The organism is Paenibacillus sp. JJ-100, assembly GCF_948329825.1.
Classification (GTDB): Bacteria; Bacillota; Bacilli; order Paenibacillales; family Paenibacillaceae; genus Paenibacillus.
The window spans coordinates 1,340,133-1,397,803 of record NZ_CAOJCM010000002.1 but is presented as its reverse complement, the minus strand read 5'-3'; the positions used below and the strand labels follow the sequence as shown (position 1 = coordinate 1,397,803).

Here is a 57,671-nt window from a genome sequence, read left to right as displayed (position 1 = left end):
CGGTTCATTACAATCAGGAAATAATAACGTGATTGTAGTTAATTTATCGTTTGGAATACGATACCTGGATTTGATGACGGGACCAAGTACTCCGTACCCACAAGACCAGAGAGGAATCCCTGAGGCTGTAAGGATTCTCTTGATGAGCGGACGAATGACTTCCCTGAGAACAGACGGCGAACAAGGCAGATGTGTATTCTGCGGATACTAGTAGCCGGTCTGCGCATGACGTGCGTTATACGTAGAGCGGAAGAACGGTTTGATCTGAATGTTGTATTTCGTAACATTCTGACGACTGAAGACAACCTGAGCGGCTGTTAGATCAGGCTTCCGGAATGTGGGTGGTACCACGGGTGAATGTATACACAATCTCTCGTCCCTTTGTTTGCTTCGTTGAGCAAACAGGGAGAGGGATTTTTTTGTTCTTCAAGTTTATTCTCTCTGTACACCGGAACGTAGAGTGTAGAACTAATCTGAAGATGGTACTGCCATCGGAGTGGCTAAGTGTACATGTAGAAATAACGTTTACAGAAAAAAATCAATGCTGGAGGGATACAGATGGCTTTTCAGAAACCGACAGGAACACAGGATTTAATACCTGGTGCAGTCGAAAAGTGGCAATATGTAGAAGAAAAAGCACGTGATCTGTGCCGACGTTTTAATTACCGGGAGATTCGTACGCCGATCTTCGAGCAGACATCTTTGTTTGTTCGTGGAGTGGGAGAAACAACGGACATCGTGGAGAAAGAAATGTATACCTTTGACGACAAAGGCAATCGCAGTATGACCCTTCGGCCGGAAGGTACAGCAGGTGTGGTTCGTGCTTACGTAGAGAATAAGCTATATGGCGAACCAGATGTGAGCAAGCTGTATTATATCGGACCGATGTTCCGTTATGAACGTCCACAGGCGGGCCGTCAGCGTCAGTTCCATCAGTTCGGGGTTGAAGCTATAGGTGCACTGGACCCGGCGATTGACGCTGAGGTCATTGCACTTGGGTACCAATTCTGTGTAGAGTTGGGTCTGAAAGATGTGAAGGTGGAGATCAACTCCGTAGGTAATGCCAAGAGCCGTGCGGAATATCGTGAAACGCTGCTTGGATTCCTCAGACCGATGAAGGACAACCTTTGCAAAGATTGTCAGTCTCGTATAGAGCGTAACCCACTGCGTGTGCTGGATTGCAAAGTAGATCAAGACAAGTTCGTTGGTGCACCTTCCATTCTGGATAGTCTGGATGAGGAATCCCTCAGTCACTTTGCCAAGCTACAGGTGTATCTGGATGATTTCGGTGTAGACTACACGTTGAACAATCGCCTGGTGCGAGGGCTTGATTATTATACCCTGACGGCATTTGAGTTAAAAGCACAAGGTATTGGCGCTATTGATACTGTTGGCGGCGGGGGCAGATATAATGGTCTTGTTGGTGATATCGGTGGACCTGATCAGCCGGGTATCGGCTTCGGGATTGGTCTGGAGCGCATTCAGCTGATTCTGGAACATCAGAACATTGAAGTGACAACGCTGGCTCCGCTAGATGTATACTTTGTCGCTTTGGGTGAAGCAGCAGATCGCGAAGTGAATCGATTACTCTTCAACCTTCGACAATCTGGCTTGTCGGGTGAGCGCGATTATCTGGGCCGCAAAATGAAAGCACAGATGAAATCCGCAGACCGTTTCCAAGCCCGTTATACTGCAATCCTTGGGGATGATGAGCTGGAACGCGGCGAGATCGCATTGAAGAACATGGATACAGGTGAGCAGCAGACAGTGAAGCTGGATGATCTGGTGAACGTGGTACGCGGAAATAAATAAATGTTTAAATAACCGGGACAGTGTAACAAGGCTTCTGCCTGTCTGCACAGAACGGAAATTCACATAATGAGGAGTATAGGAATATGAAAAGAAGTCATCATTGCGGCGCATTAACAAACGCACACATCGGTGAAACCGTAACATTGAACGGCTGGGTACAGACCCGCCGTGACTTGGGAGGCGTACTTTTTATCGATCTGCGTGACCGCAGCGGTATTGTACAAGTTGTTTTTAACCCGGCGTATTCTGGAGAAGCCCTACAGATCGCAGATCGTGTACGTAGCGAATATGTCATTGCAGTAACGGGTAAAGTGGTTCAGCGGGATGCTGAGACTGTAAACAAAAATTTGCCGACAGGCGAAATTGAAGTCCAAATCACTGAGATCGAAGTGCTGAATGCAGCCAAAACACCTCCATTTTTCATTGAAGACGGTGTTGAGGTAGACGAGTCCTTGCGCTTGAAATATCGTTACCTGGACCTGCGTCGTCCGGAAATGTACGAAACGTTGAAGCTGCGCTCCAAAGCGTCCAAAGTGTTTCGTGACTTCCTGGATGGGGAAGACTTCGTAGAAGTGGAGACACCGATTCTGACGAAGAGCTCACCGGAAGGTGCGCGTGACTATCTTGTACCGAGTCGTGTACATGAAGGTGAATTCTTCGCATTGCCACAGTCCCCGCAAATTTACAAACAATTGCTGATGGTTGGCGGCCTGGAGCGTTACTACCAAATCGCTCGCTGCTTCCGTGACGAGGACTTGCGTGCAGACCGCCAGCCTGAGTTCACTCAAGTCGATATCGAGACGTCCTTCTTGCAGCAGGATGATCTGTTGCCGATGATGGAACAGCTGATGGCTAAATTGCTGCGTGAAACGAAAGGCATCGAGCTGGAACTGCCATTTCAACGGATTACGTATGCTGATGCAATGGGCAAATATGGTTCCGATAAACCGGATCTACGCTTTGGCCTAGAACTAATTGAGATGAACGATATCGTAGCCAATAGCGGAGTAAAAGTGTTCGCTTCAGTCATCGAAAAAGGCGGCGAAGTGAAAGTATTGAATGCTAAAGGCTGTGGTACATGGAGCCGTAAAGAGATCGATGAACTCGGAACATACGCTTCTCGTTATGGTGCTAAAGGTCTGGCATGGATTCAAGTGAAAGACGGCGAGTTCAAAGGGCCAATCGTGAAGTTCTTCACACCGGAAGAGATTGAAGCGGTAAAAGAACGCACAGGCGCTGAAGAAGGTGACTTGCTGCTCTTCTCCGCGGATACTAAAAAAGTAGTTGCTGACGTACTCGGGGCTCTCCGTCTGAAAATCGGACGTCAACTTGGCCTGATCGATGACAGCAAATTCAAATTTGCTTGGGTGGTGGATTTCCCACTTCTCGGCTATGATGAAGAAGCGAAACGTTATGTGGCAGAACACCATCCGTTCACACGTCCAAAAGACGAAGATGTACACCTGTTCGATACGGACCCAGGCAGCATTCGTGCTCAAGCTTATGACCTTGTTCTGAACGGTTACGAAGTAGGTGGCGGTTCGATGCGTATCTACAAACGTGATGTGCAGGAGAAAATGTTTGCTGCACTTGGACTTACACCAGAAGTAGCCAACGATAAATTCGGTTATTTGCTCGAAGCATTCGAATATGGTACACCACCACATGGCGGTATTGCATTTGGTTTGGACCGTCTCGTGATGTTGCTGGCAGGTCGCACGAACCTGCGTGAAACGATTGCCTTCCCGAAAACGGCAAGTGCAACCGATCTGCTGATGAATGCACCTTCCGAAGTAGATGGATCACAGCTTGAACAGCTTCATATCCGTGTAGCCCGTAAACCGGTCGCGGAAAAGAAATAAAGGAGGCATCGATTCTCAATGCTCCATCAATTTTCAAGAACAGAGCTGGCCATCGGACCTGAAGGTCTGAATGCACTCAAAAATAGCACAGTAGCGGTACTCGGGATCGGTGGTGTGGGTGGTATTGCGGTAGAAGCACTTGCCCGCAGCGGTGTTGGCCGAATCATCCTGATTGACAAAGATGTAGTGGATATTACCAATATCAACCGTCAGATTCATGCACTCACAACTACTGTTGGTCAGAAAAAAGCTGACCTGATGGTAGAGCGAGTGAAATTGATCAATCCGGAATGTGACGCCATTGCGCTGAACATGTTTTATACCGAAGAAACGTATGAGGAATTATTTAAGTACGAGCTGGATTATGTACTGGATGCTTCCGATACGATCATCTACAAAATCCATCTCATTAAAGAGTGCCTGAAACGCAAAATTCCTGTGATTTCCAGCATGGGAGCGGCAAATAAAATGGATCCGACGAAATTCCAGGTTGCGGATATTTCAAAAACGTCCATGGACCCGATTGCCCGTGTAGTACGCACCAAACTGCGTAAAGATGGGATTAAAAAAGGGGTAAAGGTAGTATTCTCGACTGAGGAGCCGCTCAAGCCGCGTGCAGACGTAACACAGAAAATTGTGCCTGAGAATGCACCGGAGATTCGTAAGGCCAAACAGCCACCAGCGAGCAATGCTTTTGTTCCGCCGGTAGCTGGGCTAATTATGGTCAGCGTGGCTGTGAAAGACTTAATTGAACAAGCTGAGAAGCAATAGAGGTTAGACGAGTGATGTGTCTGATGAGATAGAAAAAGAGTCAACGAATTCAAAGCGCAGGTGCTAAAGTACCTGCGCTTTTTTATGTCTGCTGTTTCCATATACTTCATAATAAAAACGGTGTATGATATGGGGTGCTGTGCTATGCGATACATAAATACTTACATTGATATAAGTTGAACCGGGCATAAACATGCAGCCAGAGAGGGGAATAGACAAATGAAACACAGTTGGATGTCCAGAAGACTGGGCATGGAGCCAGAAGATCAATGGAGGAAGGAGATTGTGGCGGGGGCCATCTCTTATTTTGCCGTCGTCTATATCGTGATGGTGAATGCAACCATTCTTGCGGATGCGGGAATGCCGTTGCAAGCGGCTATGGTGGGCACGTTGCTCACATCCATAGCAGGATGTTTACTTATGGCATTCGGTGGGAAATCACCCATTGTGGTTGTACCAGGGATGGGGATCAATGCATTTTTCACGTATACACTTGTGCACTCCATGCAATTAACATGGCAAGAAGCGCTGGCTGTAGTCGCCGTTACGGGTGTGTTGTTTGCCATTGTCGCCTTTACGTCGTTATATAAAATGATCAGTGAAGCTATCCCGAAAAATTTGCAGCATGGGATCACAGTCGGGATTGGATTATTTTTAACCTTTATCGGATTGCAAAAGAGCAGTATTGTTATTGCTCATCAAACGACATTTGTGGCAATTGGACATTTCAATGACCCCAATGTTATTACAGCGTGTGTAACACTGGTACTGGCTATAATTTTATTTATCCGAAATGTACAGGGTGGATTACTGATCAGTATTCTGGTCGGCACAGGACTTGCTTATGTGTTAGGAGCGGTTCAGCCTGGCGAAGCTGTATCTGCCATGGACGCCATGCGGCAATACAGCAGTCTATTTGGTCAATTGTCCCTGATGAAGCTAGCGGATATTGCATTCTGGATTGCAGTATTTCTATTGTTATTAATTGTCGTGTTTGAAAATATAGGACTTATTACGGCGCAGACGAATATGATTGGCCGTCCGGAACGGTTCAAGGGCAGTCTGCGTGCATTATCATTGAGTACGGTGTTAGCAGGTATTTTCGGTAGCAGTCCACCGGTAGCAGCAGCGGAGACAACAGCAGGTATTGCTGCAGGTGGCCGTACGGGGTTAACTCCGCTCGTGACAGCCGTGCTGTTCGGCGCGACCTTTTTCTTCATACCGCTGCTCGGGTATATTCCCGACAGTGCAATCGCTCCTATTTTAATTATCATCGGGGGATTGATGGTGCAAGGTGTCAAAGATATGGATTTTAGCGATTTTACCGAAGCGTTCCCGGCATTCCTCATTATGGTCATGATTCCTTTTACGTACAGCATTGTGGACGGTATGGCCTTCGGATTTATCGCATACCCACTGGCAAAACTGGCTGCTGGAAAAGGGAAGAAAGTGCCTGTGGTCATGTACGGCATTTCGATTCTGTTCCTGGCGAATTTTGTTCTGCATGGTATTTTGTAAAAACGTACGTGTAAAGATAGAGAATGGGAGGAACGGGAAATGGAAGAACAGCAACATCTAAAGTCGGAATCTGATGTGACAAAAGTAGGAAAAAAGGGATTCAAGGATTTTGCCAAGCTTATCGCTTCTACGAACCCGCCCAAACTGATTCTCATTCTGGCACTCATCTTGACGTTGATTCAAACGACGGCCGGATTAATTGTACCTTTGATGACTAAAGGCCTTATTGACGGGCTGACCACATCAGCGCTGAACAAATCGGTTATTTTTCTGCTACTCGGGGCGTTTGTCATCCAAGCGATCGCTTCAGGTATTAGTATCTACATGTTGAATTATGCCGGACAGCGTGTGGTAGCGACCCTTCGTACCAAGCTATGGAACAAAGTGTTGTCCCTGCGTATGCCGTATTTTGACCGTAATCGTACAGGGGATACGATGAGCCGGATTACGAATGATACTAGCCAGATTATGACACTGATTGCCGACTATCTTGTGTCATTTGTCTCCAATATCGTTGCGGTCATTGGTGGCGTAGCTCTTCTTTTTTATTTGGATTGGGTGATGTCGCTCATCATTTTGAGTCTAATCCCGCTGACGATGCTGATTCTTCTGCCGGTGGGGAGGAAAATGTATAAAATCTCCAAGAAACAGCAGGATGAGATGGCTGGACTTACGTCTGTCCTCAGTCAGGTTATAAGTGAGATTCGCCTGGTGAAGGCTTACGGAACGGAGAAGCAAGAAGCAGAAGCCGGAGATTCCCGAATACGCAAAATGTTTGCGTTTGGCTTGCAGGAAGCGCGAATTCTAGCGTTGATCGGGCCGCTGTTTACGTTTGTGATGACCGCTGTGCTGGTTGTTATTCTGGGTGTAGGGGGGATGCGTGTAGCATCAGGACTATTATCGCCGGGAGAATTGGTTGCTTTCATTCTACTGCTCTTCCAGGTCATCATGCCAATGGGGCAGTTCACCACCCTATATTCACGTTTGCAAAAAGTAGTCGGCGCCACCGAACGTATTCAGTCGATTCTTGCCGAAAATGAGGAACCGGATCACAGCACAAAACACGCTCCCCCAGGAAATGAGACCATTGCCTTTCACAATGTACATTTCTCCTATATTACGGGTGAAGAAGTGTTGCACGGCATCAATCTCACTGTTCCAACTCGGAAAGTAACAGCAATCGTTGGTCCGAGCGGCAGTGGAAAGTCTACACTGTTCTCATTGCTAGAGCAGTTCTACCTTCCCGATTCGGGTCATATTTCGTATGGAAGTCAGGCTATAACGGAGTATTCGTTGTCCTCGTGGCGTAACAAGATTGGGTATGTATCTCAGGAAAGTCCGCTGATGGCAGGCACAATTAAAGACAATATCACGTACGGTCTGGATCGACCGGTAACGTTAGACGAGATTAAACAAGCGGCAGAGATGGCATATTCAGCTGACTTTATCAACCAACTTCCGCAAGGTTATGACACGGAAGTTGGCGAACGAGGAATCAAATTATCCGGTGGCCAGCGTCAGCGGATTGCTATCGCGCGAGCGCTGCTACGGAGCCCTGACATTCTGATGCTGGATGAAGCAACCTCCAGTCTGGACAGTACGTCGGAATACGAAGTACAACAGGCCTTATCCAATCTCATGGAGGGCCGAACTACGATTGTTATTGCCCACCGACTGTCTACGGTTGTCGATTCTGATCAAATTGTTGTTTTGGAGCATGGGCATGTTACAGGAACGGGAACACATACGGAATTAATCAGTACACATCCGGTATACCGCGAACTAGCACAAAAACAGTTTGTATCTCAGGATGAGGAGAGCATAGAAGCTGGTAGCGGTAAAATGCCAACCGAACACTAACACGGGTTACAAAGAAAGAAGGATTTTCGTCATTACCTGCGAGGTAATACAACGGGAATCCTTTTTTATTTCGTTGAAATTCCTCATATTGACAGTAAGACCAACATACCCTATATTAAGGATACCGACCGTTGGTATGTATAAGGAGGCAGTTATGGCTAGAAATAAATATCCTGAACAGACTCTAGATCAGATCTTGGCTGTTTCAACAAAGATGTTCACCGAAAAGGGATACGAGAAAACGAGCATTCAGGACATTATAGATGAACTAGGCATGTCTAAGGGTGCTATATACCATCATTTCAAGTCTAAGGAGGATATTCTTAGTGCAGTGATGGAGAAGGAGCTTGGGCGAGCGGAAGACATGTTTATGGAGCTCATTCAAAATACACATGCCCCTGATGCAAGACAGAAGCTTATTAGCGTTTTGGAAAATATTATCGTTGATCCCGGAATTCAATCCAATTCAATTGATCAGGTTCTAAGTACTCAGATCAAGAATCCACAGTTTATACTGGGTGGAATCAGAAAAGGTGTTTTGAAAGATGCACGAATTATTGCCGATATCATGGAACAAGGCAAGAGTGATGGATCGATCTCTGTTGAATATCCGCTGGAGTGCGCTGAGATCTTCATGCTGCTCGTTAATATCTGGATTAATCCTCTTCTTTTTGGACGGGATCAGGCACAGACGCAGGAAAGGCTCAGGTTTTTGCAATATATGATGAGACTTCTTGGCGCGGATATCGTAAGTGATCAACTTATTCAACGGATTACCAATCGGCATGCCAACACAGGAGGTTATGTGGATGGTTAGGAGAGGGGAAACGTGTTGAAAAGCAGCGAACTTCGTCTCTGCAAAACGTTAGATGTGGATCAGTCTATAGATGATATTGATGTGGATTGGTTGTCCGGCGATATTCATGTACGTTTAAGCGAGGATGAATTCATTCACGTTATACAGTATGCCGATAAACGTTATTCTGAGCGAAAGTTAATGCAATACCGTATTAACGGCAATCAATTAAGTATTGTAGATGGGCGAAAAAAGGGAGGTTTCATCGGATTTAATATCGGCCGGACCGCTCTGGAGATCCAAGTACCTCATCGTATTATGAACTCCATTTTAGTCAAGATGACAGGAGGTCAGCTTGGGCTGAAGGGCATTCGAGCCAATCGTTGTCAATGTAAAGTCACTTCAGGTAGTCTAGCCATGTCCGGAACTATGGAAAAACTTGAAGTGTACGCAACTGCCTCAGATATCTACGCGGATCAGATAAAAGCAAATAGGTTCGTTCTTCACTCCAGTTCATCCAAGATTGAGATTACAGGAGAATTTCAGCATGTGGAATCCAAAGCTACGGGGAGAACGCTTTTGATGGAATGTCTCCAAACGCCAAATAGCTTCCATTCTATATCCACCGGGATGAAGGCTGTGGTTCGCATTCCAGATCGAGAAGGCTTTGAAGTGCAGCTAAACGAAAGATCAGGTTCATTGAAAAGTGATTTTGAACTGACTCCTCTACAGAGCGAACACAAACGATTCTCATATAACAATGGAGAAAAGCAATTCTATATTGATATTCGTGGGGGATCCTTTCATTTGAAAAGAAGAAGCTGAATCATCCCTTGAACATTGAAGGAGGCATGCATATGGCAGGCTGGATTGTAGGTATAACTTTTTCCTCAATCGTACTACTTATAGGGATCTACGGTGTAATGAATAGCAGACGCAAGGGTGTTAGAAATAAATGGGCTTGGTGGTTTGTTTTGTTTGGTTGCTGTGCACTTGTTAGTGCAGTAATTAATTATCAATTCAAGTAGCTTTCGGTTGACCTATATGATATATTAAATATCCTTTTGCATTGCGTGGTACAGGTGGTGCGGGGTAATTAATGATTCTTAGGAGGTAACTGAAACATGTCAGACAGCTTTCAAAGTGCCTATCAAGAAGAAGAGTACAGGTTAGAGCGAACCATGGAAGAAGTGGACCGCCAGCTCGAACGGCTGCGGAATATCCCGGTGTATACGGGCCATGATTTCACGGAGCAAGTGCTGGAAGCCGGACGTGAAGAACGCCGGAGTGCCTTGTCCAAGAGCGCGCAACAACCCTATTTCGGACGCTTGGATTTCGAAGAGCAGGGCAGTGGTGAACGGAAACCGCTGTATATTGGCAAAATCGGTGTAGACCGCGAAGAGGTCGGTGAGCATCCGCTTGTCATCGATTGGCGCGCTCCTGTCGCGAGCCTGTTTTACTCGTTTACCGGAGGCGAGGCCTCTGCAACGTATGAAGCCCCCGAAGGTCTGATTGAAGGTCTGGTGTATTTGAAGCGAAATGTGGTGATCCGTCAGCGCATATTGGAACGAGTCGCAGATACATATAACCGGGACAGTGACCAGCCGGCCGTATCCGATGAATTTCTGGTGTATCGCCTTGGCGAGAACAAGGACAACAAATTGCGAGATATCGTATCCACGATTCAAGCCGAGCAGGATCAGATCATTCGTGCGGCGAGAAACACCGCGTTGATCATTCAGGGGGTTGCTGGATCAGGGAAAACAACGGTTGCCCTGCATCGCCTTGCTTTTTTGTTATACCAGTATAAAGAACAGGTGTCAGCGGAAAAGATGGTTATTTTTGCACCCAATCATATGTTCCTCGACTACATCTCGGATGTGTTGCCAGAGCTTGGTGTAGGGGATATTCAGCAGCGTACGTTTCCCGATTGGGCCATGAATCTGCTGGGGCTGGATATGCCGCTTGCGGATGCGTCCGAGACGCTAAATACATGGTTTGAAACCCCTGCCACACGACCTGAACTCACTGATGATGTTCCCGGACGTTACAAAGGCTCGATTCGTTTCATGGAATTGATTCGGGAGTGGTTATCGGGGATGGAAGAGGCTTCAGTGCCGGATATGGATTTCATTCCTTGGGATGGAGCAGTGCTCAGCAAACCAGAGATTGAGAACTGGTTTGGGACGGAGTACAAACACTATCCGCTGGCCAAACGCAAAGAGCGGGTCATGGCACGTATTCATCGGTGGATTGAGATGGAGCTGAAAAAGCCGATGCCGGAAAGCTTGCGTAAAGAGCGCAAGAAAAAGGCAGCAACCCGGGAGAAAGCTTATGCAAAAAAGTGGCCTGAGTACAATCCATTGACACTGTACAAACAACTGTTTAAAGCAGCGAAAGGTGGCTCGGTACCTGCTTCTCTTAGCAGCTTGATACCTAAAGCGATCATGAAACAGACAGGTACAGATCTGAAACAAGACGTTATTCGGGAAGAAGATCTGCCAGCACTGGTCTATATCCATACGTTGGTTCATGACATTGAAGGATCAGAGCGTTTTGATCACGTTGTTATTGATGAAGCCCAGGATTTTTCTCCATTTCATGTTGCGCTGCTAGATCAGTTTGTCAAAGGACATTCTTTTACCATTCTGGGAGACTTGTCTCAAGGTATTCATGAGTACCGTGGTGTTCATGCGTGGGAAGAGATGAGTTCGCTGTTTCCGGAAGAGCAGAATGCTTACTTTGCTTTAACTCGAAGCTACCGTTCGACGATGGAGATCATCGATTATGCCAATACCATTCTGGAACAGGGTGTAAAGAGCGGCATTACGGCGATTCCCGTGTTCCGGAGTGGTGATCCGGTGCGCACGCTTGCTTATGGAAGTGAAGGTCGGATCGGAAGTTTAGGGCGAGCACTTCAAGTGCTTACCTCTAAAGACTATCGGACAGTCTCGATCCTGACGCGAACGCTTCATGAAGCCGAGGAACTTCACCGTGAGCTACAAGCGGAGGGCTGGGATATGAACCTCATCGACGGAGGGAAAAAGCAGTATAGCGGCGGACATTCCATTTTACCTGTGTATTTGTCTAAAGGGCTGGAATTCGATGCGGCTATTGTGGCAGACGTTGATCAGCAGCATTATAAGCCTGGTGCAGGTGATGCGAAACTGCTCTATGTTGGCTGTACGCGGGCTTTGCATGAATTGTGGTTATTCCATGACGGCAACATGCCGGAATATGCTGCCGCAACGCACAATCCCGAGGGAGAGCAGGTAACGATTCAGGGCTGGCCGGAATAGATATAAGAAAGGCATGACGGGTTTAATTCCTGGCGCATGCCTTTTTTTGTTGAGTTCTGCGAATCCCTAAACTGCCGTCATTGTTGTACTGTCTGGCTATGAAGTATATGATTAGTAATGAACAGGATATCCGTTAAGGAAGTGATATAACCATGGATTTATTTTCGTTTCAACAAGATACACAACCTCAGGCCAGACTGCTGGCAGACCGCATGCGGCCAGAGCATCTGGATGAATATATAGGTCAGGAACATATTATCGGACCCGGCAAATTACTGCGCCGAGCTATTGAGGCGGATCAGATCTCATCCATTTTACTGTACGGCCCGCCGGGATGTGGCAAGACAACCCTTGCTCATATTATCTCTCAGCACACGCAGGGGCAATTCGTACGATTAAATGCCGTGGATGCATCCGTAAAGGACGTACGCGAAGTGATCGAGCAGGCGCAGACGAATAAACAGTTGTACGGAACCAAAACGATTTTGTTCCTTGACGAGGTACATCGGTTTAACAGTTCACGTCAAGATGCGCTGTTGCCCGCAGTAGAGAAGGGTACGATTATTTTTATCGGGGCAACGACAGAGAACCCTTTTCATTATGTAAACGGGGCCTTGATGAGCCGTTCTACTCTATTCCAGCTGGAGTCGCTGAACAAGGAGCACTCCCTGATTGCTATGCGCAGAGCGCTAACAGACGCGGACAAAGGTCTAGGGTTTATGGAACTGCAAGCGGATGATGAAGCGCTGGCACACATTGCTACGATGGCGAATGGTGATATTCGGCGGGCATTAAATGCACTAGAGCTTGCCGCGCTAACGACACCACCCGAGCAGGATGGAAAGGTGCACATCACGCTGGCTGTCGCAGAAGAGTCGATTCGCCGTCCGATTGTTAAGGCAGACGAGTCCACACAGTATGACGTATTGTCTGCTTTTCACAAAAGTATCCGCGGTTCGAGTGATGCGGCGCTGTTTTGGTTCCTGTATGCGGTCGAGAAGCTGGGCATGGACCCGATGACGTTCATTCGCCGCCTCATTGCAGCAAGCAGTGAGGACATTGGACTTGCGAATCCGCAGGCGATGACTCAGGCCATTGGAGCACTGGATGCGTACCGGAATAACGGCTGGCCCGAAGCTAAGTTAAATATTGCGCAAGCGATCTTATTTGCGGTAGAAAGTCCGAAATCTAATGCGGTATATACGGCCATATCCAAGGCGATGAGTGCCATTGATGAGGTGAAGTCGGCCGAAGTTCCACTGCATTTGAGAGATACTCACTACTCAGGAGCTGCGAAGCTGGGACATGAGGGATATCAATATCCGCATAACTATCCGGGACATTATGTGAAACAGGAATACTTACCGAAGCAGCTGTCTCGCAGAGTCTTCTATGAAGCAACAGAGCAAGGAAATGAGTCGAAGATCAGACTGAATCAACAGCGGCGGAGAGGGCTGTAATCCCGCTTTACAGCAACTTGATCTGGTCAGTTTATGTAAAACAACGATAGATTCCGAAGCGTAATTCAGGAGATGGACAGAAATGAAAGAGTTAGCATATGTCGGAGCAGGCGGTTTTCTAGGCACTTTGACCAGATATACCATTCAACTGATGATGCCTGCGGCGAATACAGGTTTTCCATGGGCAGTGCTGTTGATCAATGCGATCGGCAGCCTGTTTTTGGGTTGGTTTTTTACCATAGCCATTCCGGAAAAAGTAACACCCCCGCTCCGCCTCGCCATAGGCACAGGGTTTACGGGAGCCTTCACGACCTTCTCTACGTTTACACTGGACATCGTTCGTTTATCGGAGAGTGGAGAATGGATCAAAGCCGCGCTTTATCTCCTTATTAGCGTAGGGGCAGGGCTGTTGCTCTGCGCCTATGGCATCAATCTGGGCAACCGAATGCTTGCTGCCTCCCCCAAAGAAGGTGATGCCTGATGATCATCTGGATTGGACTAGCAGGAGTGTTAGGTGCGCTGCTTCGTTATAGCCTGGGCAAGGTTATCTCCGGTAAGCTGGGGACTGCTTTCCCTTGGGGCACTTGGGTCATTAACATCAGCGGTTCACTGATTCTTGGGATACTGTATGGAGGGCATCAGGCGGGGAGTGTGTCAGACGACTTATGGGTGGTGTGGGGCACCGGCTTCTGCGGAGCGTATACGACCTTCTCTACCTTTGGTTATGAAACATTAACTTTAATGGGACACCAACGATATACCAGAGCGATGCTTTATGTGGTGAGTTCTGTCGTGGCGGGTGTGTTAGGCTGTCTGGCAGGAGTATGGCTCACTGCATAATTTAACTCTTTTGATTTTTTTGCAAAAAAAAGCAGGAAAAAAGCCATCCTTCATGGTATTACATGAAAGACGGCTTTTTTTGTAGGAATACATGGGATTGGCTTCCACTCTTCAAGTGATGAGCAAGTCTATTATTGCATCGCCGGTACGGGTACTTTCTGTACTTGATCAATTGTACCACCGCCGAGGCACACTTCTCCATCGTAGAAAACAACGGCTTGTCCTGGCGTAATCGCTTTTTGCTGTTGGTCAAACTGCACATCAACGCTGCCATCTTCCTGCCAGGTCAACGTAACGCCTTGATCCGGTTGACGATAACGGAACTTGGCTGTGCAGCGGAAAGGCACATTTGGTGTGTGCTCTGCACCTGCAATCCAGTTTACGCCTGTAGCTGTCAGACCTGTGGAGTACAAGCTGGCATGCGCATCGCCCTGTACAACAAGCAGTTGGTTTTTCTCCAGGTTTTTATCAGCAACGAACCAAGGTTCACCGTTGCCCGAACCGCCAATGCCAAGTCCTTGACGTTGACCTAGGGTATAGTACATCAGACCATCGTGACGTCCTTTGACTTCACCCGTTACGATATCGACCATCTCTCCGCCTTTGGCTGGAAGATAGTTGCTCAGGAACTCCTTGAAATTGCGTTCACCGATGAAGCATACACCTGTGCTGTCTTTTTTCTTCGCAGTGTACAAACCAGCAGCTTCAGCAATTTTACGTACTTCCGGTTTAGGCAGGTGCCCAATCGGGAACATGGCTTTGGATAGCTGTTTTTGATTAAGAGCGTTCAGGAAGTAAGTCTGGTCTTTGTTGTTATCCACACCGCGCAGAAGCTTGAACGTACCGTCTTCTTCAATGAGACGTGCATAGTGGCCTGTAGCTACATAATCTGCGCCCAGATCGAGCGCTTTGTTCAGGAATTCACCAAATTTGATCTCACGATTACACATGACATCCGGATTCGGTGTACGACCCGACTTATATTCATCAAGGAAATAGGTAAATACTTTATCAAAGTATTCTTTCTCGAAGTTGACAGTGTAGTAAGGAATGCCGATCTGTTCGCACACCCGACGCACGTCTTCTGAATCTTCTTCAGCGGTGCAGTGGCCAAACTCGTCTGTATCATCCCAGTTTTTCATGAAAATGCCGATGACATCGTAACCTTGCTCCTTCAGAAGCAATGCGGTAACCGATGAATCTACACCTCCGGACATGCCAACGACGACCCGTGTATTTTCATTTGCTTTGGACATCGTTATCACCATTTCTATATATAAATGTGTTTCGTTACTATTCTAGCATAACCTAGCTGAACTTACGATACACCCGGCCAATTTTGGATAGTGTCCACTCCAGGCGCACATTTTTGCAATATCGTCAATCTTTCTTTTCCATAAATCATGCAGATATGTTAACATTACTTGAGGGTTATGATCGGAATACGGAGGATTAGAATCACGAGACCTACTTTTCTAAAAGTTTGCGTAATGCAATTACGGAATTGACGGTCATGAACCACATAGAGAAACAGCATGAAGAACGGTATCATGAACAGTACCTAGCACATTAAGCATCCATGTTCCATTTTGTTTTTTTGAAAATTGAAAGAGGTGACTCCTTTGAAAATATCGACAAAAGGCCGTTATGGTCTAACCATTATGATGGAGCTGGCCGCCAGAATTGGCGAAGGCCCTACATCACTGAAAAGTATCGCCGAGCGCAACCAGCTCTCCGAACATTATCTGGAGCAGTTGATTGCACCGCTGCGCAATGCTGGACTTGTTAAGAGTATTCGCGGAGCGTACGGCGGTTACATTTTGGCAGGAGATTCTGCAACGGTGACCGCGGGAGACGTTATTCGTGTACTGGAGGGGCCGATCTCTCCTGTAGATTTTACGGAAGAAGATGATCCCGCGAAACGTGATCTGTGGCTTCGCATCCGGGATAGCATTGCAGAAGTGCTGGATTCAACTACATTGAAAGATCTGATTACTTTTGAGGATCAGGAAGAGAAAGACTCGTACATGTTTTACATCTAGCTGGAGCAAGCAAATGCGCTGTTTCAGAAGACACACTAAAGCCCCCAACATTGGGGGCTTTAGCCGTGCCAATGGAGAATACTGCTTATTCTGGCTTAGTGCAGAAGCGGTTCACCATATACTATTTTTCAGATTTAGATGTTAATCCATCTAACACATAAATGGGGTGAAAAAAATGAAACATATCTATTTGGATCATGCTGCATCGACACCGATGCATCCACGCGTGGCTGAGGCCATGATGAACATCATGAAAGGGCAATACGGCAATCCATCCAGCATTCATGCTTTTGGTCGTGAAGCCAAACGCACCGTTAGTGGGGCGAGGGATGTGGTTGCGGCATCATTGGGATGTAATCCCGACGAGCTCGTTTTCACAGGCGGCGGCACGGAAAGCGATAACCTGGCCATTTTTGGGGCGGTTGCGGCTAGGGCGGAAAAGGGAAAACATGTGATTACAACGGCAATTGAACATCATGCTGTTTTACATTCATGTCAGGAACTTGAACGGCAAGGATATGAGGTAACCTATCTGCCGGTGGATGAGTCTGGACGCATCAGAGTGGAAGACCTACGTGAAGCGATCCGGCCGGACACTGTGCTGATTACGATGATGTATGCCAACAACGAAATCGGTACGATTCAACCGATTCGTGAGGTCGGTGAACTCGCACGTCAGCATGATATCTTGTTCCATACGGATGCCGTTCAGGCATTGGGTAGCCAGCCCATCTCATGTAAAGACCTGCCTGTGGACCTGGTCAGCTTCTCGGCGCACAAAATTAACGGACCGCAAGGTGTAGGAGCCCTGTATGTCAGACGTGGCGTTACATTGGAAGCCAGATCACACGGTGGTTTGCAGGAACGTCAGCGACGTGCCGGTACAGAGAACATGGCGGGGATTGTAGGATTTGCTGAAGCGCTTAAACTGAATTCGGAACAGGGTGCCGAGCATCTTCAACATGCTCTTGAACTACGGAAACTTCTTCTGGATCAACTTGCCGTTCATGTGGGTGAAGAGCATTTTCATGTCAACGGACATGCGGAGCATACCCTTCCTAATATTCTTAATATCAGCTTTCCTGAAGTGTCTACGGAAACGATGCTGATGAATCTGGACATGGAAGGTATTGCCGTAGCGAGCGGCTCAGCTTGTACATCAGGTTCACTTGAAGTATCCCATGTACTTAAAGCGATGAATTTGCCGAAGGCATTTTTACAGTCTGCGATTCGATTTAGCTGGGGGTTGGGTAATACTACGCAAGATATCATCACAACCGCCGAAAAAATTGGAACCATTCTTGAACGACTGCGTAATAGACCTTAGGGTCTCTTTACACATGGAACAGAAGGAGGGGAGGAGTTCCATTTTCATCGGTTGGTAGAAGCGGTTTGATGATCGGCGTATGATTGCCATTCATCAACTTTGGGCATACCTAGCAATAACGCCGCGGCTATACAATGTGAAGAAGATGAGGAGGACCCAGCGATGAAGCTTCAGGAAATGATCGGACTTGCTGTTTTTGATGTTGAGGATGGGAAGCAGGTCGGTAAAATCCAGGATTTCATTGTGAATGATGATTGGGAGATTGAAGGCATTGAACTTGAGAACAAAGGCCTGTTTACCAATCATGTCAAAATGGTGCAATGGGAAGATATCGTTGCCTATGGCGAAGATGCCGTCATGATCCGTAATCAACAGGCTGTCCGCAAGACGGGGGCCGACGACATAAAATACACGTACCTCCTTGGTCGTTCGAAATTGAAGGAGATGTCCGTGCTCACCGAAGAAGGGTTGCTGCTCGGACGAGTCTCTGATGTTTATTTTGACCAAGAGTTGGGAAATACAATAATAGGGATTGAAATTACGGACGGTTTTGTGTCCGATCTGATTGAGGGCCGAAAATGGCTGCCATGTACAAGTGATATGTCTATCGGGGAAAGTGCTATTATGGTACCGCCGCTGAGTGAACAGCGCTTGGAAAATGCCATTCATTCTGTTAACGGATAGGTGAAGGATTTATGAAATGTCCAAATTGTAGTTCGAAAGATATCGGAAAAATTGGCTCCCATCAGTTTTATTGCTGGGGATGCTTTATTGAATTAACGGTTAATGGTGAGAAAATGTCTGTGTACCAAGTAGAAGAAGACGGTACGCTAAGCTCTCTGGATGATTTGTTCTTCGGAGAAGAGTTGCCGCAGGACTTTCCTCACATTCACGCTTCTTCATAAAATCAGTCTAACTTCATCTATGTTCGGTCTAACGACAATAAATGTTGTTGAATACTGTCGCAATTCGGCGACAAATGGATATAGATGCGGTTACATAGGTTCAGGACCGACGATGTTTAATGATATGATGTACTGGTCCATAACATGCGTTTTCCTCCGAGGAGGAAAACGTTTTTTTATTTTTTTCTGAAAGTGTTGGATGTCGTTGCATCTCCTCCGCTACCAAAACTTTGATCTCAAGGTTAATAAAAATTCCCTCTCTTACATATACTGATTTTCAGAGCCAGTCCAAAAAAAGGAGAGATGGAAGTGGAGCAACTAACCAAAAATAAAATGTTTCGTTATGCCATCTGGCTCTTGCTTGGATTAATTATTCTATATTTCATCTGGCTATTAAGGCCACTGTTATTACATATCTACGGTTTTCTAAAAACAGTACTAGCTCCATTCATTGTAGCACTAATCATATCCTATGTACTTAATCCAATTGTAAGTATGCTTGGCGGGCGCAAAGTTCCACGTTCTATTGCTGTTCTGTTGATCTATGCTTTTTTTCTGACTTGTCTTGGGGTCATTTTAATGAATGTCATTCCTGTACTAATTGAACAGCTCGAAGAATTAAACGAACACATGCCCGAGCTGTCCATGAGGGCACAGAATCTCATGAATAATATGGATCACAAATTAATGCCGCCAAGTATACGTACAGGCATGAATAGCTGGTTTTTCCAGATGGAGGATCGACTGACGCAGGGGATCACGGTGCTGATGGACAATATCGGGGCGACAATTAATGTGTTGTTTAACGTCTTTATTGTGCCGTTCCTCATTTTCTATATGTTAAAAGATTTTGAGGTGTTCGAACGTGCGGTTGTTGCATACTTGCCCCGTTCACGCCGTAAAGCGATCGTTTCTCTGATGAAAGAGATCGATACGGCTCTGGGAAATTATATTCGCGGCCAATTTATCGTGTGTGTAATCGTAGGAATCTTTGCTTATATTGGATATATCGTTATTGATATGCCTTATGCTTTACTGCTGGCTAGTATTGTGGCTGTGTTCAACATTGTGCCCTATCTGGGCCCATTTCTAGGAGCGGCACCTGCAGTGGTCATGGCTTCAACCGTTTCTTTTAAAATGGTGCTGCTGGTTATCGTAGTTAACACACTCTGTCAGGTGTTGGAAAGCAATGTGATTTCTCCTCAAGTGGTAGGGCGAACGCTGCATCTTCATCCGCTCTCTATTATTTTTGCGTTGCTGGTCGGGGGAGAACTGGCTGGGATTGTAGGTCTCATTTTAGCTGTGCCTGTCTTTGCCGTTTTGAAGGTCATTGTGCAGCACTTTTTCGCTTACTACATCAAGCGGAAAATCGAGTGACATAGTTACACAATGCGTGAATCAACAGCTAGTCAGACCGTCAGCCAAGCGCGTTGACACTCACTGGCTCTATCGATATAATGGAAGTGCATGTTTGGAATACGCAAAATCGATGATGAAATGAAGTATGCCGAGGATTCCTTTCCTCAGAGAATAGACTACTTCGAATTCAGGACGTTTCTGAGTTCGCTGGCTGGAAGAGTCTTGAAAGTTGAAGCGGCAGAAAGCTGATTTCGGAGTGCAGGACAACCCTGCCGGGCGCGACCGTTACTCGCATGAACGAGGAGATTGTTCTGTCCTTCGCCTACAGCGAAAGAAGAGCAATAACCAGGGTGGTACCGCGATAACATCGTCCCTGATATTCAGGGGCGTTTTTTGTGTTTGTTTTTACAAATAAACAACCAGAAGATAGGTTAACCAACCGTGGCAATATTGTCGCGGATCTTATAATTGATGGGGGCAACCACGTATGAAAGCTAGTGAAATTCGTTCTAAATGGATTAAATTTTTTGAAAGTAAAGGTCATAAGATCGAACCAAGTGCATCGCTTGTGCCGCATAATGACCCTTCCCTACTGTGGATTAATGCAGGTATGGCGCCGCTGAAACCTTACTTTGACGGACGGGAGAAGCCAGAGAACCCACGTCTTGCGAACTCGCAAAAGTGTATCCGTACCAACGATATTGAAAATGTCGGCAAAACACGTCGTCACCACACGTTCTTTGAGATGCTGGGTAACTTCTCGATCGGTGACTATTTCAAAGAAGAAACGATTACTTGGGCTTGGGAATTCCTGACGAGCAAAGAGTGGATCGGGTTCGATCCGGAGCGCCTGTCTGTTACGGTATATCCTGAAGATGAGGAAGCGTTCAAACTGTGGAATGAAAAAATCGGATTGCCGGCTGAACGAATCATCAAGCTGGAAGAAAACTTCTGGGATATCGGTGAAGGCCCGTGCGGACCTTGTACAGAAATCTTTTACGATCGCGGCGAAGCTTACGGCAACGATATGAATGACCCAGAGATGTATCCGGGCGGAGAGAACGAACGTTATCTGGAAGTATGGAACCTCGTATTCTCACAATTTAATCATAACAAAGATGGTAGCTATACACCGCTTCCGAACAAAAACATTGATACAGGTGCAGGCTTGGAGCGCTTTGCTTCCATTCTACAAAATGTAGACTCCAACTTTGACACGGATCTGTTCCAACCGATGATCCAGAAAACAGCTGCGCTTGCAGGTGTGAAATACAACGACAGCGTTGAGATTGACGTTGCGCTCAAAGTTATCGCCGATCATATTCGTACGGTGGCATTTGCTGTAGGTGATGGTGTACTGCCAAGCAATGAAGGCCGTGGTTATGTCATTCGCCGTTTGCTGCGCCGTGCCGTTCGTTACGGTAAAGTATTGGGTCTGGATCGTCCGTTCCTGTACGAGCTGACAACAACGGTTGGTGAAGTGATGGGCACGTACTATCCGGAAGTTGTGGACAAGCAGGAGTTTATTGCCAAAGTCATCAAAACGGAGGAAGAGCGTTTCCACGAAACACTGTCAGACGGACTTGCAATTCTCGCAGATATCAGTGCTACTGCTAAGTCGGAGGGACGTACGGTTATTAGCGGACCAGAGGCATTCAAATTGTATGATACCTATGGATTCCCGTTTGACCTGACTGAAGATTACGCAGCTGAGCATGGTCTGACAGTGGACCGAGAGGGCTTCGATGAATCTATGCAGGAGCAGCGTGATCGTGCGCGTGCGGGACGTCAAGAGAATGAGAGCATGAAGGTTCAAGGTGGACCGCTTGCTGATCTGGAGGTTAAAAGCGAGTTTGTTGGATATACTGACCTGTTGACGGAAGCAAAAGTGGTGGCCATTGTTACCGGAGATGCTCTCGCTGATTTTGCTGGAGAAGGACAGACCGCTCAAATTATTTTGGACAAAACACCTTTCTATGCAGAAAGCGGCGGTCAAGTGAGTGACCAAGGTTTACTTCGTGGCACTAGTGCTGTAGCCAAAGTTCAAGGTTTGTTCAAGGCTCCGCAAGGCCAGCATGTGCACATCGTGACGATTGAATCCGGTGAGCTTCGCGTGGGTGATGTAATCCGAGCAGAAGTGGATGCAACGAAACGTGGCGACATCATTAAAAACCATACAGCAACACATTTGCTGCATAAAGCATTGAAAGATGTACTTGGCACGCATGTTAATCAGGCGGGTTCCCTGGTGGAACCGCAACGTTTGCGTTTTGACTTCTCTCATTTCGGAAGCATTACGCCGGAAGAGTTGGTCGAGATTGAACGCCAGGTGAACGAACAGATCTGGAATCGACTGAATGTGGACATCGAGCTGAAAGGCATCGATGAAGCAAAAGAAATGGGTGCGATGGCCCTTTTTGGTGAGAAATACGGAGATATTGTACGTGTTGTTCAAATTGGAGATTACAGTTTGGAACTTTGTGGCGGCTGTCACGTAAATAATACTTCAGAGATTGGAATCTTCAAACTGGTCAGCGAAAGCGGAATTGGATCGGGTGTACGCCGTATTGAAGCTGTCACAGGGCGAGGTGCATATCTGTATGTAGAAAGCCAACTCGAGCTGCTTAAACAGTCTGCAGCATTGCTTAAAGCGAATGTAGCGGATGTGCCGAAGCGGATTGATGGTCTGAATCAGCAGTTGAAAGAAGCGGCGAGAGAAACAGAATCTCTGCAAAGCAAACTAAGTGCGATGGAAGCAGGTCAGTTGACGGACCAAGTCGTACAAGCAGGGAATACACAGTTGCTTGCAGCTCGCGTAGATGCACCGAATATGGACGCGCTCCGTACGGTTGCTGATGAGCTCAAAGTAAAACTGCCGGATGCGGTGCTCGTTCTTGGTGCGCCTGCTGATGGCAAAGTGAATTTTGTTGTTGCAGTGCCTGCAGAGCAGGTGAAAGAAGGTCTGCATGCCGGCAAAATCGTCAAGGAAGTTGCAGCAGTATGCGGCGGCGGTGGCGGTGGACGTCCGGACATGGCACAGGCCGGAGGAAAAGACGCAAGTAAGCTGGACGAAGCACTGAAACTAGCCGTTACAATCGTCAGCCGGTAAAGGACAAGCAAAAAACACAATTGCCTTATCCTTTGTTTACTTGTGGCAGTCAGAATATGTTATTATATAAGCAGAAATCAATTCGGCAGGACATGGTCCCCATGTTCATGCAGGAGCGAGGTGTCATCAATGGACTCCATGGATAAGACGGTTAAATTTAATGTGAAAGCTGACGAACAGGAGGCCTCTTCAAAAGAGATTCTTCTCACGGTTTATGACGCGCTGGTCGATAAAGAGTATAATCCCATTAACCAGATCGTTGGATATCTGATATCCGGCGACCCCGCGTATATTCCGCGTCACAACAACGCACGTAGTCTGGTCCGGAAAAAGGAGCGCGACGAGCTGATTGAAGAGCTTGTACGTTCCTACCTGGCCAATCACCGGTAACGTACGCCGCTTCCGTATGTCTGCAGCTGTGCAGACATACGGACAATGGATCGACAGAAGACAGACTGAAGTCTGGACAGATGATTGAATATCATTTGAACAGGCCCCAGAATGGGAGAGCATGATGAAAAAATTAGGTTTGGACTATGGGGACCGCAGAATCGGAGTTGCTGTGAGTGACGCCTTCGGTTGGACTGCCCAGGGATTGGAAGTACTTGAACGCCGCCGGGATGAAGGTGAGTTCACACGAATTGCGGAACTGGTGCGAGAGCACGAGATTAGCGAAATCGTGGTTGGACTTCCCAAAAACATGAACGGCACCGTAGGACCACGTGGTGAACTATGCATTGCGTTTGCTGAACGCCTGCGGGGCGAACTGAATTTACCTGTTCACCTTTGGGATGAACGGCTGACAACGATGGCAGCCGAACGTACGCTGATCGAAGCGGATGTCAGCCGCAAAAAACGCAAACAGGTTGTGGACAAAATGGCTGCAAGCCTGATTTTGCAAAATTATTTGGATGCCAATAGTAAAAGGTGAGGGGGATCAACAATGGCTGAAGATCAACTGGGTATGGAAGAAGAAGCTGAGATTATTTATATTGCAGATGACGAGGGTAACGAAGAGGAATTTGAAGTCATCATGAAATTTGAAGTAGACGGTTCGGAGGCCAAGTATATGATGGTTGCTCCGGTTGAACCTGAAGATGGTGAAACGGATGTGTACGCATTCCGTTACGAAGAAGAAGGCGATGATATCAAACTTTTTGTGATCCAAGACGATGCCGAGTGGGATATTGTCGAGGAGACCTTTAATACATTTCTTGCTGAAGATGAAGAGGAAGCGAACTAAATGACGGAATATAATCGCAAGGACCTGAAATGGACAGATTCGCTGCGTCTGGCATTCGGTGCTCATGTGGAGCTCGAGGAAGAGAACGGTAAATCACATCCGTATGAACTGCTTGCTGAGTTTGAGGTACATGGGCAGCAGTACGCGGTGCTCCGCAGTTCATTGCGTCCGTATGACGAGGTTGAACTTCTGCGGGTTGTACCGGGAAGTGAGAACCAGATCATGCCGGAGTTAGTAACGATTGATGATGACGATGAGTGGGAAAGCATCTCGGAGCTATATGATGAGTGCACGCTCCCGATCGATGAAGATTAACCAGCTTCAAATTGAAAAAACCGGAAGGGCGGAGCAGTCCGCTCTTTTTGGTCGTGTAAAGGAGTTGTGTATCGGTTGAAAGGCAAACTCATAGGTATTTTTTTGCTGGTTTTGCTCGTTCTAGCTGTAGGAGCCGGCGGGTTTATATGGAGCATGATGCGCCCGGTAGAAGCTTCCTCCAAGCCTGTTGTATTTGAAATAACAAGCGGGTCGGGAACCTCCAAAATTGCAGATCAGCTTCAGCAAGAAGGACTAATTCGCAACAGTCTCGTTTTCAAAGGTTATTTAAAATGGAAAAAGCAAGGCAGTAACTTTATGGCGGGTAAATACGCCATGAATCCAGGTGTGACATATGATGAGATTATTCATAAACTGAGTAATGGCGATGTCATACCTGAGGAAATGGTGAAGTTTACAATTCCAGAAGGATATACCGTTTTGCAGATAGCGGACAAGCTCTCGGCCGAGGGAATTGTGGATAAAAAAGAATTTCTCAAACTGGCTAATGATGCCTCGTCCTTCGACGTGGATATAATCAAAACCGTCCCGGTGGATGAAGAGCTGAGATATGTGCTGGAAGGTTATCTTTTTCCGGAAACGTATGAAATGAAAAAAGGGAGTACCACCCATGAGGTGATGCAGCGGATGTTAGATGAGTTTCAGACCAGAGTGAACTCCATTCCGGATCTGCAAGCGAAGCTGGAGGTACAGAAACTTTCATTGCATGAATTGCTGACTATTGCATCGCTGGTGGAACGAGAAGTTGTAGTAGATCAGGAACGTGCACTGGTAGCAGGTGTCATTTACAATCGATTGGAACAGGATATGAAGCTGGAGATTGATGCGACAGTTCAATACTTACTTGATAAACCGAAGGCAAGGCTTCTGTTTAAAGATCTTAAGGTGCAGAGTCCGTATAATACGTACTTGAACAAAGGTTTACCGCCAGGACCCATTGCCAGTCCAAGTCTAGCGTCTATAGAAGCGGCTCTGGAACCGGAAGCTTCGGAATATCTGTTTTATGTAACGAAAAAAGATGGTACTTCAGAGCACTTATTTGCCAAGACGTACAAGGAACATCAGCGAAATATAGCCAAAAGTAAGGCTGCGCAATAAGCGGAGGGGATTAGATGAGTACAAAACATGAACTGCTTGTGACAGCGGCAGATGTAAAAGAAGCAGAAGCATTGCTTCATGCCGGAGCGGACGCTCTATTGATTGGAGATGACCGTTTTGGCATGCGCTTGCCGGGTAGCTTCACCATCGAAGAGAATGCAGAAGTGGTAGCCTTGGCTGCCAAACATGGGGCACGGGTTATTGTGTCAATGAACAACCTGATGTCGAATGATATACTAAAAGAATTGCCTGAATATGTACAAGCTATAGGACGCATTGGTGTACATGCGGTAGAGTTTAATGATCCATCCGTACTGGCTGCGATTAAAGAGCATGCACCGCACATTCGTTTACATTGGAACGCAGAGATGACGTCCACAAACTATGCAACGGCCAACTATTGGGGAACCAAAGGAGCCAGCCGGGTTGTACTTGCCCGTGAGCTGAATATGGACGAGATCACGGAGATGGTTCCATTTTTAAAAGTAGAAGCACAGGTGCAGGTTCATGGAATGACGAATATTTACCACTCCAAGCGCAGCCTGGTGCAGAGTTACTTGGCACATCAAGGACGTCCAGTAGAAGGTTATCTCGGTAAGGAACGTGGATTGTTCTTGATTGAGGCTGAGCGACGGGATGAGAAATTCCCGATCTATGAGGATGTGAACGGAACGCATATCATGAGTTCAGAGGATATCTGTATTCTGGAGGATCTTCATCTGATGATGGAGGCAGGCGTACAGAGCTTCAAGGTAGAGGGCATACTAAAGCCTATTGCTTACAATGAGGCTGTTGTCCGGGCTTATCGTAAAGCTATAGACACATATGAAGCAGATCCTGACGCGTATGCATATAACGAAGATTGGTTGCGAGAAGTTCGAGAGCTGCAGGACCCTGAGCGAGAATTGTCGTTTGGATTTTTCTACAAAGAACAAGTGTATTAATAGACGAGGTGAACAAAGATGGAAACAGTGGCGGTCAAACGGAAGTTTTCGGGTAAACGTAACCGTCTGGATAAACCGGAGTTGTTGGCTCCTGCGGGAAATCTGGAGAAATTAAAATTTGCAATTCACTATGGCGCAGATGCCGTATATATTGGTGGTCAGTCTTATGGACTTCGTTCCAATGCGGACAACTTCAGCTTTGAAGAGATGCGTGAAGGCGTGGAGTTTGCAAAAAAATATGGGGCGAAAGTGTTTGTAGCCACTAATATTTATGCACATAATGAAGATATCGCAGGGATTGAAGCGTATTTGCAAAACCTCTATGACGCGGGCATCTCGGCTGTTATCGTTGCTGATCCTGCTATTATAGAAGTAGCTTTACGTGCAGTGCCGGGTCTGGAAGTTCACCTTAGCACACAGCAGTCCACTCTGAACTGGCAAGCTGTGAAGTTCTGGAAAGACGAAGGGCTGCCAAGGGTTGTGCTTGGTCGGGAAACAAGCTTCGAGGAGATTGAAGAAATCAAAGCAAATGTAGACATAGAAATCGAAGCTTTCATCCATGGAGCAATGTGCTCCTCATATTCGGGACGATGTGTATTGTCCAATCACTTTACTGACCGAGATTCGAACCGCGGGGGGTGCTGTCAGTCCTGCCGTTGGAAGTATGATCTGTTCGAGGATGCGAGAGAAGGTACAGTCTGGGTAAGTGAAGAAGAGATGCAGATGAAGGCTCCTGCACCATTTAAGCTGGGAGAAAATCAGATGCCTCTGTTTCAGGAACAGGATAATCCATTTTCAATGGGTTCCAAAGATTTATGTATGATCGGGCATATTCCAGAATTAATTGATGTAGGTGTGGACAGCTTCAAAATTGAAGGACGGATGAAATCGATCCACTACGTAGCAACAGTCGTCAACGTGTATCGTCAGGCGATTGACTCTTACATGGCGGATCCTGAAAATTATGAACTGAAACCCGAATGGTTAGAAGAGATGAACAAAGCTGCGAATCGTCCATTGAATACTGGTTTCTTCTATGATACACCTGATCATGAAGATCATATCTATGAGCCGGAAGAAAAGGCTGTTCCTTATGACTTTGCCGGTCTTGTGATGGAGTATGATGAGGCTACAGGTATGGCGACAATTCAGCAGCGTAATCACTTTAAACCAGGACAGGAAATTGAGTTTTTTGGTCCAAATGGTACGTTTTTTAAACAACGGGTAGGCGAAATTCAGGATAAAGACGGTAACGTATTAGACGCCGCAAGACACCCGTTGCAATTGATAAAGATGAAAGTAGATCAGCCTGTTTCTTATTTTGACATGATGAGAAAAAAGAAGTAGGCTCATGTACCTATATCTTATATTGATATGCACAATATAATGTTAACGAATCACAAAAATATGTTATATAATGCAAGAAAAGTCCTCCGTATATCGGTATACGGTGGGCTTTTTTTTATAGAAAAATAGGAAAAAAGTTGTAATTTATTTTAGGAGAATTGGAGGAAACAAAAAAATGTTGTCGAATAGTACATATTTATAGGGGAGAGATTTAAAAAATCTAATAAGTAAATTACTGGTGGGTGAATGGGAATGGTTCAAAAGAAGGATAAAGACATTGGAGTAAGTAAAACACAACCTGAGCAAGAGAAGTCTAGTAAGACGCAGAAAGTGAAAAAAGAGAAAGCGTTTAAAACCAAAAAAGAAGGGGTTAACAACAAAACATTTAAATTTAGTTTCAGCAAAATAAAGCTGAATTGGAGCAAGATGGGCGGGGTAAAAGAACAGCTGAAAAATAGAGACTGGAAAGCGTTAGGGGGTAACACCTTCAGACAGATTAAAAAAGCAAATCCAGTCAAATCAGTAGGCGTTAAACTATTCTTGGTCTTTTTTACAGCCATCATGGTTGTAGTTATAAGCTTAGGTCTAATGTCCTACTCGAAGGCCAAAAATACGATTGAGGCCAACGCATCCAGAGCAAATCAGGAGACAATGGATCAGACAAAACAGAAGCTTGATATTATCTTGGAACGTTTTGTGGATACGTCCACACAGATTTTCTTTGATCCAGAGATGCAATCATTGCTTCAGAAAATGTCAGCTCCGAACCAGGCAGCCTATGATACTTACATCAATTCGAGTTCGATCAACAAACAGTTGTCTAATATAGCTTTTACAAATAAATCTATGGAAGCGATTTATTTGGTACCTACAGATGAATCCAAATCGGTGATGGGTACAGGAAGCAATACTTCTACGCTGGGAGGTATCCGTCAGGAAGATTGGTATAAACAACTGATCTCACAAGGGGGATATCGCTGGCTCCCGACAGACTTGAAGGAAGATGGTACGGCACCAACATTCAAAATTGCACGTTCCATGAAAAATCTGCAGGGTACTTCGCAATCTTATGTTCTGATTATTGAACTTAAGCTGGAAGTCCTGGAGGATCAGTTGAAATCATTGGATTTGGGAGAAGGATCGGCACTCCAATTGATTGCCCCGGATAACCGAGTGGTTGCTTCATCTATTCCGGATCGTACAGGTAAAGAGACCGAGCTTGCATTCGTGAAAGACTTAAAGGAAGCAGCAGGAAGTACAACTACCGAGTATGATGTGGATGGAAAATCAACTAACATGCTGGTGGTGTATAGTACACTAGAGTCATCGGGCTGGAAGCTGATTGGTATGATTCCGACTTCAATGCTGGTCAAGGATGCCGAAGGTATTTTGACGATGACCTTGTGGATGGCGCTTGCATTTGCAGCCCTTGCTGTGGTAATCGGTGTCTGGATGGTTCGTATGATTGCTCGTCCTCTAGGCAAATTGAAAGATCTTATGCAAGAAGGAGCGAAAGGGAATCTGAAAGTTCGCACGCCGTTCAGCTCCCAAGATGAGATTGGGCAGCTATCCGCTGCATTTAATACGATGATGGAGCAGATTACCAAGCTGGTTGAACAGACGAATCGCTCTGCACAGGAAGTATTGGATACAGCTACAGAACTGAGCAATGCCTCCAAGAAAACAGCGGTTTCTGCTTCTGAGATTGCTGTAGCTACAGAAGAGATTGCGGGTGGCGCAGGCAGTCTGGCAACAGAAGCAGAAAGAGGTAATGAACTGACGGATAATATTTCTCGTCAGATGGAAAGCGTTATTGCGGCTAATGAAGAGATGGGTGATTCTGCTCGTCATGTCGAGAAGTCCAGTCAGACCGGAACACAACATCTGAATCAGTTGATGACTAAAACCCAGAAGACAGAGGAAATGATCGGGGCATTGGTCAGCAAAGTTGATTCGTTGAAAGAAAGTACCTCTTCGGTCTTGAAAGTGCTCGATGTTATGCAAAATATAACGAAACAGACGAACATCTTGTCTCTGAATGCAACGATCGAAGCAGCACGTGCTGGTACAGCTGGGCGTGGTTTCATGGTTGTAGCTGATGAAGTACGTCAACTGGCTGCTCAGTCCAGACAGTCCATTGATATGGTAGGAGAGATCACAGACAAAATTATGGCTGAGATGAACGAAACGGTACAAGCTTTGTCTGATGCTTATCCGTTGTTCAAGGAGCAGATGGACGCTGTAAAAGACACGAATGTAATTTTTGCTTCTGTAGAGAAACAAATGGGTACATTTGTGGAACGTCTGGGTATGGTTACAGGTTCCATTGGCGAACTGAGCAAATCTCAGGCAACGTTATCCGAGGCCATGAGCAATGTAAGCGCTGTTGCTGAGGAATCCTCTGCAACTTCTGAGGAAGTCGCTTCTCTAAGTAGTGAGCAACAAAACATTAGCAATCAGCTTGTAAGTCTTTCTGGCAAACTAGAAAATGTATCAAGTGAGCTGAAAGAAACACTCTCGCGTTTTACAGTATAATATTTGCAAAAAAATCTGCCTGTTTCATTGAGGCAGATTTTTTTATTTTCCGGATAATGCCAGATGAATCAACGCATAATACATGAAAAGCGTAAGGGTGGGATACGTGTGCATATGCAGATGATGTGGAAACGTATAGCGTGGATTGTCGTAGGCCTGACTCTCATTTTTATTGTATTGATCATGAGACTTGTCTGGATTCAAGTGGTTCAGGTAAATCAGGTCATGCCGGGAATGCAACGAACTATGCGTGAAATGTCTGTATTGCAACGTGAACGTGGCGTAATTCTGGATTCTGGCCGGGGCCAGTTTACGGATATCCATGGGCTTCCTCTAACCGGGAAAATGGAATGGGGTATTGTGCTTTTCCCACAAGATCGTGTCTTGAAGAAACACGGGAAGGAAGATAATAAGAAGAAACACAAGGATGATGCTAACTTCAACAAGCTAGCTTCGATCCTCCATATTCCTGTGAACCAGCTAATAGAGGAACGGGAGAAGGAGAGAACCCCTCACTTCTGGACAGGCGGCGGGTCAGGACCTTCTCTTTTGAATGATGATCAGCTAGTACGCATACGTGATCTGCACTTGGAAGGCGCGGAGGTATATCCTCTTATGACGAGATATTCTCCAAGGGCGAGCGGCAGCCAGTGGCTTGGTTATCTGAGTGAACAACAGGAGCAGCCTGGAATGATCATTCGACATCAAGACGAAGTCAGACAGCCTTTCGCCATGAAATTCGGAGCGGCAGGACTGGAAAGAACCTTGGAGCCTTTATTGAGAGGAGTCGGCCCGACTATGGTAACACGAATGGTATCGGGAGATGGGCAGATCATCCCAGAGATCGGGCCGCGCGTGATTGCACCTGCCAATTCGCATTATCCTTTGAATGTAGAAACGACGATAGATGCACGGTTGCAGCAAGGGATCGAGGAATTAACGGAATCCTCAGCAATGGAGGAGGGGGCAGTCGTTGTGCTTGACACAGCTAATGCAGATGTTCGTGCCATGGTGTCGCGTCCCTTCTATCACCCGCAGCGTGTTGATCCACAGCAAACCTCTTGGGGGAATCGGGCTGTACAAGGGGCGGTACCGGGTTCTATTTTCAAAATAGTAACGGCAGCAGCAGCTCTTGAACACGGGGTCGTCTCTCGTAATGAGAAATTTCACTGTGAAGGAACATATGGAAAATACGGGCTTTCCTGCTGGAAAAATCATGGACATGGTGAGCTGAATCTCGAAGAAGGGTTCGCAGAATCATGTAATATCGTGTTCGCGGAAACGGCACGTCGGCTCCGATTAGAGCAGTTGGAGCAGACGACAGACCGACTTGGTCTGGCACGTTCTGTGGGCTGGCAGGCACAGCAGTTTGCGGGTATGCCCGTATTGAAGCATTTTGACCATGAAGAACCCGGACGTATCCGAACGAAAGCGGTGAACACTAATGACGAAGGCGCCAAGATTCAAACAGCCATTGGACAGCGCGATGTTCGGGTCACACCGTTGCAAGCAGCGAACTTGATCGTGACTCTGTTGCACGAAGGGAGAGTGATCGCTCCACGGCTCGTGCAACGGATACGATATGCCGATGGAGACACGATGCTGGAGATGCCTTTGCACAACTCACCATCTTCACTCGGACAGATATCCCCATCTACAGCACATCAGCTATTACACTGGATGACTACAGTTGTGCGGGAGGGAACAGGAAAATCCCTGCAACAGGCAACTTGGCATGTCGCAGGGAAATCCGGTACCGCTCAGGTGCTGCAAAAAGGGAAACCCAAAAATCACCAATGGTTTATTGGATATGGACCTGTAGAGGCACCAAGATATGCTGTTGCCGTATTGGTACAGAATGTCTCCCCCGATCGTGATCATCAGGCAACGGATCTATTTCGAAAAGTTATGGACTATTTGGCAGCTTCGCCTCATTCTTTATAAAGAGGAAGATATGAGAAGATATGCTCAAATGTCGTCTATTACCCATCGCTTCGTTTGGACGGATCAGAAACAGGAGGATCCATCACCAATGGTGAGGAATCGAATTCATCGTTGGGCAGGTGAATCCATTTTTGCAGATAACCTTGTTGCAACAGTTCCTTTAATAAGATCAGAAGTACGGGAGAAAGAATGACACCTGCAAGCCCGAAAATCGACAGTGAAATCAACATGAACGAAAGCATCAAATATGCAGAAGAAACACCGATGGAGTTTCCAGAAATTTTAGGTTCAAGCAGTTGGCGAGTTAACATGGTCACAGCCATAACAACAATCAAACCAATGGCTAGAGTACTGTCACCCACGATAAACAAATACGTAATCCACGGTATGAATATAACCGGAACACCAAGCAGCGGAACCAGATCAAAAATAGCACAGATCGCTGCGATCGTAAAAGCATTAGAGGTTCCGAGAATCAACAAACCTGCATATATCAATACAAAAGTAATCAACATCATAATGAGTTGAGCTTTCATATAGGAACGAATAGTTTTAAATACATGTCTACGCATAAAGTCGTTTGCTGTTTTCAGTGTTTTAGGTGTTTTCGCACGAGCGAATTTGCGCCAGGACTCAATCTCGATACTGAGGAAAAATGCGAGAATGATCGCAATACCGAAGTTTGTAATAAACGTGGAGAATGAGCTGAGAAAACCAATGATAAACTGTGCTCCGCTAGTTACCCACTGAGACAGGATTCCGGATAGTGTAGTAAAGTATTCATTTACTTTATCCAGTATTCCGTCAGGAAGTGCATTAGACTTGTCCTGTACTAGCACAACGAGATTGGTGAATTCGCGTTGAATCATCTCTACGTACATCGGGAAATTGAGCTGCAGATCGGATACTTGCGAGATGATAAAAAAACCTACACCGAAGAAACCAGCCACAATAAGCCCTAAGAACAACAATACAGATATGGCGGTTCCGAGTGTCTTGGGCAGTCCTTTTCGATGCAAAAATTTGGCTAACGGTTCAATCATCCAGAAGACAATGAAAGAAAGAAAAACGGGCGCAGCGATATGATACAGTTTACTAAAAGCAAACATGATCACGTACACGGTTAACACAAGCAGAGCGATATCAAAAACAGTACGCCCGTATTTTTTATAAAGCGGCAGCATGGACATAGACTCCTTTACAGGCAAAAATTAGATTGTCTTTATTGTACATGATCGTGGTGTTTTGGGGAAACCGCTATTCATAAAAGAAACTACTATGATAAAAGTAAGACGTTACATGTTAGATCATACCATTGGCCTAATATGGGAGGAGAAGTGGAGAATAACATCATGACAGCGATGCTTCAGAGTATTTTACTGTGGTTATTGTACCTGTCCTCGTTTTATGCTTTTATTCCAAGTCTGGTCAGCAGAATGTTCGGTTTTCGGGTGTTCAGAAGGGGACGAAGTGCTACCCAATATGCTTTGACATTTGATGATGGGCCAGATCCTCGGTATACTCCCAGGTTACTCGATCTGTTAGATCAACATGAGGTCCAGGCTACATTTTTTGTTGTTGGAGAACATGCTGCCAGTCACCCGGATTTAATCAGACGAATGTATGAAGAAGGACACCTGATCGGTATTCATAATTATATTCATAAAACGAATTGGTTGATGCGTCCTCGAACAGTGCGGGAACAGATCGAACGAACAGGTCAGATTATTCAAGAAATTACGGGGGAGAAGACTTGTTATTATCGTCCGCCATGGGGCATTATGAATCTGTTTGACTTTTTCAGCAAAAAAGAACGCAAGATCATCCTCTGGTCCTCTATGTTTCAGGATTGGAAATGCAGTGTAAGTGAAGAGCAACTGACAGAGCGTATGCTGAAAAAGCTAAAGGGAGGAGAGGTCTTGCTGCTGCATGACCGGGGAACAACCCTTGGAGCAGATGCAGAGGCGCCAGAGCAGATGCTTGTAGCTCTGGAGAATTTCTTGCTCGAAGCGAAGAACCGCGGATTGAGAAGTGTACGTGTCGATACATTAATGAACAGTAGCGCTATAAATGAATTACTAAATATAAGTCAAGCGCAAGTGAGAGAGCCAATCAAGCTGAAGTTGTGGAAACATGCTGTGGTTGCTGTGTGGTTAGGTTGGGAGAAGCTGTTTCACTGGATATATCATCTGCGGCCAGTTTCATCGAAAGATTCGATGCTTCATTTTCGTTCACGTGTTTATCACGGGGCATGTATCGAGATGCAAGATGGTTATGTGATGCAAAACGGAGATCCAATTATAGAATTGCATTTTGACAATCAAAAGCTGTTTGAACTTGGTGTAACATCACGCTCAACGATGCATTTGGCTATTCGCATGATTCGTACGATGGAACAGCAGCTCCCCGATTTAGCACAGCTAGTTGCCTCAGAACCTGAATTGCGCTCGGCAAAAGCAATCTATGGAGTGAGCATGATTAACCGTGGCCCTGAAAAATTTGGATTTACCGTACAGGAACTGGCTCCAGGTCCGTTCCGTATAGCCTCCAGGTTATATTTGAAACTGCTGCTAAGTGTAATTCATCCGGCAGGTAAAGAACGTCTGAAGCAGCGTACAGATCAGTTGGTACCCAAAATGATTGTGATGCCTGTAGAAGAGCTGTTGGAACGTTACGGACAGCAAAATTGCAAGTTGGTGCTAGGTGCAAAAGAACAGATGCAAAAAGAGTCTCTTGTCATTAACAATGAAAATGTATAGCTTGCCTAGACTTTTCAATTTATAAAAAAGGGATGTGCTCTGCCTTATGGCAATGCACATCCTTTTCTTTTATATATGCATACTTGCATATGTTATGGTTTCGTTTGAACTAAATTTTCAGTACGCCACCATTGCTTGCATTGGTTACAAGCTTGGAGTAGCGAGCCAGATAGCCTGTTTTGACTTTTGGTTCAAACTCTTTCCAGTTCGCACGACGTGCTTCGAATTCCTCATCGCTGATATGCAGCTGGATGATGCGGTTATTCAGATCGAGCTCAATGATATCTCCTTCTTCAACAAAAGCGATTGGTCCACCTTCTGCTGCTTCCGGAGAGATATGGCCGATACTGATTCCGCGGGATGCCCCCGAGAAGCGTCCATCTGTGATCAGGCCGACTTTGGCTCCAAGTCCCATACCAACGATCTGGGAAGTTGGGGCGAGCATCTCAGGCATACCTGGTCCGCCTTTTGGTCCTTCATAACGGATAACGACTACATGTCCTTCTTTAACTTTGCCATTTGCGATGCCTTCAAGTGCTTGTTCTTGAGAATCAAAGCAGATGGCAGGACCTTTATGGTATCCACCAACCGAAGCATCGACCGCACCAACTTTGATGATCGCGCCTTGTGGTGCAAGGTTACCAAACAATACAGCCAGTCCGCCTTTTTCAGAGTGCGGGTTGTCGAGCTTATGGATTACGTTTGTATCCTTAATCTCTTGGCCTTCCACGTTCTCACGGATAGTTTTTCCTGTTACCGTAATGCAGTCCGCGTGGATTGCGCCTGGTTTCTTGAGCAATTCATTCAGAACCGCACTTACGCCACCTGCATTGTGAACATCTTCGATGTGCAGGTCAGAAGCAGGTGCCAGTTTCGCCAGATGCGGAACACGGTTAGCTACTTCATTTATCCGTTCGATCGGATAATCAATACCTGCTTCGTGTGCCAGTGCCAGTGTGTGTAATACAGTATTTGTGGAACCACCCATCGCCATATCGAGTGCGAAGGCATTGTCGATTGCTTCAACGGTCACGATATCACGTGGTTTCAGATCCATTTTGATCAATTCCATGAGTTGTTTAGCTGATTGTTTAACAAACTCACGGCGTTCTGGAGCAACCGCAAGAATCGTTCCGTTACCCGGCATCGCCAGTCCCATAGCTTCAGCGAGGCAGTTCATGGAGTTAGCGGTAAACATACCGGAACAGGAGCCACAAGTTGGGCAGCCGAACTGTTCCAGTTCGAGCAGACTCTTGTCGTCGATTTTACCAGCCTGGAATGCACCTACGCCTTCAAATACGGAAGTGAGAGAGAGAGCTTTACCGTTGCTGTCACGGCCTGCTTTCATCGGTCCACCACTTACGAATACGGTAGGGATGTTGCAACGAAGTGCCCCCATCATCATACCAGGTGTGATTTTGTCACAGTTCGGGATACAGACCATGCCGTCGAACCAGTGTGCAGATACAACCGTTTCAACGGAATCCGCAATAATGTCACGACTTGGCAAAGAATAACGCATACCAATGTGTCCCATAGCAATACCGTCATCAACTCCGATGGTGTTGAATTCAAACGGAACGCCGCCGGCTTCACGAATAGCATCTTTAACAATTTTACCAAATTCCTGCAAGTGAACGTGGCCAGGTACGATATCGATGTATGAGTTACACACGGCAATGAACGGCTTGCCGAAATCCTCTTCTTTTACGCCTGCTGCGCGGAGCAAACTCCGGTGTGGTGCGCGGTCAAACCCTTTTTTGATCATATCGGAACGCATCTTCTTGGCTGACATGGTGTATTCCCCCCAAATATATAATATTGAGCAACATGAATGGAAAAATAAATGGCAGTGCATCTGTCGTTTAATTTCATCCGTACTCTAAAAAAATAAGACCGGTAATCCGGTTTCGAGGTTCCCGTAGTTTGTGAAATTCTCTGTTGCTTTAAACCCGTGAACACCCTGTTTTTCTATAGAGTCTATCACAACCATCATCATATTTCTACAATCAATAGACAATAGAAAAGAAGCCTTCTTCCATTTTCATGGAATTGGGCTTCTAAATTCAGTGGAAAGTATTGTGCACCTGAAAAATATATTTCTGTGGACTTAAGTTAACTGCTACCGCCTTTGCGTCCAATTTCACGATAAAATTCCTTGGAGTGGTTCTCAGAAGTAGCTTCACCACCCTTACGTCCAATCTCTCTATAAAAATGTGCATCATGGGCATCTGAAGTCGCATCTCCGCCCTTTTTACCAATCATCTGGTAGAAGCTTCGGTCATGATTCCTCGATGTAGCTTTACCGCCTAATCGCCCGGCCTCTTCTCTACTCATCTTGCGTTCTGAAGTTTGCCCTCGTGCCATTACAAATCACTCCTTACCACGATAAGTTGTTTTTTGTAGTGCGTATCCTGAATTACCACATTTTTTCCAGTCTGAAACAGTATTAAGGAGTGGTTGTACTAGATCAGGAAGTCAGAACGTTATGCAGAACGCTTGAAAACACCATGTCGATGAATAGAAATTCGTGAAATATCTGGTTCAATTACCCCTCTAAAAGTCTGACGTACAAGGGGGTGAGCCAGCGTAATGGAGAACAATACAGCGACGATGAGAATAATAGGGATGAACAGCGCACTTCCCATGTAACTGTAGACTCCTGACCAAATAGCTAACCGCATAAGGAAGCCATGTAAAAGGAAAACATATAAAGTACGACGCCCTAAATCCGTCAATTTGCAAGACAGGTTTGGAACCCAGGCAAGGAAAAGAGTTGCAGAGACGATCTCCAGCAAGTACACACCAAGTCGGTATATTCCTGCATACCACTCTGTATGACCCAGTTCAGCATATGTCATGCTCCCAAACAACCATCCTTGCGGAATGTTTAATCCACCGTACCCAATATATAGAAGCAGGGCAGCAGAGAGGATGGCAGCCGCTCTGCGTCCCCAACCTGGAAGCAGACGAGCACGAATGGATGCACCGTAATCATATCCAATGACAAAGAACGGCAGAAACACGAAAGTACGGCTGAAGCTAAGCCAGAAACCATCTACAGGTAAATATCCGGCAATAACACCGAGTGCTATGGAAGCGATCAAGCGATATATGGGTTTCCAGGTGATGGTGACCCGTACCAGTAAACGCCAGCAGAAGTGACTAGCCAGAAACCAGAGTAACAGGTATGGTGCGAAGAAGGACAACCTCATATGAGGTGTGTGGAACACCGTCGCATCCATTAATGCATATAACGTTTGGAAAATAATATATTGTAACGCAATCTGTTTCAGCACGTTGCGTCCCGAGACACCTTGAATGGAAGGTCTGGCGAAATATCCTGTAACCCAAACAAAGAGTGGCATGTGAAATGTGTAGATCCACAAAAACAACGTTTCCGCTCCAGTAAAGCGGGTGATCAGGGGCTCCAGTGCATTCCCTGCCAGTACGCAAACAATTAATATAAAGCGAAGATTATAAAAGAACGATTCCTGTTTATCTTGAATCAGTATGTGATCTCTCATGATGCAGCCCCCTCAAAAACTTCGTTATAAAGTATTGTCTATATTCCTTGTTACATCTGTAATAAGGTTAATATGAATTCGTATCTTTAATTGTGATTTTATTCACAATAGTAAGCGTTATCTTTTCTCAAAGATGTGACAACAAAAAGAATGCTTCGGGATTGACAACGGTTCCATAGAGGATGAAAATGGTAGAAGAAGATGAGGTAGTCAATATTAAGGAGGAAGGCAACATGTCAACGAGTCCCTTTCAAAGCCCAGATGTTATTACATTTGGGGAAAGTATGGGGTTGCTGACGGCCAGAGATACAAGAGGGCTTGAATATGCAGCTACACTGGACAAAACGTTTGGAGGAGCTGAGAGCAACCTGGCCATTGGTGTAGCGCGGCTTGGACATACCAGTGGCTGGTTTGGTCGTCTGGGTAACGATCCAATCGGAAATATGATTCTGAAATCCATTCGCGGCGAAGGCGTGGATGTATCCCGAGTCAAATTAAGTGATCATGAGCCTACTGGTCTGATGATTCGTGAGAACGCTTCCGGGAAGGCCTCGGTACATTATTATAGGAAGTTATCTGCGGCAAGTGCAATGACGCCAGATGATCTCGACCCGGATTATATTGCTGGAGCCAAAATTTTACACGTCACAGGGATTACCGCAGCCATCAGTGAGTCGGGGCTTTCTACGGTTGAAGCAGCCATACATATAGCAAAACAGGCAGGGGTGAAAGTGAGCTTTGATCCGAATCTGCGCCTCAAGCTGTGGTCAGCAGAGAAGGCTCGCCCTGTGTTGCTGCGTTTGGCCGAGCAGGCTGACTACTTTTTGCCAGGCCTGGATGAGATGAAACTATTATACAACGAAGACAGTGATCAAAAGGTGCTTGAACGCTTGGCTGCAATGGAAGCAGTGTGCATTGTTAAAGGCGGACCTGATTTGACCTATGTACTTGCGGATGGTACCCTAACGGAAGTTCCGTACTTTAAAGCAAATCAGGTTCTGGATACCGTAGGGGCAGGAGACGGATTCTGTGCGGGTTTTTTAGCCGGTCTGTTGAAGGGGTACACGCCAGTTGAAGCAACTCGGCTTGGTAATCTGAACGGCTCAATGGTGATCCAGGCTGTTGGAGATTGGGAGGCACTTCCGACATGGGCACAGGTTGAGGCTAAACTGAATAACGTTGCTCACGTCGAGCGCTAAATTTCGTTAAAATCAGGATGACTCATCTTCGTTCTTTAAATGTAAAGTTTGTATATACAACCACCACATTGATAAGGGAGAGAATGAAATGAAGAAGCTTCAACTGTTGCAAAAAATGACGGACAATGGTGTGGTGGCAGTTCTGCGCGCAGATTCAGCTGACCAGGTTATTGCTATGGCCGAACAGGCCATCGCGGGCGGTATCAAAGTGATCGAGATTACAATGACCGTTCCGAATGCGCTCAAAGCGATTGAAAAACTAAGCCGTGTATATCATTGGAATACGCAAGATCCCGAGAAATTCGCTATCATTGGAGCAGGAACCGTACTTGAAGCACAGACGGCAAGAGCAGCAATCATGTCTGGTGCTGAGTTTGTGGTAGGGCCCTCTCTTAACCCTGAAACCGTTCAGATGTGTAACTTGTACCGCGTACCGATCCTGCCGGGTGTCATGACCATTGCGGATGTGCAGCGTGCACTGGAGCTTGGTGTTGATATTGTCAAGTTGTTCCCAGGCAATCTGTATGATCCTTCCATTATCAAAACGATGAAGGGCCCTATGCCACAGGCGAATTTTATGCCAACAGGTGGAGTATCATTGTCCAATCTAGGGGAATGGATCAAGGGTGGAGCGGTAGCTGTGGGGATCGGCTCGGATCTGACATCAGAAGCTGTGAAGACGGGAGATTTGAGTCACGTCCGCCGCAAAGCGGAACAATATATGGAAGCTTATCGCAAAGCCAAGGCTGAATAATGTTTTAGCGTAGAGCGGGAGCTTGCACCAGTAGGCTCTCGCTCTATGAGCTTGCGGAAGTAGAGAAAGGTGAATGATGTTGAGAAATCGTTATAATACGGGGCGCAAAAAGAAGGGCATCGGCAAGTTTCTGCTCGTACTTTTGGCGCTCATTGTCATTGGTTGTGGATACGTGGCATGGAAACTGCTTACGCCTTACGGGCCTCAGGAGGCAGCTCAGGCTGCGATGGAGACATCCGAGGGGGTTACAGTCAGTGAGCAGGAGAACTGGATTGATTTTAAACCGGCTAAACCTGCTGGAAAAAGTGTGCTATTCTATCCTGGCGGTTTAGTGAAACCGGAAAGTTATGCTCCCCTTGCTCATGAGCTTGCAGCAGCTGGTCATCATACGATTATTGCCAAGATGCCAGTGAATCTGGCTGTCATCAAACCCAACCTGGCCGATGATATTTTTGCTGCATATCCAGATGAGGAGTTTGTGATGGGAGGACATTCCCTTGGCGGTTCGATGGCTGCACGTTATGCAGTGGCACATCCTGACGCACTTCAAGGCATTTTCTTCCTGGCCTCTTATCCGGATGAAAAAGGGAGTGTGAAGGATCTGGGTATTCCAGCCCTATCTATTCTTGGAACCAATGATGGAGTTGTAAATATGACCAAGTATCAGGAAGGGCGCATGTATTTGCCACCAGATACGGTGTATTACACAATTGAGGGAGGAAACCACGCTCAGTTTGGTGACTATGGTCATCAGAAGGGAGACAGTGAGCCGACGACAAGTGGGGAAGATCAGTTGAACCAGACGGTCAAAACGCTGTTATCCTGGTTGGATACCATGAGGTAATCTGAATCTCAGCGGAGGTGAGCGTGATTGGCTATGCTACAGGTGCAGGGAAAGAAGATTCCTTGTAAGGCGATTCTGTTTGACAAAGATGGAACCCTGCTCGATTTTCTTCAATTGTGGGGGCCTTGGGCGGAAAGTATGCTTGTGCAAATGGAAGCGTGGATGCAAGAACGTGGAAGCTCATTTACTGTAGAACTGGAAAAGGTACTTGGCACCAGTCATGATGCAGAAGGTCATATTGATGGATATGATGTGCAGGGTCCCCTCGCAATTGCGACTGTAGATGAATGTAACGGCTGGCTGGCCGGACAGCTCTATGCGGCTGGAACACCGTGGAACGAAGCCATTACGACGATTCGGCATTTTTCAAGCATGGCAATGAAATCGGTGAGAGAATACAAATCTGCTGAGGCGATGCCGGGATTACTGGCTCTGCTGCAACGTTGCAAGGAAGCAGGCATTGCTCTTGCAGTGGTGACCTCGGACAGTACGTCGGCAGCTGAAACCCATTTGGACTGGATGGGCATCCGTTCCTTTTTCACTTCCATCGTAGGCTGTGACCGGGTAACTCGCGGCAAACCTGATGGTGAATCTTTCCTCCTGGCTTGCCGGGAATTATCGGTTGAGCCCCATGAGACGGTAATTATTGGAGACAGCAACGGTGATATGCAAATGGGGCGCCATGCAGGAGCAGCACATACGCTGGGATACTGTCCGCTGCTAGAACAGGAAGCATATCTGCATGAGGCGGACACAGTCATTCGTCACTACGATGAGATAAATATTTTATGAAAGAGGCTACTCTGTGTTCGTGTGGGTTAAGTGTTGAAACTAAGGAGGAGAGAGGATGAACGCAACAGAGCAACTGGCTGCCTGGATTCAGGAGAGCTCACGCATTGTTTTTTTCGGAGGAGCCGGAACTTCAACGGAAAGCGGGATTCCCGATTTTCGCTCGGCTGCTGGACTTTATCAGACGGAGCAGCACTCCCCTTATCCTCCCGAAGAACTGTTAAGCCGTCATTTTTTTGATCAGCATGCTGATATTTTTTATGACTTTTACCGGGGGAAAATGCTTCATCCAGATGCGGAGCCGAATGGCTGCCATCATTTACTTGCCAAGCTGGAACGCCTGGGAAAACTTCACGCTGTTATTACTCAAAATATAGATGGTCTTCATCAAAAGGCAGGTAGCAGTCATGTGCTGGAGCTTCATGGTTCGGTTCATCGCAACGCTTGCATGGACTGCAAACAATTCTATTCGCTGCAGGACATCATACAATCCAAAGACGTTGTGCCCCGTTGCACCTCATGTGGCGGTGTCATTAAACCGGATGTAGTCCTGTATGAAGAAGAACTGAATCAGGCCACACTTTATCAGGCCATTGATGCCCTGTCATCAGCCGATTTATTGCTAGTAGGAGGGACATCGTTAACGGTGTATCCGGCAGCTCAGTTAATTACGTATTTTCAAGGAAAGTATACCGCTCTGCTCAACGCGACACCAACCGCTTATGATCACCGGGCTGACTTGTTGATTACAGAGCCTATTGGCGAGGTAATGAAGAGTGTGGACCAACTTCTTGCCTGATGCAAGGAAGTGACCCGGCTTAGGGATTCATTCAGAGCATGAATCAGCTCTTTGGTAAACGAATTGAACGGAATAATAGCATCCCTCTTCGCTAAGGATGGATACGGGATGCTCTAACCTGTGGAAAGAAGGGATTCATGATGGTCTACGTAGCTGCTGAAACTCGCTATGAAACGATGAAATATAATCGTGTGGGACGTTCGGGCCTGAAACTGCCCGCGATTTCACTTGGGCTGTGGCATAATTTTGGCGGAATTAACAGTGTAGAGAACGGTCGCAACATGATTACTCGTGCGTTTGATCTTGGAATTACGCACTTTGATCTGGCGAATAACTACGGACCACCTGCCGGTTCAGCTGAGCAGTTGTTTGGGCAGGTACTGTCTGAGGATCTGAAACCTTACCGCGATGAACTGATCATATCCACCAAAGCAGGATATTATATGTGGCCTGGGCCATACGGGGAGTGGGGCTCTCGCAAATACTTGATCTCCAGTCTGAATCAGAGTCTGACACGCATGGGGCTGGACTATGTAGATATATTTTACTCCCACCGTTATGATCCGGATACACCGCTGGAAGAAACGATGATGGCACTGGATCATATCGTTCGTTCAGGCAAGGCACTGTATGTTGGAATCTCCAACTATCCAGCAGAGCAAACCAAACAGGCGGCTGAGATTTTGAAAAGTCTCGGTACACCGCTGCTGATTCATCAGCCAAGATATTCGATGTTGGATCGCTGGATTGAAGATGGCCTTCAGGATGTGCTGGATGAGTACGGGGCTGGTAGTATTGCGTTCTGCCCATTGGAGCAGGGCGTACTGACGAACAAATATTTGAATGGGATTCCTGAGGATTCCCGCGCTAAGGGCCCGTCTGTATTTTTGAATGAAAATAATATTTCACCAGAAACACTTCGCAAGGTACGTGCTCTGAATCAGATTGCGGCCGCCCGTGGTCAAAGTCTGGCGCAGTTTGCACTGGCATGGGTGCTGCGAAATGGAAGAGTTACTTCAGCGCTAATCGGCGCGAGTCGCCCTTCTCAGATTGAAGAGAATGTAGCCGCGCTGAGCCAACTGGAATTTTCCTCTGATGAGCTGGAGCGAATTGAGTCCATTTTGCGTCCCGAGCCAGCGAACAAAAAACAGGATTAGAACCTATTTCTCTTTACCAAGGAAAAGGGCATAAACAAACAAAATACTCCTTGAAGTGCATCTTAGCCATAATGGCAAAGGTGCACTTTTTGCTATAAACATGAAGCTCCCTATTTATGGTTCTGTTTGTCTTTCTCCTCAATGAGTCAACCTTGACATTTTATTTGGCAGGTTGATCTGCCTTGCCTTTTGGGTGTAATGGACCTGCAAGCAATTTCTCACGATAGAGACTGGGCGCTTCTCCGTGGAAGCGTTTGAACTGTCTAGAGAAATATAAGGCATCGGGCATACCTACGGAGGCAGATACCTGTTCGATGGACAAATCAGGGCGTTCCCGCAGCAGTTGCCGTGATTTATCGATCCGTAATTTCAACAAATAAGTAACGGGGGTGAGGCCTGTTTCTTGCTTGAAAATACGCGATAGATAGGCCCTGTTGTATCCCAGACTTTCAGACATCTGCTCAATAGAGACAGGATAAGCGTACTGTGTTGACATATATTGAATCATTTGTTTAACAGTACGTCGGATGGATGACTTTCCGGATGTTAATGTCTCTCCTTCGGACAGGTGATTCTGAGCTTCTGCCAGAATCATATACAAGGTGCCGAGAGAATTAAAATGAGCGCTCTCTTTGCGTTCGGCAAAGGCACTTTGCATGACAGCCAACCAGTTCGATATTTCACAAGATGTGCCGGCATGAAAAACAGATTTCTCTGGTCGAAATCCAGCTTCCTCTACAAGTTGTGCAGCCTGCTTGCCTGTGAAAGCAATCCACCGATATTGCCACGGGTTGCGTTCATGAGACTTGTAGCTGACTAGCTGTCCCGGAAGAATGAGGAAACAGTCGCCTGCATGAAGATCGTAGGTGTGTAGCTCCGTGCGGAATGTGCCGGCCCCCTTTTCTACATAATGTAAGAGGTAATAATCATACAGCTTCGGCCCAAGTGCATGTCCAGGAAGCGTCTGGCTTGCACCTGCAAACAAGACGTGCAACGCCCCTTGACTATAATAGACAGGATTGGAGGCGACTGAGTAACTCAGTGCACCGCTTTTGCTGGTAGGTGATTCCTGTGATAATCGGGGACCGGGCGTATGCGAGGTATTACGTGAACCTTCTGGTGGGTTTACTCTGGCTTCCTTCATATAAGTTCATTCCTTCCAGAATTTTGGGCATTCTTATTTACAACCATTATACAATTAAAGGTCACATTTATCCATATGAATCACACATGGTTTCATTTCAAGCGAGCTGGCTTCCTTGTATAATAACATTAAGAAAACCACAACAACGAGGCGAGGTGCATCAGCTTTGAAAGTAACTGAATTGCGACAAAAGTTTATTGATAAGTACGGAGAAAGTGGGGCGGACATCCGTGTATTCCATGCCCCTGGGCGTGTGAATCTGATTGGTGAACATATCGACTATAACGGTGGTTACGTGCTTCCGGCTGCCCTTGAGTTTGGCACAACCTTGCTTATTCGTGAACGTAAGGATACTCAATTGAAGCTAGCTTCAACTAATATGGATTATGAAGGGTCACTGGACACGGCTTCCATTGGTCAGGAGAAAACGGGAGAGTGGACAGACTATCCGGTAGGCGTCATGGTCGAACTGGAACACAAAGGGGTCAAAGTCTCGAGAGGGTATGATTTCCTCTATCATGGCGAAATTCCGAATGGCGCGGGTCTATCCTCCTCTGCATCTCTAGAGGTCCTTACCGGTTATGCCATTCAAGCCATGGAAGGGCTATCCGAGATTGATACCGTGGAGCTTGCGCTTTTGTCCCAGAAAGCAGAAAATGAGTTTGTTGGTGTAAACTGTGGCATCATGGATCAATTTGCTGTAGCGAACGGGGCTAAGGATCATGCGATTCTTCTGATGTGTGATACGCTAGAGTATGAGAAGGTTCCCTTCCGCACAGGTGCGTACAAATTGATTATCGGTAACACGAATAAACGCCGTGGATTGGTCGATTCAGCTTACAATGAGCGGCGCTCCCAATGCGAGCAGGCACTTGCCATTCTGAAGGAACAGCTGCCTGCACTGAATTACTTGGCACAATTGAAGCCGGAGCAGTTTAACACGTTGCAGGATCAGATCAAGGACGAGAAAGTCAGACAGCGTGCTGAGCACGTTGTGGAAGAAAATGCTAGGGTGCTGGCTTCTGTAGAAGCACTGCGCAACAATGATCTGGATGCGTTTGGTCAGTTGATGAATGCTTCACATGACTCCCTGCGTGATCTGTATGAAGTTAGCTGCACTGAACTGGATGTTATGGTAGAGGAAGCACGTCGTATTCCAGGCACTTTAGGTGCGCGTATGACGGGCGCAGGTTTCGGTGGATGTACAGTGTCTCTGGTACACAAGAATGATGTTGAACGTTTTGTGAGTGAAGTAGGCGCCGCATATGAAGCGCGTACAGGTCTCAAAGGTGATTTTTATGTATGTGGTGTAGGCGAAGGTGTTAACGAACTCAAGGAGGCGAAGTAAAATGGCAATTTTGGTGACAGGTGGAGCAGGATATATTGGTTCTCATACCGTGGCGGCGTTGCTTGAACGTGGCGAAGAAGTGGTTGTACTGGATAACTTGCAGACAGGACATCGTGAGGCACTTCTTGGCGGTAAGTTGTATGAAGGTGATTTGCGTGATAAAGAAATTTTGACGAAACTGTTCGCGGAAAATTCAATCGATGCCGTTATTCACTTTGCTGCCAATTCACTGGTCGGCGAGAGCATGAAAGAGCCAGCTAAATACTACGACAACAACGTATTTGGTACACTTTGCCTTCTGGAAGCGATGAATGCGGCCAATGTACGTCGTATCGTCTTCTCTTCTACAGCAGCAACCTACGGTGAGCCTGAGAAGGTTCCGATCGAAGAGAGCGACCGTACTGAACCTACGAATGTGTATGGTGAAACGAAATTGATGATGGAACGCATGATGTCTTGGTTTGACAAGGTACAGGATATCAAATACGTATCCCTGCGTTATTTCAATGCAGCCGGTGCACACGAAAGCGGAAAAATCGGTGAAGATCACCAGCCAGAAAGTCACCTGATTCCACTTGTATTGCAGACAGCGCTGAAGCAGCGCCCGCATATCGCAGTATTTGGGGATGACTATGCAACCGAGGATGGCACATGTGTCCGTGACTATATCCACGTTAGTGATCTGGCTGATGCGCATCTGCGTGCAGTAGATTACCTGCGCAAAGGGGAAAATAGCAACGTGTTTAACCTGGGTAACGGAACTGGATTCTCGGTAAAACAAGTGATTGAAACTGCGAAAAAAGTAACAGGTCTGGATATCCCGGTTGTTCAGGAACCACGTCGTGCGGGTGACCCGGCAGTATTGGTGGCATCGTCTGCCAAAGCTAGATCCGTTCTGGGCTGGAGCCCGAAATGGACGAATCTCGAAGATGTCATTCAAAGTGCATGGAACTGGCATCAATCACGTCCAGAAGGCTACGGAAAAAACTAGGAGGCGAACATCTTATGTCACAGACTCAACCTGGAGCAGAGGCCACAGAGCGTACACCCGAGCAGCAGGAAGCACTGCATGCCATTGAGCGTCTGGTCGCATTTGCCTTCCAGAAAAAACTGATTGAGGAAGCGGACTACGATTACAGCCGCAACCTGCTGATGGAACAGTTCGGGTTCTCGGAGCCATATGCTGGTGAACTGGATACAACTATACCTGATAGTCCACAGACGATGCTGGATACGTTGATCGATTATGGTTATACAATTGGACTGATTCCTGAAAATAGCGATACCTTCCGTGACTTGCTCGATGCGAAAATTATGGGTCATCTGATGGCGCGTCCATCAGAAGTTGTGCGTGCTTTCCGCCATACGGAACAGACGCAAGGAATTGAGGCGGCAACATCACAATTCTATGACTTGTCCATTAACTCGAACTATATTCGAATGGATCGTGTATCCAAGAACGTTTATTGGACACAGGATACCGCTTATGGTGAGATGGAGATTACAATCAATCTGTCGAAGCCGGAGAAAAGTCCGAAGGAAATCGCTATGGCGAAGTTACTTCCACCTCCGGTATATCCGAAATGTCAGTTGTGTCGTGAAAATGTAGGTTACGCTGGTCGGGTGAATCACCCGGCGCGCCAAAATCTACGAGTTATTCCGTTGCAGCTTAATAACGAACCGTGGATGTTCCAATACTCCCCGTACGTGTACTACAACGAGCACTGTATTATTTTCCATCATGATCATGTGCCAATGAAACTGACGAAGGATACACTTCGTAGACTGCTTGCCTTTGTTCAGGAGTATCCGCACTATTTCATCGGTTCGAATGCTGATCTGCCGATCGTGGGCGGTTCGATTCTGACTCATGACCATTTCCAGGGCGGACGGCATACGTTCGCTATTCAAAATGCCAAGCCTGAAGCGGTTTTCCGTCACGCTGACGCACCAGGGGTAACCCTTAGCCTTGTGAAATGGCCGATGTCCGTGATGCGTCTACATTCACATGATCCTGCCGAGCTTTTGGAAGCAGGTAACGCGGTCTATGAAGCGTGGAAGGTATATAGTGATTCGGCAGTGGAGATCGAAGCATTCAGCGAAGTGGATGGGGAGAAGGTACCTCACAATACGGTAACTCCAATTGTTCGCCGTAGTGCAGATGGTGGCTTTGAGATGGATCTCGTTTTGCGTAACAACCGTACAAATGATGAGCATCCAGAAGGCATTTTCCACCCACACCGCGAAATGCACCATTTGAAAAAAGAAAACATCGGCTTGATTGAAGTCATGGGACTGGCTATTTTGCCAGGACGTCTGAAGCAAGAGCTGGATGGCATTGCTGACATTCTGGCTGGAAATAAACAGCTTGCCGAAGCTGCACAGGCAGCAGATCATGAGCTGAATAAACATTTGCAGTGGACAGAAGAGCTCAAGCAGAGTCATGGCTCAAGCTTGACGAAGGAAGAAGCCGTTGCACTTGTGCAGCAGCAGGTAGGTTTGAAATTTTCTGAGATTCTGGAACACGCAGGTGTGTACAAACATGATGAAGCAGGGCGTCAGGCATTCCGCCGCTTCGTAAGCAGCCTGGGCTATACGGAGTAGGAAGACTATTTAGCATCCGTTCAATTGCGAACGGGTGCTTTTTGGCATGGAATGAGGGATAATCATGTACGACATAATGTGATTCATTCCTTTAAACATTTGCTTGTTAAGGATTATGTATAATAGAGTGAAAGGATTCAAACAGATCAGGATTAGATGACAAATACATATGGAAATGGGGACGAGTCATTGGAAAAGCAGCCGCTGGACCTTCCATTTATCTCGGATGCACAGGAACTCAAAAATATGGTCGGAGAATCGAGCGAACGTGTGCGTAACAAAGTGATTTCGTATGTTGATCCGCATGTCCAGAATTTTATCACGAAGTCGCCCTTATTTTTCTTGTCCACTTCGGATCAGGATGGAAAATGTGATGTATCACCGCGTGGGGATGAACCCGGCTTTGTTCGTGTATTTGACCCTCATCGATTGGTTTACCCAGAACGCCCGGGTAATCGGCGGATCGATTCGTTATTGAACATCTTGTCAGATTCGGGTGTGGGCATGCTGTTTGTGATTCCTGGTTTGAATGAAGTATTGCGTATCAATGGAACAGCTCGGATCACAAAGGATGAAGAATTCATCGCAAGCATGAACTGGAGTGGTAAAACGATTGGAGCAGCCGTCATTGTTGAAGTCGAGGAATGCTTCATTCATTGTCCAAGAGCATTTAATCAGGCAGGGCTATGGGACGCTACAACGTGGTCAAAAACTGAAGAGTTGCCATCCGCGAGTGAGCTTCTTCAGGCACATCTTCAGATTAATGGATTGAACTAAAGTGAGTGGCTATCGATTTGTTTTTCTATAAAAGGGGTACTATAATTGAGGTTGCACTAAAATTTAACTCCAATGGAGGCGAATATATATCATGAGATCTTTTCAATTTTATAACCCTACCCGTCTGATTTTCGGTAAAGGCCAGGTTGAAGCGCTGAAAACGGAAGTGCCGAAATACGGCAAACGGGTTCTGCTTGTATATGGTGGTGGAAGCATTAAACGTAACGGATTGTACGATCAAGTGCTCGGTTTGCTCAAGGAAATCGGAGCGGAAGTGACGGAGCTCGCAGGTGTAGAACCTAATCCTCGTCTATCCACTGTGCACAAAGGAGTAGACCTCTGCAAAACAAATGATATTGAGCTGATTCTGGCAGTTGGAGGCGGCAGTGTGCTTGACTGTGCCAAAGCGATTGCTGTTGGGGCTAAATACGACGGAGATATGTGGGATTTTGCTCAGCGCAAAGCGGTTGCACAAGATGCTCTTCCACTTGGTACAGTGCTAACTATGGCAGCAACCGGTTCAGAAATGAACTCTGGCTCCGTCATCACCAACCAAGAAACGCAAGAGAAGCTAGGCTGGGGCAGCGCATATTCATTCCCTGCATTCTCCATTCTTGATCCTGTAAATACATACACGGTACCGAAGGATCAAACGGTATACGGGATGGTGGACATGATGTCTCACGTACTGGAGCATTACTTTCACCTGGATCCGAACACACCTGTTCAACTCGGCTTCTGTGAGACCATTCTGCGTACAGTGATGGAAGCAGCACCTCGTTTGGTAGAAGATCTGGAGAACTACGAGCTTCGTGAAACGATTTTGTATTGTGGAACGATGGCGCTGAATGGTGTATTGAATATGGGGCTGGCAGGAGACTGGGCAACTCATAATATTGAGCATGCGGTATCCGCAGTTTATGATATTCCCCATGGTGGCGGACTTGCCATTCTGTTCCCACACTGGATGAGACATAACATTGATGTGAAGGTAGATCGCTTCAAACGTCTTGCCATTAATGTGTTTGACGTGAATCCTGAAGGCAAATCGGATAGACAGATTGCCGAAGAAGGAATTGATGCACTCAGCAAGTTCTGGACATCTATCGGCGCACCAAACCGTCTGGCTGACTATGATATTGATGACAGTCAGATTGAAGTTATGGCGGATAAAGCGATGCTGTTCGGACCATTCGGTAACTTCAAAAAGCTGCAGCGTGAAGATGTAGTGTCTATCTACAAAGCTTCTCTCTAACGAATATTAGAATCGGAGCTGTACAATTTTACTATAAATTATTAACAATAACGCAAGTCTCCTGGCGAGGCTTGCGTTATTTGCGATGCTTATGAATCGTGAATTCTTGTTTTGGATTCGTATGCAAGAGCAAGATCGAGCATTATTGAACAATGTCATGAAAATACCCATTAGCGGTTTCTCAATACAACTTAGGAAAGATTTTGAAACATTTTGCCTAGAAGTACGTATTTATTTACATGTAGAATGCACAGTTGGGAGAAATTGCAGCGGAGAGAGGAGGAAAAGGGATGGAGGCCATTTATTGGGGATGTCTCATCGGAGGCGCCATTTTCGCCGTTGTAAGCCTGGTGCTGGGTGACTTGATTGACGGGTTGCTGGATGGTGCTTTTGAAATGCCTGGTGTTGATTTTTTCAAGCCTGTTGTACTGGCTGGATCCATCACTGCTTTTGGTGGAGCAGGCGTACTATTAACGCGGTATAATTCTCTTAGTGTGACGACGAATCTGATCTTATCCCTGTTAATCGGTATTGCTGCAGCCATGTTGGTATTCTTCGCATATATCAAGCCGATGCGTAACAGTGACGTTTCGATTGGTTTTTCCATGAAAGAACTATCTGGGAAAATTGGGGAGATTACGATTCCGGTACCAGCCAAAGGATTTGGTGAAGTGATGATTCGTTTTGCATCTGGTAACACGATACAGACGGCATCCAGCTTTGAACAGCTTCCTATTGCGGCGGGAGCACGAGTGGTTGTTATCGATGTAGTGGATGGCGTACTTCGCGTATCCGAGTGGGATGAAGACGTACTTAAGGAAGGAAGTCTAAGGTCAGTGCCTACCCTGAGAATGCGAGGGACTGACGGTCAAAAGCAATGATTGATTACTTACGAAGACAAGGGGAGAGATGTGAATGACTTTGAATTGGGATGTGTTGTTAATTCCTGTCGTAGTTGTTGGTGTTATTTTGATTCTTGGTTTGGCTTTCTGGGCGAGATATAAGACGGTTGGACCGGATGAAGCGATGATCGTTACAGGTTCATTCCTGGGCAGCAAAAATATTTCAGAAGATGAATCCGGACGTAAAATTAAAATTGTACGTGGTGGCGGTGCATTTATTTTACCTGTGTTCCAGCAGTCCGAGTTTATTTCGTTACTGTCACACAAGCTGGACGTCTCTACACCGGAAGTATACACAGAGCAGGGTGTTCCGGTTATTGCTGACGGCGTGGCCATCATCAAGGTTGGAAGTGCTGTGGAAGACGTCGCAACGGCGGCAGAGCAATTTATCGGTAAACCGGTAGATTCCTTGAGAGGTGAGGCACAGGAAGTACTGGAGGGGCATTTGCGGGCCATTCTCGGTACAATGACGGTGGAAGAGGTATACAGAAACAGAGATCGTTTTGCACAGGAAGTTCAGGGCGTGGCCGCAAGGGATCTGAAAAAGATGGGTCTACAGATCGTCTCCTTTACAATTAAGGATGTCCGTGACAAACAAGGGTATCTGGATGCGCTTGGTAAGCCGAGAATCGCAGCCGTGAAACGGGATGCCGAGATTGCTGAAGCAGAAGCAATGCGGGATGCACGGATTCAAAAAGCAAACGCCGAAGAGCAGGGACAGAAGGCGGAGCTGCTTCGTGATACCAACATTGCTGAGGCAGCCAAGGAGAAAGAATTGAAAGTTGCGGCATTTAAACGCGATCAGGATACAGCGAAAGCGGAAGCCGACCAAGCATATCATATTCAAGAAGCGCGTGCGAGACAAACGGTTGTTGAAGAGCAGATGAAAGTTGAACTCGTACGTAAAGAGCGCGAGATTGACTTGCAAGAGAAAGAAATCACCGTGCGTGAGAAACAATATGATGCCGAAGTGAAGAAAAAAGCGGAAGCCGACCGTTATGCTGTTGAGCAAGCTGCGGAAGCGGACAAAGCCAAAAAAATGCGCGAAGCCGACGCAGTACAATACTCCATTGAAACACAAGCAAAGGCTACCGCGGAACAAAAACGGCTTGAAGGTCAAGCCGTGGCCGATGCAGAGCGCGCGAAAGGTACAGCTGATGCAGAGGTTATTCGTCTCCGTGGTCTTGCTGAAGCAGAGGCCAAAGAAAAACTGGCAGAAGCGTTCCAGAAGTTTGGTGAAGCTGCGGTACTCGACATCATCGTCAAAATGCTTCCTGAGCTGGCTGGTAAAATCGCTGAACCAATCTCCTCCATTGATAAGTTAACTGTCGTAGATACAGGTAAAGGCGAAGGGGCTGCGCGTGTAAGTAATTACGTAACGGAACTGATGTCCACCGCACCTGAAATGTTAAAAAGTGTGTCAGGGATCGACGTAGAACAGTTGATCAAAGGGTTGACTAAAACGAAGACAGCAGCACCAGTAGCTGTACAATCGAGCGAGCCTGTGAAGGCAGCTGCGTCGATTGCGGAGAGAAGCGACATTACAGAGTAAAGAATAGCTGTAAGATTACACAGTGGTCTATTGACCTTAGGGCGAAATTTTGTTACTTTTTAAGCAGACGTCCGGCGCGCATTGCCCGCTCCGGATGTTTTTTTGTTTGCAGTAAGATGTGTGCAGCACATCCAAGATGGTGTGAAAAAAAGAGGTGCAAAAATGAGCAGCCTGCATGTAGACAAAGCCCTAAATAATAACGTAATCATTGCACAGCATCCTGAGCACGGCGAAGTTGTTGTCATTGGTAAGGGGATCGGTTTTAACCGGAAGCCGAATGATGATATTCCACTGGCGGCTGTGGAGAAGATGTTTATTTTGAAAAACCAGCAGGAACAGGAGCAATACAAGCAACTTCTTCCACAGGTGGATGAGGCTTTAATCGAGATTATCAACGAAGTCATTACGTACATCTCCGAGCGTACGGACGTACCGCTTAATGAACATATTCATATTGCTCTAACGGATCATATCTCTTTTGCACTCAAACGCAAAGAGCAGGGCATTGTCATTCAAAATCCTTTTTTATATGAAACACGGGAGATTTACCCTGCTGAGTATCGGATGGGGGAATACGCTGTTCGTTTAATAAAAGAAAGGATGGGCGTCGATCTCGGCCAGGATGAGATTGGATTTGTTGCTCTGCATATATATAGTGCGGTAACGAATCAGAATATATCCCAGGTGCGTGAGCATTCGCAGTTAATTGCGGATTTGGTGAGCTTAGTTGCAGAGCGATTGAATTATTCTTTTGAGACACAGTCACTAGACTATTCTCGTCTTTTAACCCATCTTCGCTTTGCTCTGGAACGCATACGCCGTGGAGATAAAGTGGAGGAACTTCACAAGCTCGACTCCCTGCTTAAATTGGAGTATCCTGAAATGTACTCGCTTGCATGGAAGCTGACCAAAGTGATGGAAAAACGGTTAAAACTGCCTGTTTATCCGGCAGAAGTTGGCTATTTAACCATACATCTGCAGCGGCTGAATCAGAGGAAAGAAGAAGAACAATAGGGAGATCTGCTCTGGAGTAACATTTAAAAGATCTTTTTTTCTGTAAAGGCTTGCAATACAATTTAAGTGATGCTACAATGATGACCGTAATCAAGCAACTGAATAAACATAAGCGACGTGTTACTGACTCGATCAGGCATGAGTTAATTTGAGTGTGATTGTTCTACCTTTTTACGGGTATGCTATACCCTAAGGTTGGCACAGTTCACTTTTATTAGTTCATGCCTTTTTTGTGTTCCCTTGCTTGTATCACGACATATAACTCATGTGAAAGGAAGAAGCGACGCCATGTTTAAAAAGCTTTTTGGTGTATTGCAAAGAGTAGGTAAAGCTCTTATGCTGCCTGTAGCCATTTTGCCAGCGGCAGGTTTGCTGCTCGGAATTGGTAACATGCTTGTTAACCCAGATTTTCTGCAATATGTTACTGCACTCGATACCCCTTGGGTAAACTCGATTGCAACGATCATGATGAACGCAGGTCAGATCGTATTTGATAATCTGGCATTGCTGTTTGCTGTCGGCGTAGCCGTCGGACTGGCTGGCGGTGAAGGGGTTGCTGGACTTGCAGCCATCATCGGTTACCTGGTCATGAACGTAACTCTGGGTTCTGCCGTAGGTGTTACACCTGCTATGATTGGTGAGGTGCCGGGTTATGCATATGTTCTGGGTATTCCTACATTAAGCACAGGGGTATTTGGAGGTATCATTATAGGTATCGCCGCCGCACTGTGTTACAATCGGTTCTTCAAAATTGAACTACCGTCTTACCTCGGTTTCTTTGCAGGTAAACGCTTTGTTCCTATTGTTACATCGGTCGTTTCCTTGATCATCGGTTTGCTACTTGTGGTCATCTGGCCTCCAATCCAAAATGGTCTGAATGCCGTTTCTCACTTTATGGTGGATACAAGTCCGACATTGTCGGCTTTCATTTTCGGTGTAGTTGAACGGTCACTGATCCCATTTGGTTTGCATCACATCTTCTACTCTCCATTCTGGTTTGAGTTCGGTGAGTATGTGAATAAGGCCGGCGATGTCATTCGCGGGGACCAAAAGATTTTCTTCAGCCAGCTGCGTGATGGAGTTGCACTGACTGCGGGAACATTCCAAGTTGGTAAATTCCCGTTCATGATGTTCGGTTTGCCAGCAGCCGCACTTGCGATGTACCATGAAGCTAGACCTGAGCATAAAAAATATGTTGCAGGTATCATGGGTTCTGCTGCGCTGACATCATTCCTGACAGGGATTACAGAACCACTGGAGTTCTCGTTCCTGTTCGTAGCGCCAATTTTGTTTGCTGTACACTGTATCTTTGCAGGTCTGTCTTTCATGACGATGCAGTTGCTTGAAGTCAAAATCGGGATGACCTTCTCCGGTGGTTTCATCGACTTCCTGATCTTCGGTATCATTCCAAACCGTACGCCATGGTGGAACGTGATTATCGTTGGTTTAATTCTTGCTGTGATCTACTACGTCGGATTCCGATTCATCATTCGCAAGTTCAACCTCAAAACACCAGGACGTGAAGAAGCATCTGCGGAATCTTCATCTGACGGTTCCACAACTTCGACGGATGATTTACCGCATAACATTCTTGAAGCCTTTGGCGGCAAGGAAAACATTAAACATCTGGATGCATGTATTACTCGTTTGCGGATTGAAGTGAATGAGAAAGCCAATGTAAAAAAAGACCGTTTGAAACAATTGGGTGCATCTGGTGTGCTTGAAGTGGGTAATAATGTTCAAGCCATCTTCGGAACACGTTCCGATACGATTAAATCCCAAATGCAAGATATCATCGCAGGACGTACACCTGCTCCAGCTCCAGCCGCTGATGTTCAACCGACTCCTGAAGAGGAAAAAGCGGAAGGAGAACAAGGTGAGCGCATCGTTCCAGAGGATATCGTTATGCCAGTGAATGGTGAACTGCTGGATATTACCAACGTGCCTGATCCGGTCTTTGCCGAAAAAATGACAGGTGACGGGTTCGCTATTTTGCCACATGACGGAACAATTACATCCCCTGTGTATGGTAAAGTATTTAATGTATTTCCAAGCAAACATGCCGTTGGAATTATGTCCGATGGTGGCAAGGAAGTACTTGTTCACATCGGTGTCAATACGGTGAAACTGAAAGGTCAAGGTTTCAACGTACTAGTTCAGGAAGGTGATCTGGTATCTGCCGGTCAACCGATTATGGAAGTGGATCTGGAATATGTGAAAGCAAATGCTCCATCCATTATTTCTCCAGTAATCTTCACCAACCTGCCAGAAGGCTCTACGATTACACTCAAGAAGAGTGGCGTGCTCAAAGTTGGCGATCAGCCAATCATTGAGATAAAATAAGAATTGATACATCGATGGCAAGCAAGTGTAAATATATGCAATGCCTATACTAAACTACTGAAAGCGAGATGATTGTAATGCAACAAACATTCAGAATTACAGACGAAGATGGTATCCACGCACGTCCAGCGACAGCTCTGGTAAATACAGCTAACAAATTCAAAGGTGCAGAATCCTTTGCAGAAGCTAACGGCAAAAAAGTAACATTGAAATCCATTCTGGGTGTTCTTTCCCTCGGCCTGGAGCAAGGTGACACTATCAGCATCATCGTTGAAGGTGAAGGCGAAGCTGAAGCTCTTCAAGCTCTGACTGATGTTATGGTTAACGAAGGGTTGGGCGAAATTAATGCTTAATGTTTCTGGGATCGCGGCTTCGGCGGGTATTGCTATCGCCAAGGCGTTTATCTTGGAGCATCCTGACTACTCTGTAGAAAAACGCCAGATTAACGACGTTGACGCAGAGATCGCTAAACTTGACTCAGCTTTGGGTAAATCCCGGGC

Annotated in this window: 52 protein-coding genes (1 of these 52 only partly in view); 45 read left to right on the top strand and 7 right to left on the bottom strand. The window is 46.3% G+C overall.

The genetic code is table 11. The features are described from left to right. Positions 1-207 precede the first annotated feature (207 nt). The gene (locus PQG66_RS12960) at positions 208-351 is read right to left on the bottom strand and encodes a hypothetical protein (RefSeq protein ID WP_272038070.1); all 144 of its coding nucleotides are present in this window, start codon (positions 349-351) and stop codon (positions 208-210) included. Positions 352-558: 207 nt separating this feature from the next. Between PQG66_RS12960 and hisS the strand changes: the two genes are divergently transcribed. The 12 genes from hisS (at position 559) to crcB (PQG66_RS12900) (ending at position 14,218) form a co-directional block, all read left to right on the top strand. Next, the gene (gene hisS, locus PQG66_RS12955) at positions 559-1,812 is read left to right on the top strand and encodes a histidine--tRNA ligase (protein ID WP_272038069.1); all 1,254 of its coding nucleotides are present in this window, start codon (positions 559-561) and stop codon (positions 1,810-1,812) included. An 83-nt stretch (positions 1,813-1,895) separates the two neighbouring features. Next, complete coding sequence (aspS, locus tag PQG66_RS12950) at positions 1,896-3,674, top strand: aspartate--tRNA ligase (protein ID WP_272038068.1); 1,779 nt, start codon at positions 1,896-1,898, stop codon at positions 3,672-3,674. Between the two features lie 18 nt (positions 3,675-3,692). Further along, positions 3,693-4,445: a tRNA threonylcarbamoyladenosine dehydratase gene (locus PQG66_RS12945; protein WP_272038067.1), complete on the top strand. Its 753-nt coding sequence runs from the start codon at positions 3,693-3,695 to the stop codon at positions 4,443-4,445. Positions 4,446-4,664: 219 nt separating this feature from the next. Further along, positions 4,665-5,963, top strand: a complete 1,299-nt coding sequence (locus PQG66_RS12940) for an NCS2 family permease (protein WP_272038065.1) — start codon at positions 4,665-4,667, stop codon at positions 5,961-5,963. Positions 5,964-6,002: 39 nt separating this feature from the next. Continuing rightward, positions 6,003-7,823, top strand: a complete 1,821-nt coding sequence (locus tag PQG66_RS12935) for an ABC transporter ATP-binding protein (RefSeq protein ID WP_272038064.1) — start codon at positions 6,003-6,005, stop codon at positions 7,821-7,823. Positions 7,824-7,977: 154 nt separating this feature from the next. Further along, positions 7,978-8,640, top strand: coding sequence for a TetR/AcrR family transcriptional regulator (locus PQG66_RS12930; protein ID WP_272038063.1), 663 nt, complete (start codon positions 7,978-7,980; stop codon positions 8,638-8,640). A 12-nt stretch (positions 8,641-8,652) separates the two neighbouring features. Continuing rightward, positions 8,653-9,444: a DUF4097 family beta strand repeat-containing protein gene (locus PQG66_RS12925; RefSeq protein ID WP_272038062.1), complete on the top strand. Its 792-nt coding sequence runs from the start codon at positions 8,653-8,655 to the stop codon at positions 9,442-9,444. Positions 9,445-9,452: 8 nt separating this feature from the next. Continuing rightward, positions 9,453-9,647: a hypothetical protein gene (locus PQG66_RS12920; RefSeq protein WP_272038061.1), complete on the top strand. Its 195-nt coding sequence runs from the start codon at positions 9,453-9,455 to the stop codon at positions 9,645-9,647. 96 nt (positions 9,648-9,743) lie between these two features. Further along, a complete protein-coding gene (locus PQG66_RS12915) occupies positions 9,744-11,918 on the top strand; it encodes a HelD family protein (RefSeq protein WP_272038060.1) in 2,175 nt (724 codons plus the stop codon). Positions 11,919-12,070: 152 nt separating this feature from the next. Continuing rightward, positions 12,071-13,378, top strand: a complete 1,308-nt coding sequence (locus PQG66_RS12910) for a replication-associated recombination protein A (RefSeq protein ID WP_272038059.1) — start codon at positions 12,071-12,073, stop codon at positions 13,376-13,378. A gap of 82 nt (positions 13,379-13,460) precedes the next feature. Further along, positions 13,461-13,859: a fluoride efflux transporter CrcB gene (gene crcB, locus PQG66_RS12905; RefSeq protein ID WP_272038058.1), complete on the top strand. Its 399-nt coding sequence runs from the start codon at positions 13,461-13,463 to the stop codon at positions 13,857-13,859. Continuing rightward, the gene (gene crcB / locus PQG66_RS12900) at positions 13,859-14,218 is read left to right on the top strand and encodes a fluoride efflux transporter CrcB (RefSeq protein WP_272038057.1); all 360 of its coding nucleotides are present in this window, start codon (positions 13,859-13,861) and stop codon (positions 14,216-14,218) included. The genes crcB (PQG66_RS12905) and crcB (PQG66_RS12900) overlap by 1 nt, the downstream gene beginning before the upstream one ends. A gap of 131 nt (positions 14,219-14,349) precedes the next feature. On the opposite strand, the gene mnmA is transcribed toward crcB (PQG66_RS12900), so the two are convergent. Beyond that, the gene (mnmA, locus tag PQG66_RS12895; RefSeq protein ID WP_272038056.1) at positions 14,350-15,474 is read right to left on the bottom strand and encodes a tRNA 2-thiouridine(34) synthase MnmA; all 1,125 of its coding nucleotides are present in this window, start codon (positions 15,472-15,474) and stop codon (positions 14,350-14,352) included. Positions 15,475-15,840: 366 nt separating this feature from the next. Here mnmA and cymR point away from each other — a divergent pair, with 366 nt between their 5' ends. The 15 genes from cymR (at position 15,841) to PQG66_RS12820 (ending at position 32,404) form a co-directional block, all read left to right on the top strand. After that, positions 15,841-16,260 carry a cysteine metabolism transcriptional regulator CymR gene (gene cymR, locus PQG66_RS12890; protein WP_272038055.1) on the top strand — a complete coding sequence of 140 codons (420 nt, stop codon included), beginning with the start codon at positions 15,841-15,843 and terminating at the stop codon, positions 16,258-16,260. A gap of 175 nt (positions 16,261-16,435) precedes the next feature. Beyond that, a complete protein-coding gene (locus tag PQG66_RS12885; RefSeq protein ID WP_272038054.1) occupies positions 16,436-17,587 on the top strand; it encodes a cysteine desulfurase family protein in 1,152 nt (383 codons plus the stop codon). Between the two features lie 162 nt (positions 17,588-17,749). After that, positions 17,750-18,271, top strand: coding sequence for a PRC-barrel domain-containing protein (locus PQG66_RS12880; RefSeq protein WP_090915545.1), 522 nt, complete (start codon positions 17,750-17,752; stop codon positions 18,269-18,271). A gap of 11 nt (positions 18,272-18,282) precedes the next feature. Then, a complete protein-coding gene (locus PQG66_RS12875) occupies positions 18,283-18,492 on the top strand; it encodes a hypothetical protein (RefSeq protein WP_090915543.1) in 210 nt (69 codons plus the stop codon). A gap of 309 nt (positions 18,493-18,801) precedes the next feature. Further along, positions 18,802-19,869, top strand: coding sequence for an AI-2E family transporter (locus PQG66_RS12870; protein ID WP_272038053.1), 1,068 nt, complete (start codon positions 18,802-18,804; stop codon positions 19,867-19,869). 469 nt (positions 19,870-20,338) lie between these two features. Continuing rightward, positions 20,339-22,960 carry an alanine--tRNA ligase gene (gene alaS, locus PQG66_RS12865; protein ID WP_272038052.1) on the top strand — a complete coding sequence of 874 codons (2,622 nt, stop codon included), beginning with the start codon at positions 20,339-20,341 and terminating at the stop codon, positions 22,958-22,960. A 129-nt stretch (positions 22,961-23,089) separates the two neighbouring features. Continuing rightward, positions 23,090-23,350, top strand: coding sequence for an IreB family regulatory phosphoprotein (locus PQG66_RS12860; protein WP_024633073.1), 261 nt, complete (start codon positions 23,090-23,092; stop codon positions 23,348-23,350). 124 nt (positions 23,351-23,474) lie between these two features. Next, positions 23,475-23,891: a Holliday junction resolvase RuvX gene (gene ruvX, locus PQG66_RS12855; protein WP_272038165.1), complete on the top strand. Its 417-nt coding sequence runs from the start codon at positions 23,475-23,477 to the stop codon at positions 23,889-23,891. A 12-nt stretch (positions 23,892-23,903) separates the two neighbouring features. Continuing rightward, positions 23,904-24,203, top strand: coding sequence for a DUF1292 domain-containing protein (locus tag PQG66_RS12850; protein ID WP_017686820.1), 300 nt, complete (start codon positions 23,904-23,906; stop codon positions 24,201-24,203). Continuing rightward, on the top strand, positions 24,204-24,518 hold the full coding sequence (locus tag PQG66_RS12845) for a DUF1292 domain-containing protein (RefSeq protein ID WP_272038051.1): 315 nt from the start codon (positions 24,204-24,206) through the stop codon (positions 24,516-24,518). A 75-nt stretch (positions 24,519-24,593) separates the two neighbouring features. Next, a complete protein-coding gene (gene mltG, locus PQG66_RS12840; protein WP_272038050.1) occupies positions 24,594-25,634 on the top strand; it encodes an endolytic transglycosylase MltG in 1,041 nt (346 codons plus the stop codon). Positions 25,635-25,648: 14 nt separating this feature from the next. Next, a complete protein-coding gene (locus PQG66_RS12835; RefSeq protein WP_272038049.1) occupies positions 25,649-26,578 on the top strand; it encodes a peptidase U32 family protein in 930 nt (309 codons plus the stop codon). Positions 26,579-26,596: 18 nt separating this feature from the next. Next, the gene (locus PQG66_RS12830; RefSeq protein ID WP_272038048.1) at positions 26,597-27,925 is read left to right on the top strand and encodes a peptidase U32 family protein; all 1,329 of its coding nucleotides are present in this window, start codon (positions 26,597-26,599) and stop codon (positions 27,923-27,925) included. Between the two features lie 246 nt (positions 27,926-28,171). Then, entirely contained in the window at positions 28,172-30,460 is a 2,289-nt protein-coding gene (locus tag PQG66_RS12825) for a methyl-accepting chemotaxis protein (RefSeq protein WP_442955083.1), read from the top strand. A gap of 63 nt (positions 30,461-30,523) precedes the next feature. Beyond that, positions 30,524-32,404 (top strand): peptidoglycan D,D-transpeptidase FtsI family protein, encoded by a 1,881-nt coding sequence (locus PQG66_RS12820; protein ID WP_272038046.1) that lies wholly within the window; start codon positions 30,524-30,526, stop codon positions 32,402-32,404. A gap of 38 nt (positions 32,405-32,442) precedes the next feature. Here PQG66_RS12820 and PQG66_RS12815 read toward each other — a convergent pair whose 3' ends face one another. Then, entirely contained in the window at positions 32,443-33,588 is a 1,146-nt protein-coding gene (locus PQG66_RS12815; RefSeq protein ID WP_272038045.1) for an AI-2E family transporter, read from the bottom strand. 168 nt (positions 33,589-33,756) lie between these two features. On the opposite strand from PQG66_RS12815, the gene PQG66_RS12810 reads away from it, so the two are divergent. Beyond that, a complete protein-coding gene (locus PQG66_RS12810; protein ID WP_272038044.1) occupies positions 33,757-35,163 on the top strand; it encodes a polysaccharide deacetylase family protein in 1,407 nt (468 codons plus the stop codon). Positions 35,164-35,272: 109 nt separating this feature from the next. Here PQG66_RS12810 and ilvD read toward each other — a convergent pair whose 3' ends face one another. The 3 genes from ilvD to PQG66_RS12795 form a co-directional block, all read right to left on the bottom strand. Beyond that, the gene (gene ilvD, locus PQG66_RS12805) at positions 35,273-36,958 is read right to left on the bottom strand and encodes a dihydroxy-acid dehydratase (RefSeq protein WP_272038043.1); all 1,686 of its coding nucleotides are present in this window, start codon (positions 36,956-36,958) and stop codon (positions 35,273-35,275) included. A gap of 320 nt (positions 36,959-37,278) precedes the next feature. Beyond that, on the bottom strand, positions 37,279-37,530 hold the full coding sequence (locus PQG66_RS12800; RefSeq protein WP_272038042.1) for a KGG domain-containing protein: 252 nt from the start codon (positions 37,528-37,530) through the stop codon (positions 37,279-37,281). A 119-nt stretch (positions 37,531-37,649) separates the two neighbouring features. Further along, positions 37,650-38,690 (bottom strand): acyltransferase family protein, encoded by a 1,041-nt coding sequence (locus tag PQG66_RS12795; RefSeq protein ID WP_272038041.1) that lies wholly within the window; start codon positions 38,688-38,690, stop codon positions 37,650-37,652. A 233-nt stretch (positions 38,691-38,923) separates the two neighbouring features. On the opposite strand from PQG66_RS12795, the gene PQG66_RS12790 reads away from it, so the two are divergent. The 6 genes from PQG66_RS12790 (at position 38,924) to mgrA (ending at position 44,232) form a co-directional block, all read left to right on the top strand. After that, positions 38,924-39,889, top strand: a complete 966-nt coding sequence (locus tag PQG66_RS12790; RefSeq protein WP_272038040.1) for a sugar kinase — start codon at positions 38,924-38,926, stop codon at positions 39,887-39,889. Between the two features lie 88 nt (positions 39,890-39,977). Further along, positions 39,978-40,643: a bifunctional 2-keto-4-hydroxyglutarate aldolase/2-keto-3-deoxy-6-phosphogluconate aldolase gene (locus tag PQG66_RS12785; protein WP_272038039.1), complete on the top strand. Its 666-nt coding sequence runs from the start codon at positions 39,978-39,980 to the stop codon at positions 40,641-40,643. Between the two features lie 73 nt (positions 40,644-40,716). Further along, positions 40,717-41,487, top strand: coding sequence for an alpha/beta fold hydrolase (locus PQG66_RS12780; protein ID WP_272038038.1), 771 nt, complete (start codon positions 40,717-40,719; stop codon positions 41,485-41,487). Between the two features lie 27 nt (positions 41,488-41,514). After that, complete coding sequence (locus PQG66_RS12775; RefSeq protein ID WP_272038037.1) at positions 41,515-42,279, top strand: HAD family hydrolase; 765 nt, start codon at positions 41,515-41,517, stop codon at positions 42,277-42,279. A 55-nt stretch (positions 42,280-42,334) separates the two neighbouring features. Further along, the gene (locus PQG66_RS12770) at positions 42,335-43,075 is read left to right on the top strand and encodes an NAD-dependent protein deacylase (RefSeq protein WP_272038036.1); all 741 of its coding nucleotides are present in this window, start codon (positions 42,335-42,337) and stop codon (positions 43,073-43,075) included. A gap of 140 nt (positions 43,076-43,215) precedes the next feature. Then, positions 43,216-44,232 (top strand): L-glyceraldehyde 3-phosphate reductase, encoded by a 1,017-nt coding sequence (gene mgrA, locus PQG66_RS12765; protein ID WP_272038164.1) that lies wholly within the window; start codon positions 43,216-43,218, stop codon positions 44,230-44,232. A gap of 160 nt (positions 44,233-44,392) precedes the next feature. Here mgrA and PQG66_RS12760 read toward each other — a convergent pair whose 3' ends face one another. Beyond that, positions 44,393-45,376: an AraC family transcriptional regulator gene (locus PQG66_RS12760; RefSeq protein ID WP_272038035.1), complete on the bottom strand. Its 984-nt coding sequence runs from the start codon at positions 45,374-45,376 to the stop codon at positions 44,393-44,395. A gap of 166 nt (positions 45,377-45,542) precedes the next feature. Between PQG66_RS12760 and PQG66_RS12755 the strand changes: the two genes are divergently transcribed. From PQG66_RS12755 to ptsP, 11 genes are all read left to right on the top strand, one after another. After that, complete coding sequence (locus PQG66_RS12755) at positions 45,543-46,724, top strand: galactokinase (RefSeq protein WP_272038033.1); 1,182 nt, start codon at positions 45,543-45,545, stop codon at positions 46,722-46,724. A 1-nt stretch (position 46,725) separates the two neighbouring features. Beyond that, positions 46,726-47,715, top strand: a complete 990-nt coding sequence (gene galE, locus PQG66_RS12750) for a UDP-glucose 4-epimerase GalE (RefSeq protein WP_272038032.1) — start codon at positions 46,726-46,728, stop codon at positions 47,713-47,715. 14 nt (positions 47,716-47,729) lie between these two features. Beyond that, on the top strand, positions 47,730-49,328 hold the full coding sequence (locus PQG66_RS12745; RefSeq protein WP_272038031.1) for a UDP-glucose--hexose-1-phosphate uridylyltransferase: 1,599 nt from the start codon (positions 47,730-47,732) through the stop codon (positions 49,326-49,328). Between the two features lie 156 nt (positions 49,329-49,484). Further along, positions 49,485-50,105: an MSMEG_1061 family FMN-dependent PPOX-type flavoprotein gene (locus tag PQG66_RS12740; protein WP_272038030.1), complete on the top strand. Its 621-nt coding sequence runs from the start codon at positions 49,485-49,487 to the stop codon at positions 50,103-50,105. A 91-nt stretch (positions 50,106-50,196) separates the two neighbouring features. Then, positions 50,197-51,360, top strand: coding sequence for an iron-containing alcohol dehydrogenase (locus tag PQG66_RS12735; protein ID WP_272038029.1), 1,164 nt, complete (start codon positions 50,197-50,199; stop codon positions 51,358-51,360). A gap of 290 nt (positions 51,361-51,650) precedes the next feature. Then, complete coding sequence (locus tag PQG66_RS12730; protein ID WP_272038028.1) at positions 51,651-52,241, top strand: protease; 591 nt, start codon at positions 51,651-51,653, stop codon at positions 52,239-52,241. Positions 52,242-52,275: 34 nt separating this feature from the next. Further along, positions 52,276-53,814, top strand: a complete 1,539-nt coding sequence (locus tag PQG66_RS12725; RefSeq protein ID WP_272038027.1) for a flotillin family protein — start codon at positions 52,276-52,278, stop codon at positions 53,812-53,814. A 162-nt stretch (positions 53,815-53,976) separates the two neighbouring features. Then, positions 53,977-54,828, top strand: coding sequence for a glucose PTS transporter transcription antiterminator GlcT (glcT, locus tag PQG66_RS12720; RefSeq protein ID WP_272038026.1), 852 nt, complete (start codon positions 53,977-53,979; stop codon positions 54,826-54,828). Positions 54,829-55,116: 288 nt separating this feature from the next. After that, a complete protein-coding gene (ptsG, locus tag PQG66_RS12715) occupies positions 55,117-57,171 on the top strand; it encodes a glucose-specific PTS transporter subunit IIBC (RefSeq protein ID WP_272038025.1) in 2,055 nt (684 codons plus the stop codon). 77 nt (positions 57,172-57,248) lie between these two features. Then, positions 57,249-57,524: an HPr family phosphocarrier protein gene (locus PQG66_RS12710; protein ID WP_036617010.1), complete on the top strand. Its 276-nt coding sequence runs from the start codon at positions 57,249-57,251 to the stop codon at positions 57,522-57,524. Then, positions 57,517-57,671 carry the start of a phosphoenolpyruvate--protein phosphotransferase gene (gene ptsP, locus PQG66_RS12705; protein WP_272038163.1) on the top strand. 1,552 nt of this gene lie beyond the right edge of the window, so only the first 155 of its 1,707 coding nucleotides appear in the window; its start codon is at positions 57,517-57,519; the stop codon falls past the right edge of the window. The genes PQG66_RS12710 and ptsP overlap by 8 nt, the downstream gene beginning before the upstream one ends.

Coding starts and splice junctions, on each gene's coding strand:
- hisS (WP_272038069.1), top strand. CDS start 559: ATGGCTTTTCAGAAACCGACAGGAACACAGGATTTAATACCTGGTGCA.
- aspS (WP_272038068.1), top strand. CDS start 1,896: ATGAAAAGAAGTCATCATTGCGGCGCATTAACAAACGCACACATCGGT.
- PQG66_RS12945 (WP_272038067.1), top strand. CDS start 3,693: ATGCTCCATCAATTTTCAAGAACAGAGCTGGCCATCGGACCTGAAGGT.
- PQG66_RS12940 (WP_272038065.1), top strand. CDS start 4,665: ATGAAACACAGTTGGATGTCCAGAAGACTGGGCATGGAGCCAGAAGAT.
- PQG66_RS12935 (WP_272038064.1), top strand. CDS start 6,003: ATGGAAGAACAGCAACATCTAAAGTCGGAATCTGATGTGACAAAAGTA.
- PQG66_RS12930 (WP_272038063.1), top strand. CDS start 7,978: ATGGCTAGAAATAAATATCCTGAACAGACTCTAGATCAGATCTTGGCT.
- PQG66_RS12915 (WP_272038060.1), top strand. CDS start 9,744: ATGTCAGACAGCTTTCAAAGTGCCTATCAAGAAGAAGAGTACAGGTTA.
- PQG66_RS12910 (WP_272038059.1), top strand. CDS start 12,071: ATGGATTTATTTTCGTTTCAACAAGATACACAACCTCAGGCCAGACTG.
- crcB (WP_272038058.1), top strand. CDS start 13,461: ATGAAAGAGTTAGCATATGTCGGAGCAGGCGGTTTTCTAGGCACTTTG.
- crcB (WP_272038057.1), top strand. CDS start 13,859: ATGATCATCTGGATTGGACTAGCAGGAGTGTTAGGTGCGCTGCTTCGT.
- mnmA (WP_272038056.1), bottom strand. CDS start 15,474: ATGTCCAAAGCAAATGAAAATACACGGGTCGTCGTTGGCATGTCCGGA.
- PQG66_RS12885 (WP_272038054.1), top strand. CDS start 16,436: ATGAAACATATCTATTTGGATCATGCTGCATCGACACCGATGCATCCA.
- PQG66_RS12880 (WP_090915545.1), top strand. CDS start 17,750: ATGAAGCTTCAGGAAATGATCGGACTTGCTGTTTTTGATGTTGAGGAT.
- PQG66_RS12875 (WP_090915543.1), top strand. CDS start 18,283: ATGAAATGTCCAAATTGTAGTTCGAAAGATATCGGAAAAATTGGCTCC.
- alaS (WP_272038052.1), top strand. CDS start 20,339: ATGAAAGCTAGTGAAATTCGTTCTAAATGGATTAAATTTTTTGAAAGT.
- PQG66_RS12860 (WP_024633073.1), top strand. CDS start 23,090: ATGGACTCCATGGATAAGACGGTTAAATTTAATGTGAAAGCTGACGAA.
- ruvX (WP_272038165.1), top strand. CDS start 23,475: ATGAAAAAATTAGGTTTGGACTATGGGGACCGCAGAATCGGAGTTGCT.
- PQG66_RS12850 (WP_017686820.1), top strand. CDS start 23,904: ATGGCTGAAGATCAACTGGGTATGGAAGAAGAAGCTGAGATTATTTAT.
- PQG66_RS12845 (WP_272038051.1), top strand. CDS start 24,204: ATGACGGAATATAATCGCAAGGACCTGAAATGGACAGATTCGCTGCGT.
- PQG66_RS12835 (WP_272038049.1), top strand. CDS start 25,649: ATGAGTACAAAACATGAACTGCTTGTGACAGCGGCAGATGTAAAAGAA.
- PQG66_RS12830 (WP_272038048.1), top strand. CDS start 26,597: ATGGAAACAGTGGCGGTCAAACGGAAGTTTTCGGGTAAACGTAACCGT.
- PQG66_RS12825 (WP_442955083.1), top strand. CDS start 28,172: ATGGGAATGGTTCAAAAGAAGGATAAAGACATTGGAGTAAGTAAAACA.
- PQG66_RS12820 (WP_272038046.1), top strand. CDS start 30,524: ATGAATCAACGCATAATACATGAAAAGCGTAAGGGTGGGATACGTGTG.
- PQG66_RS12815 (WP_272038045.1), bottom strand. CDS start 33,588: ATGCTGCCGCTTTATAAAAAATACGGGCGTACTGTTTTTGATATCGCT.
- PQG66_RS12810 (WP_272038044.1), top strand. CDS start 33,757: ATGACAGCGATGCTTCAGAGTATTTTACTGTGGTTATTGTACCTGTCC.
- ilvD (WP_272038043.1), bottom strand. CDS start 36,958: ATGTCAGCCAAGAAGATGCGTTCCGATATGATCAAAAAAGGGTTTGAC.
- PQG66_RS12800 (WP_272038042.1), bottom strand. CDS start 37,530: ATGGCACGAGGGCAAACTTCAGAACGCAAGATGAGTAGAGAAGAGGCC.
- PQG66_RS12795 (WP_272038041.1), bottom strand. CDS start 38,690: ATGAGAGATCACATACTGATTCAAGATAAACAGGAATCGTTCTTTTAT.
- PQG66_RS12790 (WP_272038040.1), top strand. CDS start 38,924: ATGTCAACGAGTCCCTTTCAAAGCCCAGATGTTATTACATTTGGGGAA.
- PQG66_RS12785 (WP_272038039.1), top strand. CDS start 39,978: ATGAAGAAGCTTCAACTGTTGCAAAAAATGACGGACAATGGTGTGGTG.
- PQG66_RS12780 (WP_272038038.1), top strand. CDS start 40,717: ATGATGTTGAGAAATCGTTATAATACGGGGCGCAAAAAGAAGGGCATC.
- PQG66_RS12770 (WP_272038036.1), top strand. CDS start 42,335: ATGAACGCAACAGAGCAACTGGCTGCCTGGATTCAGGAGAGCTCACGC.
- mgrA (WP_272038164.1), top strand. CDS start 43,216: ATGGTCTACGTAGCTGCTGAAACTCGCTATGAAACGATGAAATATAAT.
- PQG66_RS12760 (WP_272038035.1), bottom strand. CDS start 45,376: ATGAAGGAAGCCAGAGTAAACCCACCAGAAGGTTCACGTAATACCTCG.
- galE (WP_272038032.1), top strand. CDS start 46,726: ATGGCAATTTTGGTGACAGGTGGAGCAGGATATATTGGTTCTCATACC.
- PQG66_RS12745 (WP_272038031.1), top strand. CDS start 47,730: ATGTCACAGACTCAACCTGGAGCAGAGGCCACAGAGCGTACACCCGAG.
- PQG66_RS12740 (WP_272038030.1), top strand. CDS start 49,485: ATGACAAATACATATGGAAATGGGGACGAGTCATTGGAAAAGCAGCCG.
- PQG66_RS12735 (WP_272038029.1), top strand. CDS start 50,197: ATGAGATCTTTTCAATTTTATAACCCTACCCGTCTGATTTTCGGTAAA.
- PQG66_RS12730 (WP_272038028.1), top strand. CDS start 51,651: ATGGAGGCCATTTATTGGGGATGTCTCATCGGAGGCGCCATTTTCGCC.
- PQG66_RS12725 (WP_272038027.1), top strand. CDS start 52,276: ATGACTTTGAATTGGGATGTGTTGTTAATTCCTGTCGTAGTTGTTGGT.
- glcT (WP_272038026.1), top strand. CDS start 53,977: ATGAGCAGCCTGCATGTAGACAAAGCCCTAAATAATAACGTAATCATT.
- ptsG (WP_272038025.1), top strand. CDS start 55,117: ATGTTTAAAAAGCTTTTTGGTGTATTGCAAAGAGTAGGTAAAGCTCTT.
- PQG66_RS12710 (WP_036617010.1), top strand. CDS start 57,249: ATGCAACAAACATTCAGAATTACAGACGAAGATGGTATCCACGCACGT.